We start from the raw sequence: 57,671 nt of genomic DNA on the forward strand, positions 1-57,671 counted from the left end.
AAGTTTCGGGTCGCTTTATTCTTTTTCGTCCTAATCACAATGATATAGATTCTACTCTCTTCACCATGATAAGGGATAAAGACGAACTGGACGGAATGCTTTCAGCCAGAAGACTCAAACTTCAGGATATCTCCAGTACTCTCGATATTAAATATAGAGGTAATGGGGACGTAGAAGCTCATATAGAAGCGATCGCTGCCTCTTTCCTTGAATGTACTTTAGAAGTCCGGCCACATAATCGTCTATTTGGAAAATTCGAATTACTGGAAGCACCAAGAATTGACGTTCAATTACCACCATTAGCGGATGCAACTACCCGTAGCCGTGACGATCTAAGAACCATCAACTACGGTGATATGAAAAGTATGCTCACAGGCAAGAATTCAGAAGAATCTTTTGAGTCATTTGTATCTTTTGGGGAATTGAAAGACCGGATCCCTGATCTCAAAATCCTGGAAAATGCCAAGCTTCGGCTTTATTATATCAACTTCCCAAGCAACGCTAACCTGGAACTCCATCAACCGAATACGTTATGGCGCGAATTAGGCGTAACTCATGCAAATAAACCCTATTCTATTGAACTCTTAAATAATCAATATATACATAATACTACCGAAAGATATATTGAATTTGATGTTCTGGATATTGCGAAACGCTGGGAATCGAATGCACTGTTGAATTATGGTTTTATTATTAAAACCACAAACAATGAACCGTTAAGCTTTTTCACGAAAGAATCCGGCATTCCTCCTCTACTCATCGTTAATTATATTACCTCACAAATCTATAGCCCAGGACGCACCGATCTAGAATCCACTGTATTTATTAACGGTAAGGGACATAAAGAAATAACAGGTTATTTAACGGTGCATAGTGACGTAGGCTTCTCAACATTGGAATGTACGCTATATGTTCATAGAAAAGAAGACCCTATGTTCACTGAGCTAGCTTCTTCCATTGCTGTATCACGTCCGGATGTTCAAGCTGACCTAACTATTGCCCGACGTGAATATGATCATATCGAAAGTACTTTAACAGTAGCTAACAAATTGTCAGAAGATATGGAGTTTAATATCCGTGCAAGTGTCCCAGACCTCTTTGGCGAAATGATTATAGATCCGAATGCATTCTTATCAAGTTTCATTACAATTGCCATAGTTGAGAATGAAGATGTTGAAAGTTCTATCATTGCTTCGCAACGAGATCTCTCAGGGGGCTTGACTGTAACATCAATCAAAAAGTCATTTGATGATTTGGCGTCTTCCTTAATCATTAAAAATACAATCGAAGAAGATCTTGTATCCTACATCTCTGCTTCCCAACCTGATATATCAGCAGGTATCACTGCCAGAGCGCTGGGTGAGAATGATCTCGATTCCAAAATCGAATTGCCTTATTACAACACGTATGAAGCACATATCCTTACTTCCGTTCCCGATTTAGCAGCGAGCATTATGTTAAAATACAAAAACGAAATTGATGCTGTGATATGGGTCAAAGATAAGGAATTGCTCGATGCTGCTATAGATGTCAGACAAATCAACGAACTTGAGGCTACGCTTCTTGTCAAGCAAATTCATGAAATCGAAACCAATATGGTGGTTAACGTTCCGGATTTAACGGGGCACCTTTTTCCAAGAGTCTCTGGGATCGATGAATTAGACAACACAATTAGTATTCGTAAAAGAGATGTCAGCGATATGGATAGTATTTTATTGATTAAAGGAAGCAGCAACGGTGCGTATTATTTTATTATGTAATAGTTCGGACTCCCATTTGGGAGTCCGAACTATTTATACAACAAAACTAAACGGAGGAAACTCAGTGTATGAATCAACATTGTTAAAATTATTCTATTATACCTTCGGAGGATCTATAATCACCTTTCTATTCGGCGGCTGGTCACAGCCTCTAAACGTCCTTGCTACCTTAGTGACGTTCGACTATGTAACGGGGCTGGCAGCTTCATACTATGAAGGAAGAAAGAATGTGGAAGACGCCTCTAAAGGCTGGAATTCCAACAAAGGCTACTGGGGGATATTAAAAAAAATCTTTATGTTCTCGGTCATCGCTCTCCTATATCAAATCGATAAACTGCTAGGTCTGAACGGTAATCTCAGTCTAATGACAGGAGCAATATTTTTCTATATAGGTAATGAGCTAATCAGCCTATTAGAGAACTATGGAAGGCTGGATTTACCGATGCCGCCTCAAATGAAAAATGCCATTACTGCATTAAAAAACCAAGATTCAGACGAAGGGAAAAGATGACTAACTATGAAGCAAACAGGTCAATTTATACTTCTGACTCGTCTTGAATTTTATGAATGGCTGAAGAAACAAACCTTTAAAAGAAAAATCTCAATCATCCAAAATCACCATACTTGGGCTCCCAATTACACCTCCTTTAACGGAAGCAACCACTTTGCCCGTCTAGAAGCAATGAAACAATTTCATGTACATACCAACGGTTGGGCGGATATCGGACAGAACATCACTACATTTCCGGACGGATTGATAGCCGTCTGCCGTCCTTTTGACACCACGCCTGCCGGCATTAAAGGAGCCAATAACGGCGCCTTGTGCCTAGAACATATAGGCAACTTCGATATGAACGGAGACGTAATGGTACCAGAACACCAACAGACAATTACCTTTGTTAATGCTGCTCTGTGCGAGACATTCAATCTTCCCGTCGATACGGAACATATCGTATACCATCATTGGTTCAGCCCGAACGGTACTAAAATATATAATTTCAAATCCGGTTCCAACCTACCTGGCTTGTCTGCAAAATCTTGTCCAGGGTCTAATTTCTTTAAAGGCAATACCGTTCTGCACGCTCAGAAACACTTTATTCCTCTTATTCAGGAGAACTTCAACAATTTTAAAGCAAAGGATGATGAACCAATGACGCCAAGCGAGAAACAACAATTTGAACAGTTAAAACAATCGGTTTCTATGCTAAAATCTGAAATCAAAGCTCTCACTAATAGTAAGAATGTTTTGAAAAAAGGTGTCCAAGAACAGGGATCTTCACTGAAGAAAGCTAGTGATCGCTTAAAAGCATTAGAACATCGCGATAAATTAAATCAAATTCCTTCTTATGCTCAAAAAGCAGTCAGCGCACTATTTCAGCTACGTGATCAGTACGGCAGTCCAGTCATCGATACTCCACATGGAAGAAGCGCAGATTTTTACTCTCTTATCACAGTCCTATACCGGGCCGGTTTACTCGATAAGAAATAAATGGGCGTAAGAATGAATACGAATTATCGTTGCAGAAAGCTTACACATATGAAGAAAAGAAGTATACATTGAAGACAACCCGAGCACCCTCGTTATCTGAACGTCCTGCAGCCGGCAGGCTTTCATGATGAGATGCGTGCCGCATTGGTAGCGGACGGTTTGTGTTGGGGATATCTGACGATATTCCGTCAGGACGGCCAGCCCTTTTTTAGCGAGGAGGAACGGCAGCTGCTCTCTTTCCTGGCACCATTCATGGCGGCCATGCTGCGTGATCGAAGTCTTCCGCGATCCCCTGTTGATGGAATGGATCACATGCCTGAGCCTGGTTTATTGGTGCTGTCCGAAACGCTCGATATTCTTTCATATAATGCTTCTGCACGGCAGTGGATGTCATGGCTCCAGGATGCAGAGGGTATGGATGCCGCTTCACTCCCCCGCCCGCTGCGGGCAGTCTGCTTCCGGGCTTTGTCCGAGAGTTCCCGAGGTACGGCCTATTCGACGGGCGCTCATACTCGCGTCCGGCTAAGTGATAGCTCCTTTGCCAGCATACGGGCATGCCTTCTGCATGGTCCGGATTCTCTTGCCAAGCTTGCAGTCACGCTTGAGCCACAACGGATATGCTGCCGCTTATCTCGGATGCGTTGGGATTAACGGAGCGCGAGAACGAAGTAATCAGCGGAATTCTGCGAGGATTATCCACCAAGGAGCTTGCCCAATCCCTGTTTATTTCCCCCTACACGATTCAGGATCATCTAAAGTCCATATTTGTTAAAACCGGCGTCAACAGCCGGAGGGAATTAATATGGCAGCTTCATTCAAAATATAGCTTGAGTCCTTGAGGGTCGGGCCCGTAATTTTCCCACTACTCCGTTCCCCTCAAATCCGGCCCACCTCCGATTATGCTGCACGGTGGCTATGAACCGCACTCCACACCCAACTTTGGTCGCTACCCCATACCAACTCTATCAATTTGCATATGATATCTAATGATAGATTCAAGGAGGTCTGGTAGCATGACAACCCCTGTGAAGTTTGATGCCATTTTCAGTCTGGGTCACAACTGTCAGGTTGCCGCCCAGTTAAGAAGAAACAAGCTGCGTCATGCAGCTGGCCCGTTAGACTGGTTTAACTTCGCTTCGACTCATGAATTTTGTAAAGTCATTAAAAGGCAATTCAGCGATTTCATGCTTCGGGATAACCTCGACATATACGGCAAATCCGTGAACTGTTACTATGTGCGCGATAAAAGATCTTCCTGTTTATCCTTCCATGATTTCAAGAACAATCCGGAGGAGCCTCCGTTATATGACTACCCCGCTTTTCGTAAGAGGCTGGATCGAAGAATCGAGCGCTTTAACCGCTGCTTGAATTCTGAACAGAAGACCCTGCTCGTGCGGATCATCGCGAATACAAAGGATGCCGAGACGATAGATCAAGTAATACGCGAAGCCTATCCCAACCCGGACGTAAACCTGTTATTTATTATGCTCAGCAGCAGTCCCCAAATTGTAAATCTCCCTTCGTTCTCGGATCGGGTTCTCATCAAGCAAATACCGAAAGGACCCACATGGGAAGGAGATTCGGAGGCTTGGAAGACCATTCTTAGAGAATTTTCGCTCAGTTCAGGGGAATAAGTGTTTGACAAAACCAAAATTTACCTGTATATTTACAAAAAGTGAATCGGAACTCTTACGAAGGAAGCACCCGTAAGTCTGGCGTTGAATGCGCCTTTCTAACGGGTGCTTTTTGTCGTGGGTCCGGCCATTCTGTCATGATGCGAATACCGCTAATGATGATTATTAGTTATTTAAGGAGCGATGTTTATGTTTAGAAGATTACTCACCTCATCCCTTGTTATGGCACTTTTACTCTCTTTAATCCCTATGCCTTTCGCGAATGCAGCTGCGATCGAGTTCACCGATACGGTTCAAGCCCAATTGAAAGCCACGGCGGACCGGGCTGCCGGAACCGTACGTACCAAACTCATCAAACAGTTCGATGATTTCAAATCCGAACGAAACCAGGTAATGGATTTGGACGATCGAATCTCTTCCCTTCGCTATGCCAATGAAGCCAAAGCTTCAGAAACCCGCAAAAAAATCAGCGAAATCGATAAGGATAAAATCCGCAAGCTGGAGGATCAGCTGCAAGCAGCCAAAACCAAGTACCAGCCGCTGTTTAATACCTATTCCGCGCTCAATAAACAAATCACCGCAGCCAAAAAACTCAAAGACAAATCGCTCTCCAAGATGCTGCAGTCACAAGCCAGTGGCATGAAGATCCTGGTGTCCTTGGGACGTGATGATATTCGGACTAAGCAGGCGGCGCTTACGGCGGCCAAGAAAGAGAAAGCTTCCAAAGCGGCTAAAGTCCGTTCCATCCTGTCCGAGATTGAATCCTACAAAAGCAAAATCAAAGGCGATAAAAGCGCAATCTCCACGCCGAATAAACTGATGGCAACCGAGTGGAAGAATTTCAAAACCGCCGTAAAAGCCAATGAATCGGCCCGAACTAGCGATGCTCTGTCCAGGCTGCTGACACTCTCCGGTCAGATCCTGACGAAAAAGAAAAGCATCTACAGTCACGAACAAAAAATCGAGTCCGTCATCGCACGCGCTAATGCACTATTAAAGTAACGTTTTACCGAGTCCATACATCCATAGTTTGCCTCCACCCTTCATGATGGACACCCGCCTTTTCTGATTACTGGAGTACATATGCCCTACAGCAGAATTTCATGAACCTTCATAGAATATCCAAGCGTGGAGAGGCTTTTGGAGGTGATTCTGGGTGAGAGGGTATAAGAGATCCGGTCGATATCCCGATACAAAAATGTATCCGACCGTACGTTTACATCCATCTTCGCAAAAATATATATCCAAAGTCATTAATAAGGCCGTTCAGAATATTAGCCCGGTGGATAAAACAGAAGCATCCAACATCCACCGTGTCATCAATTACAAAAATATGAATGCACTGATCGTTTCACCATACAATGAGGGCCTTCACTGGAGAACTCCTCAGATCATAACGGAGCAGCTCAAACAGCTGGTTCATGAAGCGTGTGTCATTAAAGCATATCCCGGTTTCTTGGCGGAGTTGTTCCAATACCATCCCGATCTGCTGATATTCATAGGGAATGAATATGAATTTAGTCCCGAAGACAAACAGATTCTGGGGCAACTTCCCATGAAGACGGCAATCTGGCTATCCGATCATGATGGCAGTTCGGAGGAAATCAAAGGCATTGCATCCTTATTCGATTATGTTTTTACGCAGACTTCGACACTGATTCCATTTTATCAGTTCGAATCCGACGTGCAGCATGTACATCATCTTCCTTTTGCAGCTGACATGACCATCTTCCATCCCAAGCCTGCTGACGAAGCCTGCCAATCAAGCCTTCTCATATTGGGAGATGCCGCTCCAAGGTTCGATGCCTTTATTTCCCAGCTGCCCTACCTCATGAAAGGGAAGAAGATCTTCGCTTCAGGCCGAGGGTGGGAGCCTTACGGACACATTCGCTGCCTTTCTGCTGACGCCAATCTGGCGAATTATTACAACGGCGCCGACATGGTGATCAACTGGAGCGGCCTCCACCATCACCTATTTGAGTGCGCATCTTGCGGAGCCTTTCAATTGATACGGGAACATCCGGGTATTTATGATTATTTTAAACCAGGCCATGATGTTGCCGTATTTCACAATCCGGATGATCTGCTTGACAACATCGTTTATTATTCCGCGCAAGTTGAACAGAAACGTTCCATTGCCACGAACGCCTTGCAAGGCAGCATGTATCGATATTCTTTTCTTCAAATGGTTTACCAGTTGCTGCATGTAATGCATACACACTAAGACCAGGTATTCGGGCGAAGCTAGAATGACCTAGGGAGGTATGCTCCTTGAAGCTTATAGCTTTTTTACTGCCACAATTTCATCGTATTCCCGAGAATGATGCGTGGTGGGGGGAAGGCTTCACAGAATGGACCAATACCCGGAAAGCAAGGGCACTATATCCCAAGCATCACCAGCCGAATGAACCTCTGAACGAATATTATTATGATTTAACCTCCTCCGCTGCCAGATTGCGGCAGGCGGAACTGGCCAAGACATACGGAATCTACGGTTTCTGCTACTATCATTATTGGTTTCGGGGCAAGCGACTGCTGGAAACACCAATCAAACAAGTAATGTCATCCAAGGAACCCGATCTTCCCTTCTGCTTATCGTGGGCCAATGAGTCGTGGACGAGAAGATGGGATGGCGGAGATCAGCAAATTCTGCTCAAGCAGGATTACGGGACGGAACAGGATTGGGAACAGCACTTCGATGAGCTGCTGCCTGCCTTTCAGGATGAGCGATACATTCGAATAGATAATAAACCGCTATTCATCCTTTATAGACCTGAACATATCCCATGCTGCGCTGAAATGGTCCGGTATTGGAGGAATCTGGCCATAAGCTGTGGATTGGATGGGCTCTATATCGTTCAGACTCTGGGCGGGTTTCCAACCTCTCCATTAGACATTTTCGATGCAAGCCTGGAATTTGAACCCCATTATACGTTTGCTCACGGCAGCATGGAACGGCTGTGGAGCCATACTCTCGTTGGCGACCAACAACATCTGATGTTCGATTACGACTATGTGTGGGATGGTATGATTAACCGTTCTCATCAACGAAACGGCCGCAAGGTATTTCCTGGAGCTTTTGTGAAGTGGGACAATACGCCTCGTTTAGGTGTCCGGGGGCTCAGTTGTCTCGGTGCGTCTCCCGAAAAGTTCGGTTGGTATCTGGCTAAACAAATCAAGCGGTCAATTCATCTATACCATAGCGAGTTTCTATTTATTAACGCTTGGAACGAATGGGCCGAGGGTGCCTACCTAGAACCTGATAAACGTTATGGTTATCAGTATCTCGAAGCGGTTAAGCAGGCTTTAAAGTCCAACGGGATTCCACTTGATGCCCCAAGTGAATAACAAAAAAAAGGGGATATCTCCCCGATTAGAGAATCCCGAATTAAGTTAATCGTTGTATGCCGATATTTGCATTCCCGCCGGTGTTATCGATAAAAATCACATAATCAAATCCGTCCGTGCCTTTTAGAACGAGACCGGGTTGATTAACAATGCCCGTGGCAAAATACCGTACGGATTGAACAGTCGGGGCCACGGGTGGGAGAGTCGCTTGATTCGTAGCTTTCAGCTGCTGGCCAGCGATGGCAACTCCGGTCACGTTCAGGTTCTCTCCGACGCTGGCACTTCCTGCCACTGCAAGATCGTTCAGCACGGTCTCGTTTGTATTGACTTGAAGACTTCCTTGTATCGTAGTATTCCCATTCACTTGCAAATGCTGGCCGACGGTTTGGTTTCCATTCACTTGCAGATCCTGTTGTATGGTTTGGTTGCCTGTAACCAGAACGTTATCGAAGGTTGGCATTTCCCTCACTCCTCTTTCTACCAAGTTTATCCATCCTATGCAATATCAATAGTAAAAGGAATAGGGAATTCATACATTTAGTATATTTCGAAAATGCATTGATATAAGAACCCCCTTCAACCATGGGTTGAAGGGGGCTGATGTTTTAAAGAAAGAATCGTATTAATAAGCTCATCGAGCAACTGTTTGTAACGGGTATTGGAACCCAGCCAACCTGGATTGATCAAGCAATGGATAGTCATATAACATGCCTTCGTATATAACCTCGAATGCCGGGTGCTGAAAGAAATCATTCGGGGTTACTGCGGAGGAAGGGCGATCCCATAGATGAATTCTGCTTTGCTTCATTGCCTCCGCTACGAATTGTGAGCAGAAGTACGATCTTTCCCTCGTAATATCAAGTCTCATCAGCACGCCAAACATGCCGATAAGATTGTAGCCGTAAGCATCCTCTTCATCCTTATAGCTTTGAATCACGCGTCTCGCTGCCTCAAGTTGCTCCCGCGTGACCTTTAGACGGAGCAGAGCGCAGCGCGTGCCGGGAAAGTGACGGAAGGTTCCTTCGTATACATCCTCTTCAACAAATCCCCCTATCCAGGGATTGTTGGCGCATTTCCGGCCGAAGCTGAACACTTCATTCAAGTTCTCATCCAGCGCCAGCGAAGCATGATTATAGGGCGCTGCCGTAATTCGTTTAATCAGTTTGGTAAACATCGTACCCGTATCAGTCAGTAGAACATATATATTTTGGTTATCGGACATTTGCTTTCCCCCACATACTTAATTACATATTTCATTGAAGCCGGATTTCGTCAAATCCTTCGTTAATTCCATTGTAGTAGAGGCAAGCCGTTTCCATAACCGACTATAGGTGTGAATAAGACCTAGACCTAAGTCGAGTTCTCAACTGACCTGGCGACGTGATACCCATAACTATACCCCATATAAGCGACGATAGGAAGATGGCGTCATGCCTTCATGCTCCATAAATCGCTTGTTAAAATAACTGACGCTCGGATAGCCCGCTTCCACTGCAATCTGTCCGATGGTTTTTTCTTTATGGTCGAGCAGCCACTGCTTTGCCATCTGAAGCCGGCAGCGCGTTACAAAATCCATCGGGGTCATCTCCATGACATTGCGGAATAATTTACAGAAATAGTAAGTGGTAACGCCGAGTCTGTCCGCCCACTCCTCCAAAATAAACGGTTGCGAAGCTTCCTGCTGCATAATCGGCAGCAGTTCAAGAATCCGGTTGGCCGAGTTGTTTGATTTATTGTCCGATAATGCCGATGCCTGCTCCACGAATACCGCTAACAAGGAATACGTTAGCGTGGACAGCTGCGCAGGCTTGAGCATCCGATAGGTCTCCGCCTCATATAACAGCGCTTCGTGCGCTTCCTCGAAGGCCGACGGCTGCCGAATGCTCCACAGCTGGCTTTTATGAAATCCGCGTTCGATGAAATAGTTCTGCAGACCGCTGCCATAAAAATGGAACCAACGCACATCCCACGGATCGTCCTCGCTGGTGTAATAACGCTGAGCCTGCATTGGAAAATACAGCACGGCTTCACCTGGGCCAAGCGTATGGACTACATTTTCGATTTCAACATACCCTTTACCGGAAGCCACATAATGAATATTGAAATTGTTCAGAGACCCGGCTGCCCGCGTGACGGTATGGTCCGGTTCATCCCGGTATATCCCTACCGACTCAGGCAGGCAGAAGAATGGCATTTGCGGTAGGGTCAGCAGATGACTTTGTCGTTTCATCATAATGCTCCTCGAATGACAATATTGTTGAATTGTACTACAAAATAATATTATATCAATTTTAATTCTTGTCTTTTATAATCGCAATATAATCTTAATAAGTTGTATAGGAGCTGATGAACATGACTCAAAAACTTCGTTGGGGAATCCTTGGCTGCGCCAGCATTGCCAAACGCGCGGTCATACCTGGTTTACAGCAATCGCGTCTCAATGAAGTCGTTGCCATTGCCAGCCGCGATCAGGCAAAAGCAGCGCAAACGGCAGAGGAACTGAATATCCCGACTGCATACGGCAGTTACGAGTCCTTGCTCGAGGATTCTTCCATAGATGCGATCTATATTCCGCTCCCCAACCATCTACATAAAGAATGGAGCATCCGTGCGGCGGAAGCCGGTAAACACATTCTATGCGAAAAACCGCTTGCGCTGACGGAAACAGAAGCAGCTGAAATGGCGGAAGCAGCAGCTAAAGCCGGGGTAGTACTGGCCGAAGCCTTTATGTATCGGTATCACCCTCGGTATGACTTGTTGAAGGAAATGATCAACGCTGGTGCCATCGGGGATATTCGGGGCATACGCAGCGCGTTTACCTTCAACAGCTCCGCCAATCACGGGAATGTCCGCTTTCGCAAGGATTGGGGCGGCGGCTCGATTTATGATATCGGCTGTTATCCGATCAACGCCGCGCGCATCCTGCTGGATAAAGAGCCGGAAGCTGTTACCGTTCAAGCTTTCTTCTCCCCTGAGCATGATCATGTCGACATGATGGCATCCGGATTAATCGAATTTGGAGGGAATGTAGCGCTGACATTTGATTGCGGAATGTGGGCGGCGTATCGCAACCCTCTTGAAATTGTGGGTACGGATGGCCTGATTGAAGTCCCTTACGCCTATAGCCTGCCTGAGGACGGAGCGAACTTCTTCTTAACGACCGGCGAAGGACGTAAAGAAATCGAGGTCCCTCGTGCAAACGCATACAGTGAACAAGGCGACCATATGGCCGAAGCTATTTTGAACAACAAGCCACTTCGCTACTCTGCAGAGGATGCCATTCACAACATGAAAGTCATCGACGCCTGTCTGCAATCTGCCCATGAACGGAAGCGAATTGTGTTGTAATTACACCCAAGGAGGATATGAATATGAAATATATATCAATCAAGGGATTAAACAAACCCGTCTCTGCGCTAATGAAAGGAACGGACTACTTTTATCATGATTCGTATGAGAAAGCAGCGGCGAATATGGATGCATACCTGGCTATCGGCGGCAATTCCGTTGATACCGCCCACATCTACTGTGGGGGTCAAAGCGAAGAAGTGATCGGAAGATACATGCAGGAAAGAGGTAACCGGGATCAGATCGTCATATTGACCAAGGGTGCCCATCATGACCAGAATGGCCCACGCGTAAATAAAAAAGACATCAAGAGCGACATCTCAACGAGTTTTGAACGACTGCAGACGAATTTCATCGATCTGTACGCTCTTCACCGTGACGACCCGGAGGTTCCGGCAGGAGAAGTTATTGAGGCTCTGAACGAATACATTGCCAATGGCAGCGTTGGCGCCATTGGGGTATCCAACTGGACATGGGAGCGCATCCGGGATGCCAATGCCTATGCCGAAGCGAATGGACTGGTCGGTTTCTCCTTCAGCAGCCCGAATCTCAGTCTGGCCAAGCCAAACGAGCCGTTCTGGAAAGGCTGCGTCTCAGCCGATGCAGAGACGATTGCGTGGCATGAAACTGAGCAGTTTCCGCTGCTCTCCTGGTCTTCCCAAGCGCGAGGATTCTTCACCGGCCGGTTCACACCGGAAATTCGGGACAATGCGGATCTTGTGAGGGTATTTTATAGCGATGCGAACTGGGAGCGGTTAGAGCGTGCCAAACAGCTGGCCGCTTCGAAGAATGCGACGGCTATACAGATTGCGCTCGCTTACGTGCTGAACCAGCCCTTCCCGACCTGTGCGTTGATCGGTGCGCAGTCTGCGGAAGAATTAAAATCCTGTGATGAGGGTTCAACCATCCAGCTGACAAAGGAAGAATTAGACTGGTTAGACCTAACGATCGATCAGCTGACTTCAATCTAAATGTTAAAAGCGCCTTGTGCCAGGATATTTACATCCTGCTCAAGGCGCTTTTTATAGGTTAATGACTCGTCTGATATTCTACGCAAGCGCGAATTTTCTCCCGGCGGGTAGAATAATCGCGCTGACAGAGCTGTCCTTCCTTACTCCTGTAAACCCCGAAGATATGCTTCATATTCAACCGTAAACTCGAGCGCTTCCCTAAAATCCGGTGATTTAAGCGAAAGGGCCGCGACGACCTCCTCTTTTCCTTTCTCATGCAAGGCTAAGATCCGAGGCTGCCTTGGGACGCGAAACTGTGTATGATCATGATATACAACGGTAACGATGGTGCCGAGCGGCTCCTTCACCGGCGAATAAACCGTGCTCCACATCCAGCGCTGCTGGTCTGTCCCTTCCTGACTTCCCCATTCTCTTGAGATGTCGAAGTTACCTGGAAAATTAGGTTCAGGACGTATTCCCAATTCCTTTAATTGTTTATGAATCGGCAAGAATAACAGGTTCAAAAAGGTCCCATACGCCGCATCTCCAGCCTCGTTGTATGCCCTCAGCAGTTTTTCCTGGTTTACGGTAAGTACTGTTTGCCAGTTCCCTTCAATGTGTTCGGAAATGTAGCTTCCGATGGCTTCGATCGGGTTATCCTGTTGTTCTTCCAAAAACTCCTGCAGTGGCTTCAATGATTTCATGTTTAACCCCTTCCATTTCGTGGATTTTGGATGTACCTCTCCAGCATACAACATTCATGCAAATTGTAAGGTTTGCTGAAAATCCGGTCCATATTGGGGGTAAACCTTCTCTAGAGCTTTAATCTCATACAGGTATGTAGGCCGCCGAAACATCCGGCCCGGATCGGGATCAAACCATGGTTTAGTTATCCAGGAATCAACTTACTCTAAACCCCTGTAACATGCCGATAATCACATCCATCGTTTCCTCGATGCCCTTATCCGTTTCCGGCATTTGAGCAACCCACAGCGAGCATTCGTTTAAGGCGCCGGACAAGGCATGCGTCATAGCATCAACCGGAACGGTCTTCATCATTCCCTGATTCTGCATGAAGGCTAGCTGCTCCCTTAGGTGACTCATCGAATTCTGCTCGTCCATCTCGCGCCAAGACTCCCACCCTACGACACTCGGACCGTCAATGAGCATAATGCGCTTATTTTGCGGTTCTACCACGGTCGCAATAAAAGCCCGACAGCCATACAGAAGCTGCTCCCAAGGATCCTCGGAGCTATCCGCTTCTGCCTCCACGCGCTGCCCAATTTCTGTCTGCACTAATTCAAGCACGGCAAGAAACAGTCCTTGTTTATTTTTAAAATGATGATACAGCGCACCGCGGGTAACTTTAGCTTCGTCGGCAATCTCCTCTAGTGCCGCATTGGCATAACCTTTTTCCGTGAAATGTGTTCTGGCTACCTTCAGCAGCAGCTGTATAGTTTCGTTAGCTTCGCTTTTGGTTCTTCTCATAATTCGCGTTTCTCTCTCCTATGCATCATTCGGATGCTATTCTCATGGACGTTAGAAGCTTCAGCACTTCCTGATCTCCGCTCTTGGCCATGGATCTTAGCGAATGCTGAAGTATCCAAGGACCGTACGCCCCACACGATTCCAGATGTTCAAGCAGCCAGGGAAGGACGGTATCCCGGTAATCTTTGCATAGATCATGAAGATGATTCGCAACCGATTTGCGGACATAGCCAGAGGAATCCTGCAGAAGGGGCTCTAGCAGCGCCAAATTGTGGGCGGGATCTCCCTTGATCACTGGAATTCGCTTTGCCCACGGCAGACGAGGCCGGGTACCTTCACTAACCAGGCGACGGACATGCGAATTATCATCCGAAAGCCAGTCCTTCAAAATTTCAAGACACAGATCTTCATAATGGAGCAGAAAGGGCCTAATCGCATACTCCGATGTGTGCCGTTTGGTAATTTCATATAACGCGTTCATCGATATCTCAAAGTGATCAAGCCCATATCGTTCCACAAAATATGCAATCGGCATGAGAAAATACCCTTCCGTGAACATTCCTTTCTCTGTTTCATTCTCTGGTCCTATGATGCCGAGTAAAATCTCCAAACTATCCGGATAACCAAAGGGCAGGGCATGCTGCAATTCTTCCGCAATAACGGCTACCCTTCCTTTCAATTCAAGCGTTGCTGTCTTGCGGCTTACGGCTTCAATGAAAACCTCCGAGTGAAACTCCGGAGCAAGCGGCTTAATTCGATCTGATAAAAGAATCGCCAGCTCTCTTCCAAAGTAGTCCTTTAATGCGGTGGATGTACTCATTTACCGGGTTGGTCATCTTCCGTGGACCACACATCTTCATTATACAGCTCCATAAATGCTTGTGAAGGCGGAATGACTTTAATCATATCAATCAGCACCCCATTCGGGTCACTGGTAATAAAATGCCTCTGCCCAAATTCCTCATCCCGTATATCCAGATGAAGCGGCAGCTTTTCGTGGATGATCAGCCTTTGATACTCGGCATCCACATCCTCCACCTCAAAATTAAGAATCAATCCCTGCACTGGTTTCTGAAAGGAAGACGGTACCGTGGGATGATTTTTGGACAAGAGGGCCATTTCATAAGAGCCTTGTCCCTGGTCTCCATTCTTCAGGCTTACATACCAATCCGCTTCAAAAACAATCTCAAAGCCAAACAACCGTGTGTAAAACTCTGTGCTCTCGGCAACCTTTTCTGTCATGATAACGGGATAAAATCCTTGCAGCTTCATCTGGAAAACATCTCCTTCTATAAATGGGATGAGTCCAATTTAACATACAGACAGAATGTATGTAAATGTATTTTTTAAAAATTTCCACAAAAAAAAGAACCCGCAGACCAGACTGCAGGTTCTTCGTTTGCTACCACAACAAGCTGACAGCCAAGAGATTAAACAATGCTAGCGGCAATATTACATTAGGATTAGGCCCGTATGGCGCAAAGGGCGGATATCCGGGAAAGAATCCTCTGTTGCCTTGTTCTACAAGAATGTACACATTTTTTGCGTCTACGTTTATGACGACGCCTTCGATAGCTTCATCATCCATCGTATGCACTCTTACCTTGCGATTCACCACATTTTTCATAGCAGCATGGGCGCTTTCTTTATGCTTCTTCATGGAATGTACCAGATGGTGATCGCATTGAAACAACATTTGCGGTTGCGTTGAATAATTGTTCATGATGCTCCTCCTTCGTTCTCTTCTATCCGCATTGTATGCAAATGTCCCGTCAAGGGTGTTCGCCTATGTGAAATCCGTTTAATGCATCGTAGATACGGGTATAGTACAACCAGATGAAGGAGGGTTAAACACCATGGACAAACAAAATATACAGTCAAAACCGGGCAGCTTTTTCATTAAAGATGACGGAAAAACGGTAGCCGAAATCACCTACTCGCCTCAGGGTAACGGAGTAATCAGTATCGATCACACCTATATCTCACCCAGCCTGCGAGGGCAAGGAATAGCCGACGAACTCGTGCGAAAAGTAATAGGATACGCTCGCGAAGAAGATTTGAAAATCATCCCCGCTTGCTCCTATGCCGGGCATTATTTTGACAAAAACGTCGATGACCGTGTCCTGCTGCACACATAAAAAACGAGGATAAAAACATCATTCGCAATCGGATGGACCGTAAGGTTAATCTCGCCAGCCATAAGGATGCTCCTCTTATCGGTTGGCTTTCACCCGCCTTGTTGTCCAAGTTCATATGCAGCACTGGTATTTACTATTGCGACAGAGTGATTCTATCCTCTATGATCAAAGGGTATAGCTTAAGTTAGGGAGGCATCTATAATCATGAGGCAAATAGCGGAACATTGGGTCTGGGAACAGATGTTTGATAAATTGCCTATGGGGGCGATCCTGATCTCTGCGGTTGACGAGCCTGTGGCTAAGGTTAATGATCGTTTCTGCGAACTTACCGAATCCAAACGTTCAGACCTGCTTCAGCTCAAACCTTCCGAAATCCAAGTTCTATCCAATCTATCGATACAACAAATATTGCAATCATTTACATATGAACAAACGTCCACGCTCAAGAAAGACTCATATTTTATCCGCCATAACGGAGATCAAGTCCATGTCTCTGTCTCGATTTCCCTGCTGAAACATCCCGCCCCTAAAGAGGCTCCATGGATATTATGCTGTATAGAGCCCGGGACCGTACAGGAGAAATCGCCTTTGCCGCCAACCATTAAGAATGATGAACTCCTTGCACTCATTTCCAAGAGCGGACAAGATCTTATATCCATCAGCAGCGCTGATGGCATCATCGAATACATCTCACCCTCTGTGACGGAAATACTCGGATACACCCAAGAAGAAATGACGGGCCAATGCCGGATCGATTACTATCACCAGGTGGATTCCGAGCAAATGAAAGAACCGGGGAAGCTATTTTCAGAGGAAGACAGTTTCGTTCGACGCATTCGCCATAAGGACGGGCATTATTTATGGTTTGAAACGTCTTTTCAGTTAATTCGGGGAGCTCACGGCGAGATTAATAAGGTTCTGGCCATTGGACGAAACATTACCAAGCGCAAAACGGATGAGGATACGCTTGCCCATGCGCAGCGGATTGCCAAGATCGGTTCCTGGCGTTGGGACTTGATCACGCATACGCTCACCTACAGCGATGAAATGAGGCGAATTTACGGATATCAGATCCGTGCCACTGAGCCAAACCATAACACGCTGCTGTCATTGGTCGTTCCGGAGGACCGTGAGCGGCTCGAGGCAGCCGTGAGCAGAGCCATTCTAGGAAAAGCGGATGATATCATCTATCGGATCCAGCTTCAGGACGGCCAAATCCGAACCATTCGAGCTCAATGGGAAGTCTCCGTTACGAAGGAAGGCAGACCGATGGAGATGGTCGGCATGGCGCAGGACATCACCGAGCAGATGCTGATTGAACAGCAGTCGCTGGAGAATGAAAACAAGTACAAACTCATAACCGAAAATTCTCTTGACTTCATATCGAGCAGCACCATAGATTGTTCAACGTTTCTTTATTGTTCACCTTCCTGTTATTCACTGCTTGGATATCGTCCGGATGAGATGGTTGGCACCAGTATATTCGATTATGTGTACGCCGAGGATATCATACCGCTACAGGACTATTTTAACAATTGCCTGGACGGCAAATTGCTCACACCGATCACCTTCCGTTATATACATAAGGATGGCAGGCACATCTGGTTTGAAGTCAATTGCAAGTACATCAGCACGCAGGATGGCCAAAAGAACGAGATCATCTCGATTGCCCGCGACATCTCCGAACGAAAACTGATGGAATTTAAGCTAAAGGAAAGCGAGCAGCGATACCGTTCTCTATTTGAATATAATCCGTCGGCCGTATACTCCATGAATTTGGATGGCGACTACTTAACGGCCAACCAGAATCTGCAGGAACTAACAGGATATACGCTGGACGAGCTGATCGGGATGTATTTCGGACCGATTGTAGCGGAAAAAGACATGGCTCGCACGTTGTTTCATTTTAACCAGGCAACAGAAGGCATACCTCAGAGCTATGATCTAACGATTATTCATAAGGATGGACATCCCATCGACATCAATACAATTAACATCCCGATTTTCGTGGATGACGAAGTCGTCGGCGTCTATGGCATTACCCGAGATATCACCGAGCGCATACGAACCATGGAAGAGATCAAGAAGCTGAGCCGGGAGCTCACCCTTTTGCTGAATACGGTGTCCGAAGGCATTATCGGGCTGGACATTCACGGACACGTCGCATTTATCAATCCGGCAGGCGCAGCGATGCTGGATTATGAACCGGCCACCACCATCGGAAGACCCTGCGACCAGATCATCAAAGAAATTCGCCATGACGGCACTTTTTATCGGGGGGATGATTCTCCGCTTGTTCGAGCCGTCCAACAAGGCGTACCGCTGTCAAGAGCCGAAATCGTGCTTTGGCGGGGCGACGGCACCAGCTTTCTGGCAGATTATCAGGTCAATCCCATCTGGGACCAAGGCGAGCGCAAAGGCGCCGTTATGGTATTCCGCGATATCACCGACGAGAAAGAAATCATCCGGGCGAAGGAGAATGCCGAGCGGGCAGATCAAGCAAAAACGGAGTTTCTGACCATGATGAGTCACGAACTCCGCACGCCGATGAACGGCATCATCGGCATGATTGAGCTATTACGAACGACCGAGCTTGACGAGGATCAGCTGAATTATACCGATATTTTGATGGAGAGCAGCAGCTCGCTGCTGCACATCCTGAACGAAATTCTCGATTTCAGCAAAATCGAGACCGGCAATATGACACTCATTCATGAACCGATCGATTTACGTTCCTTGCTTGAAGTCGTTATTGATTTATTCTCGGCCAAAGCTAAAGAAAAAGGATTATCATTATCCTGCAGCATCAACAGCTCCACTGTTCCCGATGTGATCATCGGCGACGCTCTGCGGCTGCGGCAAGTGCTTGTTAATCTCATCAGCAATGCCATCAAATTCACGCATGAGGGCAGCATCACGATGAGTGTCGAGGGACTGCGCAGGACCGGGACCCAGGAAATCACGCTTGCTTTCCAAGTAAAGGATACGGGAATTGGCATCCCTGCCGAACAGCAGCATCAGCTGTTTACCTCCTTCTCGCAGCTTCACCCATCCTTGAATCGCAAATATGGGGGTACGGGATTGGGGCTGGCGATCAGTAAAAAACTGGTCGAGCTGATGGGCGGGGTCATCGGCGTCGAGAGTCGCGAAAATGTCGGATCCTCCTTCTACTTTACGATCCCTACCCGTACGCTGCAGGATGATGTCACGGACAAACAAGCATAGGCGTCTCTCTCATGTTCTCTACAGCCAAAAGGGTGATCTACAGCGATGAGCTGTGGACCACCCTTTTCCCATGTATGCAAATGGTATTATTCCTCGTACAGGGACTCCAGTTCGTCGACAAGCGATCCAACATATGCAACCGCTTTGGAGATCGGCTCGGAAGTGGACATATCGACCCCTGCCATAGCCATTAATTCCAGCGGACTTTTGCTGCCTCCGGCCTTGAGGACTTGGAGCCAGCGGTCTACAGCCGGTTGTCCTTCCTCGCGAATCAATTGTGCTGCAGCAGTTGATGCGGTTAGTCCAGCGGCATACGTATATGGATAAAGACCCATATAATAATGCGGCTGTCGCATCCAGGTAAGCTTCGCTCCTTCATCGAGCTCAACCACGTCACCCCAGAAATCGGATAACACAGCGCCTTTTAGCTCAGATAGCTTATCTGCGGTAATCGGCTCATCGGCCATCGCATGGCGATATACCCGTCGCTGCATTTCCGCTTCCAGAAGGTGAGTCACATAGTTATGGTAATACGTGCTCAGAAGCTGAAGAATAACAGAGCGCCGCATCCGCTTATCCTCGGATTGACTGAGCAGGTGATCCGCCAACAGCAGCTCGTTCATCGTTGAAGGCGCCTCGATAAAATACAAAGAAGGACGGGCATTGGTGATACGCTGATGGTCCGCTGCCAGCATCAAATGACCAGCATGCCCGACTTCATGCGCTAAGGTGAAGGCATTTCGCATATTGTCCGCCCATGCCATCAGGATATAAGAATGCACTCCGTATACGGAGGAACAGAACGCTCCTGTAGACTTACCAATATTATCGGCATAATCCACCCAGCGCTTGGAGAACGTGGATTGAACGATCTCGCCATATTCAGGACCCAGTATCGACAAGGCACTGGAAATCGTGGAGCATGCTTCTTCATAAGTAACGCTTGGATTGAAATCCGTATCCATCGGCGCTTTTAAATCGCAGAACAGCATTTGATCCAGCCCAAGCACTCTCTTCTTCAGCTTCATCAGTCTTCGCATATGCGGAGCTAACTCCGCCAGAATGGTATCATGAATATTGTTGTACATCTCCATCGTCACTTGCTGCGGCTTCAGCAGCATGTCCGTTACGGAATCATACCCGCGAAGCCGGGACATCACCACTTGCTTCTTCACTTCGGTGGCGTAAGCCTCGGCAAATGTATGGCGCGATCCCTGCAGTGACTTCGTGAACGAGGCATAGGCCTCGCGCCGAAGCTGCGTATCCTCTGACATTTCGTAAGAATTCTCGTACAGGCGGAACGAGACCGGCTTGGTTCCGTCATTCACTTGAATATCGTCAAATGTCATATCCGACAGCTTGCTGCGCAAATAGATGCGGTAAGGGGAACCGAGCACCTCTCCCAGCGATGCTAACACGCTTTCCGTCTCAGGACTCAAGCGGTGAGGCTTCGATTCCAGCAGCAATGTCAAGCTTCGGGCATAAGGAACAAGCCCGTCTTCCTTCGTTATGTATTGTTCGATGATTCCATCCTCGAGATCCAGCAGCTCCGATTCAATAAACGTCAGGGAAGATTGGATGCGTGAGAGAACATCGCCCGTTTTGGCCGAATTTCCCAGGTTGGCCGGATTGGTTCCGTCTTCCGATTGTCGCAATCTGGCATACGCCCCGACTCTGCTAATGCTCTCCATCAGAGCTTCCTGTTCATTCAAGCACTCCAGAAGAACTGTTGCACCCTCTCCCAGCCTGCCCTTGAATCGAGTCAATTGAGCAGCTTGCGATTCAATCGCTTTTAATCCCGCTTCGAATGCTTCTTGCGAGACAAACAAATCATCCAGATTCCAAGTGGCCTCGATTGGAACCTCACTTCGTGTCAGCAATTTCCCCATGAATATAACTCCTCTCGTGTCTTGTCCTCTCGTGATTGACGACAGCAGTTACTATGGATTAGCAACTGTATAACAATTCCATCATATCACAGTTTTTTAATGGATCGTATCCGCTTTTCGACCTTGACTTCTGACCCTGTTTATGGATATAGTTATTTCATACTCTTATCTAAAGGAGAGATTTTGATGTCGGTGGTCGTTCTTAACTAACCAAATTTCATATGGATCGAAATGTAAAATTTTGGGCATTTCCTGTAAATGGATATGTTTATTTTTTGATGGAATTTTCATTTCGTCCGTTGAATTAGTTAAGAACTGCGGATATCAATGGAAGCCCTTTAGGGTTTATTCAGATATGATATGGTCATCCGTGCTGAGTTCAGCACGGATTTTTTGGGTCTCCCCCTCCTTTTATTCAAAAGGGTTATTTGGAGCTGTCCCATAACGCCATGCCATCAGAATAACGATCTATGGGCGGAAAGCGAACCTTAGTAGTTCGCTTTCCGCCCTTTTTGTGTTGTATACCATCCATTTTATAGTCAAAAGGAGAATGTAACCCATGAAACCCTTCGCATTAAACAAATTGGAGTACGAGAAAATACGCACCGAGCTTGAACGCTTTGCCGTATCGTATCTGGGCGTCGAGCATATCCGGAAGATGGCTCCCCTCACCCAGATGAAAGCCATCCGCAGCAAACTGAATGAAACGGAGGAAGCCAAAACCCTGCTCCAGACCGGAGCTAGCGTCCCTATTCCTTCACTGGAGGGCATTGAAATGATCCTGGATCTGCTCGGCACAGGTTATGTGCTGTCTGAGCGCGATTTCGGGAATATGGTCCAATATCTGAGAAGCTGCCGCCAGCTCATTCAATATATGAAAGCCAAAGACGGCATTGCTCCATTAATCAGTTCCTACGCCTCATCCATGCATGAACTGCGTCCACTTCTGTCCGAAATCGAACGCAGCATTCACGGGGGGCGTGTTGTGGATAGCGCGAGCAAAGATTTGGCCAAAATCCGCAAAAAAATCATCGTAGCCGAGGAACGGATCAAGCGTAAGCTCGACAGCCTGATGAGCCGTTACAAAGGGATCATGCAAGAGCATGTCATCAGCAAGCGCGGAGAACGTTACGTGCTGCCCATCAAGAAGGAGCACCGTAAATCCGTGAGCGGCTCGATTCTGGATGAATCGGCTAGCGGACAGACAGTATTCATCGAGCCCTCCGACTTGCAGGGACTTCAGATGGAATTGAATTTCCTGCACGCCGATGAAGTCCGCGAAGAAACGAAGGTGCTGAGTGATTTGACCGCACTAGCCGAGCAATATCAATTCGAACTGAGAACCAATGCCGACATTGTTGGAATCTACGACTACATCATAGCCAGAGGCAAGTACGCCGTTTCCATCGGCGGGCGCAATGTAAGCCTGAACCAGGAGGGGTTCATCCATCTAAAATCCGCGGTGCATCCTTTAATCGGCTCCACGATGGTACCGCTGGACTTCTCTATCGGGGAGCGGTATAAAACCTTGATCATTACAGGGCCTAATACCGGCGGCAAAACTTCTGCTCTGAAGACGGTTGGTCTCATCACCGTAATGGTGCAATCCGGTCTGCTGGTTCCTGTCGCGGAAGGCAGCCATTGCGCCATCTTTGACGAGGTTTCCGTCGATATCGGAGATGGGCAGAGTTTGGAGCATGCCCTCAGTACGTTCTCTGCGCATATTCGCAACATCCGCGACATTTTGCAGACAGCCGGCCGGTCCACGCTTGTACTGCTCGATGAAATGGCGTCGGGAACGGATCCCGGTGAAGGCGTAGGATTGTCGATCGCCATTCTGGAGGAGTTGAGTCAACGTCAAGCAACGGTTGTGGTAACCACCCATTTTACCGAAATCAAAAATTTTGCCGAGCGCACCTCCGGCTTTGAGAATGCCCGCATGGAATTTGATGCCGACACACTCGAGCCGCTCTATCGTCTGCGGATTGGTGAAGCCGGGCACAGTTATGCCTTTGTCATTGCAGCGAAGCTGGGCATACCGGAGTCGATCATTGCCAGATCGCGGGAAATCACAGAAGCGGGTATGGCAAGAGATAACACGGCCCTTATCCAAAAGGTAAGCTCAGAGTCCGATGATGAGGCTGAAGAAACACATCCGGAAGAATACGTTACGTTGTCGACAGACAAACAGGATAAGCTAATGAATGATGAAGATCATCAAGATGTAGATTCTCCCTCTTCCCTCTATCAATTAGGCGATCGTGTCTACGTGCCTTATTTGAAACGAAGCGGAACCGTGTATGAAACCATCGACGGTAGAGGTAATATCGGTGTAATGATTCAGAAGGATAGACTGAAAATTAACCATAAACGGCTGAAGCCTTATATTGCAGCCAAGGATCTTTATCCGGAGGATTATGATCTTGATATTGTTTTTGAGAGCAAAGAGAACCGGAAGAAGCGTAAACTGATGAACCGCAAGCACGTTGAAGGACTGCAGATCGAAACGAAACCGGAATAACGAAACTCTTGACGGTGGGTTGACCAGGACATCAATAAGAATGCTAAGGATTTTCGGAGGAGAGATTACGATGAACATACGTACAGAAACCAAGAACGATTACGAGAAGGTCCAGAACCTTCTCACTCAGGCTTTTCCCGGACAGGAAGAAGCGATTCTAGTACGGCGGCTGCGGGAGGATAAAGATTTTCAACGGGAATTGTCAATCGTAGCGGAAGAAGATGGGATCATTAAGGGACATATTATGTTCAGCCGGTCTAGCCTTTTTGACGGGGTTTATAACCATCACGTGGCTGCGCTAGGGCCCCTGGCCGTGCTTCCGGATTATCAACGACAAGGGATCGGCGGGAAATTGATTGAAGAAGGCAAACGGCGGTGTTTCTCGCATGGCTATCCACTTGTTTTTCTGTTCGGCCATCCGGCATATTACCCCCGTTACGGATTTGTGCAGGCCAGAGCCTATGGAATCGACATCACCCAATTTACGGTTTCCGATGAAGTGTTTATGGTTACCGAGCTTCAGCCGGGCGCGCTCGATCACCTGCATGGCGAATTCCGTTTCCACTCCGCTTTCGAAGATTTGGGGTAAGTCGAGCTTCAAAGTCCATATCATCCGAATAGGTTTGATCAAGCCGGGGAATCCTTGGTGGCATTCAGCTTCTGATATGTTGTACAATAAAATCTAAATGACTATTTGAAGGATGGTTTTCAACATGTATGTAGCTCAGGATTGGCAAGATTACGAGGTCATCGATACCGGAGGCGGAGAAAAGCTGGAACGCTGGGGCGACGTGATTCTCAGACGTCCGGATCCGCAGATCATATGGCCGATTGAACGTGAAGATGGACAGTGGCGCAGTGTGCACGGACACTATCATCGCAGCTCGTCGGGCGGCGGACAATGGGACATGAAAAAGCAGCTTCCGGACCGGTGGACCATCTCATACGACCAATTGAAATTTCATATTCGACCAACCAATTTTAAACATACCGGTTTGTTTCCGGAGCAGGCAGCCAACTGGCGCTGGATGATGGATAAGATCGCTTCTGCCGGACGTCCGGTCAGCGTGCTGAACCTGTTCGCCTATACCGGCGGAGCAACCGTGGCGGCCGCTTCGGCCGGAGCTCAGGTTGTTCATGTGGATGCTGCGAAGGGAATGGTTCAATGGGCCAAGGAAAACGCGGCATTGTCCGGACTTGCCGACCGTCCTATCCGTTATATCACGGATGATGTGTTTAAATTCGTACAACGGGAGCAGCGTCGGGGGAACAAATACGATGCGATCATTATGGACCCTCCATCTTATGGCCGCGGACCAAGTGGAGAAACGTGGAAGCTTGAGCAAAGCTTGTATCCCTTCCTCGAAAGCTGCATGAGCATCGTATCGGATAATCCGCTGTTCATGCTGATTAACTCCTATACAACCGGGATCTCCCCTACCGTTCTGAATAACATGCTGACCATGACCATGAAGCCGAAATACGGCGGTACCATCAGTGCGGGAGAGATCGGATTGCCGATTACCCGCTCCGGCATGAACCTGCCGTGCGGCATCCTAGGTCGATGGGAGTCCTGATTCGATGAACAAGCGGGAACCAGCAGCACATCCGGTTGTACCGATTCTGTTCGAGGATAATCATGTGTTAGGAGTAACCAAGCCGGTAAACATCCCCTCCCAAGAGGATGCTACCGGCGATCCCGACATGCTGACCATTCTGAAACAGGACATCAAGGAGCGCTACAATAAACCGGGCAATGTATTTTTGGGATTGGTGCACCGTCTGGACCGTCCGGTTGGCGGAGCGATGGTGTTTGCCAAGACTTCCAAAGCCGCATCCCGATTATCGGAAGCCGTCCGCAGTCGCAGCTTCCGCAAGCAATATGTGGCGGTCGTTCATGGGATTCCTTCGAAAACTTCAGATCGGCTCGTAAATATGCTGTATAAGGATGTAAAAACCAACACCGTTCATGTCACTTCTAAAGGTACGGACGGAGCCAAGGAGGCCATTCTGGATTACACCGTGCTCCAAACGTCCGAAGGCTTCAGCCTCGTCCTGATCGAGCTGCACACGGGCAGGCCCCACCAAATCCGTGTACAGCTGAGCCATGCGGGACATCCGCTGTTCGGAGATCAGAAGTATGGAAGCAAGGTGAACAAAGCCGGCCAGCAGATTGCCTTATGGTCCGTATTGGTCGGATTTCCTCATCCCGTTACCAAAGAGGAGATCTCCATTCGTTCCATGCCGCCCTCGGACTATCCCTGGAGTCTTTTCTCGATGGAGAAGCTGGCCTCCACATGACGGTCCTATCCATAGAATTCAAAAAAACCGAAATCCCGTCTTGGATTTCGGTTTTTTTATACCTCTGTTTCATAATGGCAAATACTGTAATATTTTATCCCTGTACGATAATATATTATCCCTTTACTTTTATCAAAGAATGCCGAAAAATAGTAACTAGATAGTTTAACATTTTTTAGATGATTTGTACAATCATGGTATAAACTCTGCTTTTGAGTTTATATAGATCAACGGCTGCCAAGGAGGAGGATGATCAAAACTGTTCATGAATGGTTACACGGGTCGGCTCGGTTGTTTATGATGTGTAACAGAGCAAGAAAACTCACAGCTCAGGGAGGTTTGATCAGCAACAAGTGTCCGCTGAATTTCAAATTAAATATTCAAGGAGGTATTTGTTATGGATCAGGTTCAATGTCAAACAAATCGCCGCTTGCATTTGAAACCGCTGTGGATTTTTTTAGGAAGCACACTGTTGTTCTTCACCATCATGGTCATCACGGCAAGCAGCGTCTCCGCTCATGGTTATGTTGAATCACCAGCCAGTCGTGGTTATAAGTGTAAGCTCGGAGAGAACACCAACTGCGGCAGAATCATATATGAACCGCATTCCCTGGAGGGAAAAGGAAACTTCCCTATCGGTGGACCGGCGGATGGTCAGATTGCTGGTGCCGGAATATTTCACGAGCTCAATGAACAATCACCTACCCGCTGGAGTAAAGTGAACATGAACGGCGGACCGAATACATTTAAATGGGTGCTGACCGCAGCTCACGCCACATCCGATTGGAAATATTATATTACGAAAAAAGGCTGGGATTCCAGTAAACCCCTCGCACGCGCTGATCTCGAATTGTTCTGCTCCTTCAATGACGGTGGTAAACAACCGCCGAACACCGTAACCCACACTTGTAACGTACCTACCGACCGCACCGGCTACTATCTGATCCTAGCCGTCTGGGAGATCGCCGATACAGGCAACGCCTTCTATAACGTAATCGATGTGAACTTGAATAACGGCAGCGGAAATCAGGACACGCAAGCTCCAACCGCACCGGGTAACTTAAGATCCACAGGCGTCACCAGCAGCAGCATTTCGCTCTCCTGGAACGCTGCCACGGATAATGTGGGGGTAACAGGCTATGAAATCTATCAAGGATCTAATCTAGTAACAACCGTATCAGGATCAACCTTAAGCCATACCGTCACCGGTCTGCAAGCGTCAACCTCCTATACCTTCACGGTAAAAGCACGCGATGGAGCAGGCAATGTCTCCACGGCGAGCAATCCGTTAACGATTGCCACATCCAATCCGGTACCGGACACTCAAGCTCCGACGGCTCCCGCCAATTTACGATCAGTCGGCTCTACCTCAACCAGCGTATCATTAGCCTGGAACCATTCTACGGATAATGTCGGCATTAGCGGCTATGAAGTTTATCGGGGCACAACGCTGGTGGCCACGGTATCCGGCAGCACGCTTTCCTATACGGTCGGCGGGTTAACACCCAACACAGCCTATAGCTTCACCGTTAAAGCTCGTGATGCGGCTGGCAACGTCTCCCCTGCAAGCAATGAACTGCAAGTTACCACGGCGGACGGTTCCACACCGGAAACTCCGGCCTGGGCACCAAACACTTCATATCAGCAAGGAGCTTTAGTCACATATGGTGGCAACACCTATGAGTGCCGTCAAGCCCACACGTCCCTGCCTGGTTGGGAACCCTCCAACGTGCCGGCTTTATGGTTGCTTAAGTCATAATCTCAATACGTCATGTAAGATTCGAAACGTGATATAAGATAATGCTCCAAAAGTATGAAAATATGTAACAGCCCCAAGGGTGAGCTGCCGTCTGCAGCCGCCCAGGGGGCTTCTCTACGTTTACGACGTTAGCTATAGCTTTAGAACTTATACCTCAACCAGAACTTCCTTTGGAGCTGTACTAATCTTTCCTAACAGATAAACAAGCAGCTGCTGATTATGCGAGGATATGCGGTTCAAAATTTGGGTAAGGTACTCATCCCTAACCTGTAACCCCCGTGTATATTCCTCACGCCCTTTATAGGAAATCGTCACCCAGACGATCCGTCTGTCATTCGCGTCCCGTTCCCGTTTGATCAATCCATTCTTCTCCATCCGGTCCAATAGCATGGTTACGGCTGCCGGACTTGTGGCCAGGTAAGGAATGAAATCGGAAGGTTTCATTCGCTTTAATTCAGCAAGCACCTCCAGCACCATCAGTTGCGATTCCGTCAATGTCGGTGCTAATCCGGCTTCCATATGGAGCTTATAATCCTTGGCCAGCTTGGACCACACCTTGGCGAATTCGGCAGTATGCATATTTATCCCGTCCCTTCAATTGTGCTGTCATGATCAAACACCGGATTCCATCCGTGGATGTTGCGCTGTACTTCGGTGAATGGATTTCGATTTCGTGTGAACCCTAGTCATGATTCCATAATAGTTTATAGGATTAACTTTTCGCGGGCGACCTCTCAATATCCTTCTTTTTTCGTTAAAAAATATAATTTCCAATCAAGCGACAAAACCTGCCAACCCTTATATGACGGCATTTTTCAAGGTTCACCCTGCTTCGACATAGTCGGGCATATGTCAAATAGTATAAATAACAGCTCTAATGTTGCGGGAAACGCAAAATATAGCAAAAGCACCTCGACAAATATCATCGAAGGTGCTTTTCGTCCGTCTATCTTATCTTCTCCAAACTTGGAAATCTCCTAAAAAAGGATGTTACGCAATCTTGTTTAACTTTCTTGACCTGACTCCGCATGCGGAAGAGTTACCAGATCGACAATCCGTCCTTGCTTGCCAACATCGGCAAGCAGTTTGCCTATCGATTTACGTTCCGCGATCGGAACTTTTTCGGTGTGAATCAGATGGGCTTGCCCATCTTCGCTGTACGCCATAATCTGCAGCGGTTCACGGCAATAGAAAGCACCGACAATGGCGCTGCCGTTAGGCTTCACCCGCTTGCCTTCCTTAAACTCAAACGTAGCCATGCCTTTTCCGCCGCGGCTTTGCGTCTGGTAATCCAGCAGCAAGCTGCGCTTGCCATAGCCAAGATCCGTGATAGTCAAAATCTCACCCTCATCGTTCTCCACCCATAATGCCGCAACGACTTCATCCCCGTCACGGAGCTGGATTCCTCGAACCCCGCCGGAAACGCGTCCCATGGCGTTGACTTCCTGCTCATTAAACCGGATGCTCATCCCTTCTTTCGAGATTAGCACAATATCTTTATTGTTATCACTCACGACGACCTGGATAATGCTGTCTTCCGCAGCGACCTTGGCTGCCGCAACGGCGCCAGCCCGCTTGGTGACATACTCCTTGAGCTCTGTGCGTTTCACTTGACCTTTGCGGCTGACAAACACAAGCGACTTGCCCTCTTCTTCAAAGTTCGAAACCGGAATGACCGATACGATGTGATCCTCTTTCGGTACCTGAATCACGTTAACGATGGCCGTACCGGCATCCTTCCATTTGTATTCCGGAATCTGGTGAACCGGCAATAAGAAATACTGTCCACGGCTCGTGAATATAAGCAGATTCTCCAGGGTATTAACTTCAAACAGACGTGTGATGTAATCCCCTTCCTTAACGCCTGAGCTTTCCAGCTCACCGCCGCTTCGGGTGAAGGATAACATGCTGGTACGCTTGATGTAGCCTTCATTAGACAGAGTTACGAGCACGTCCTCTGCGTTCACCAGCACTTCAAGATTAACCTTGATCTCTTCCACTTCTTCCTGAATGACAGAACGCCGGTCGATGCCGTATTTCTCGCGAATTTCAAGCAGCTCTTTGCGAATGACGGCAATCAGCTTCTTATCGCTGTCCAGTATCGCACGCAAGCCCTCGATTTTCTTCATTAACTCGTCCAGCTCTTTTTGCAGGGAATGAATTTCAAGGTTCGTAAGGCGGTATAATTGCAAGGTCAATATGGAATCGGCTTGTCTCTCCGTGAAACCGAACATCCATTGCAGATTGTTCTGGGCATCCTGGCGATTCTTGGACGCTTTGATCGCCGCAATGACCTCATCCAGGATATTTAAAGCCTTAACCAGGCCTTCCAATACATGCGCCCGATCCTCTGCTTTCTCCAGCTCATACTGGGTCCGGTGCGTGACGACTTCACGCTGATGCTGGATATAGGCGGATAACATGTCTTTAAGCCCCAGTTGTTGAGGGGTTTTATTCACGATCGCAACCATATTGAAATTATACGTAATTTGCAGATCGGTTTTCTTGAACAAATAAGCCAGAATCCCGTTTGCGTCGGCATCCTTCTTCAGCTCAACGACGATGCGAAGTCCTTCTCGTCCGCTCTCATCGCGAACCTCGGCGATACCCTCGACTTTTTTCTCCAGACGTATGTTCTCCATCGTGGTAACAAGCCGTGACTTAACGACCTGATAAGGAATTTCCGTGATGACAATCTGCTGCTTGCCGCCGCGAAGCGATTCAATGTCCGTCTTCGACCGCAGATAAACGCGGCCTTTGCCTGTCCGATAGGCATCCAAAATGCCTTCGCCGCCCATGATGATTCCGCTGGTTGGGAAGTCCGGACCTTTGATAAAGGTCATAATCTCCGCCAGCTCAATCTCCGGCTTCTGCATAACGGCAATACAAGCATCGATCACTTCCCGCAGATTGTGAGGCGGGATTTCAGTGGCAAAGCCCGCGGAAATCCCGCTAGCTCCGTTCACAAGCAGGTTTGGGTACCGTGAAGGCAGCACAACTGGTTCCTTGGCCGTGTTATCAAAATTATCCTTAAACAGTACGGTCCGCTTCTCGATATCCCGAAGCAGCTCCATGGCAATCGGCGATAACCTTGCCTCGGTATAACGCATCGCTGCGGCGGGATCATCATCCTGGGAACCCCAGTTTCCGTGGCCGTCCACGAGCACATGTCCCATCTTCCATGGCTGAGCCATCCGAACCATACCTTCATAAATCGATGAGTCCCCGTGCGGATGGTAATTACCCATGACATCCCCGACGGTTTTCGCCGATTTACGGTATGGTTTATCCGGTGTGTTACCCGAATCGTACATGGCATACAGGATCCGGCGCTGAACGGGCTTCAGCCCGTCACGAACGTCCGGGATCGCCCGGTCCTGAATAATATACTTGGAATACCGGCCAAATCGATCACCTACGACCTCTTCCAGAAAAGCCGGCAAAAATTGCTCAGATAAACTCATTCCTTCACCTTCTATTCCTCAAACTCTGCGAAGTTTACATTTTCTACGATCCACCGTTTGCGGGGATCTACTTTATCTCCCATCAGCGTAGACACGCGACGCTCCGCTTTGGCAGCATCATCGATTTGTACCTGCAGCAATGTCCGTGTTTCTGGGTTCATCGTGGTTTCCCATAATTGCTCCGGGTTCATCTCGCCCAGACCTTTGTAACGCTGCAGCTCGAAGTTTTTGAATTCCTTCAAATAGTTAGCCAGCTGCTCATCCGTCCAGGCATACCGAACGGTTTCCAGCTTCCCGGATTTGCTGGCGATTTTATACAGTGGAGGCTGCGCAAGGTAGACGCGGCCTTCATCAATTAACGGTTTCATGTATCTGTAGAAGAACGTAAGCAGCAGCACCTGAATATGAGCGCCATCCGTATCCGCATCCGTCATGATGATGATTTTCGAATAATTGCTGTCCCCGGCGGTAAACTCCGTACCGATCCCTGCACCAATGGCAGATACAATCGCTCGGTATTCATCATTCTTCAGGATGTCGGCCAGCTTCGATTTCTCCGGATTCATCGGTTTCCCTTTAAGAGGCAGTATAGCCTGGATTTTCGAATCCCGTCCCTGCTTTGCAGAACCGCCAGCGGAGTCCCCTTCGACTATAAACAATTCGGTTCGCGTAAAGTCTTTGGACTGCGCAGGCGTCAGCTTGCCGCCCAGATTGGAGCTTTCGCTGCGCTTCTTGCCGGTGCGCATCTCATCCCTTGCTTTACGGGCCGCTTCACGCGCTTTGGAAGCCTGGATGGCCTTCTTCAGCAGCGTTTGTGCGATCTGCGGATTCTCCTCGAGGAAGATTTGCATCTTCTCGGTGACAATGCTGTCAACCGCACTGCGCGCAGAAGCGCTTCCCAGCTGGTCCTTGGTCTGTCCGACAAATTCGACCTCAGCCATCTTGACGCTGATCACGGTCATCATGCCTTCCCGAAGATCATTGCCTTCCAGGTTCTTGTCCTTTTCCTTCAAAAGATTGTTCTTGCGGGCATAATCATTCATGACACGGGTGTAAGCTGTCTTAAAACCCGTCTCATGCGTACCACCCCCGCGCGTCGGGATGGAGTTAACGAAAGAAGCCAACGTTTCGGTATATCCCGCATTATATTGAAGGGCGATTTCAACTTCGATATCATCCTTCTCCGCATAAAAATGGATCACATCATGGAGCACGTCCTTGCCTTCATTCAGGAACTGAACGAACTGGCTTGCGCCGCCTTCATAGAAAAACTCTTCCCCGTTGCCGCTGCGCTCGTCTTTCAATACAATCCGGAGTCCGGAGTTCAAGAAGGCAATTTCCTGTAAGCGCTCTGCTAGTGTGTCGTAATTCAGATGTGTTCCCGCGGTAAACACGCGCGCATCCGGTTTAAACGTAATCTTCGTCCCTGTTTTGTTCGTATTGCCAAGCACCTCAAGACCCGTTACAGGTTCCCCGACATGCTCTTTTCCTTTTTTGTCCTGCCAGTATTCAAATCGTTGGCGATGAATTTTACCGTCACGGTAAATTTCAACCTCCAGCCACTCGGACAGCGCATTGGTTACGGATGCGCCAACACCATGAAGACCGCCGGACTTCTTATATCCGGAACCACCGAATTTACCGCCGGCATGCAAAATCGTAAATACAACCTGCGGGGTGGGGATGCCTGTCTTGTGCATTCCGGTTGGAATACCGCGTCCGTTGTCGTATACCGTCGCGGATCCGTCTTTATGCAATGTAATTTCAATTCTCGAGCAGTACTTGGCCAAATGCTCGTCTACGGCGTTGTCCACAATTTCCCATACCAGATGATGCAAGCCTGACGAGCTTGTGCTCCCTATGTACATGCCTGGCCGTTTGCGCACCGCAACGAGGCCTTCGAGCACTTGAATGTCGTCAGCATCGTATCCTGAACGGTTGTTACCGCCGTTCTTCGATGACTCTGCAAACATATCGATCTGTTCGACCATTCATGCTCCTCCTTCAATTTCACGTATCTCGTGTATTTCTATTTCTACATTTCAATATTTTAGAAGAACGCTGTTCCCTAAAAAATGCAAACAAATGTTTCATGCTTTGTCCATTTTAATTCAAGATATCCCTTCTCGTAAAGACACTGAATGAAACAATAACCGCACAAATGGCCCAGACGGCCAATACGGCAAGGGAAAAATTCAAAGTCATCCCCTCAATTGGCGGCAAATTGCCTGCTAAATAATTCGTTAAATTGAGGTTTACCATGAACAAATATTTCGCGCTGCTCCAGGCCGATGCCATATTCGTCAGAATATTTCCGGCAATCAATGCGGCCATCATAATCACAATGCTCGCCGCCGTGCTTCGAACCAGCACGGACACCATAAAGGCCAGCATACCGACGCATACGCCGACAAACCATACCAATCCACCCTGCATCAGCAAATACTTCCACTGTGGGACAGCATGAACGCCGGACATATCCACATCAGACCCAACAATTTGGAATCCCGTGAATACCGGTATGTCAAATCCCTTGTATCCGAAGGCTAGACCGGAAATCAGATAGGCTATGACAAAGGTGGAAACGACAATAAGAGACGTAAACATGATCAAGGCGATCAGTTTGCTGAGCAGCACCTTCCATCGCTTCACAGGCCTTGTCAGCAGCATTTTAATGGTGCCGGTCGTCCGTTCACCGGAGACGATATCCGAGGCGATCGCCATAATGAGCAGCGGAATAAACAGGGATATCGCATTATTCAAAAATTCCCGTGTAAACGTAACCCCGTTTGGTTGATTAGGATTCACATCATGCTGCAAATAATACTGCATTTGCTGAATAAAGATTTGCCTGTATCGTTTCCATTCATCCGGCACCCTGTCACTGCTTAGCGAATTCTCATTATCCGTGATTCGCTGCTGAAGTTCAAGCCGCCAATCACTGTTGAACTTCTCCCGGCTCCGTTCAGCTGACTTCATCTGGGCATAAGTAAACATGGGAACCAGAACAAGAAGAACGAGAAGGACAACATAAAACCGCTTTCGTTTGATAATTTTGATGCACTCGTTTTTGATCAGGGGCAACAGGTTACTCAATACTCTCACCCTCCGTCATCTGCAGGAACAGCTGCTCCAGCGTAGGATTGATCCGATGAACCTCCCGGACCTGTACTCCCGCGGCCACCAGCCGTTCCACAGCTCTTGACGTGTATGTAGTGCTCATACGGGTCACAACAGCATCCGGAGACATGCCTGCCAGCAAATTATCGTCAAGCACGTCCTCGGGGCGCTCGACAATGTGGCAATAATCCAGCTTTTGCAATATTCGTTTTCCTTGCACGGCGGGATTCAGATCCCAGATCACATGATCGCTGTTGCCGGCAATCAATTCTTCGACCTCGCCAACCGCAAGCACTCTTCCGCTGCTGATGATCGCCACGCGATCGCATAACAGCTGGATTTCGCTCAGCAGATGACTCGAGACAAAAACAGCCAATCCTTCCTCGGCTAATCGATGGATGAACTGCCGCATCTCTTTGATCCCTTTCGGATCAAGACCGTTTGTCGGCTCGTCAAGAATGAGCAGCCTCGGTCTGCCGAGCAGGGCTTGGGCTATCCCAAGCCGCTGCCGCATTCCCAGAGAATACGTGCTCACCTTGTCGTGAATTCTTCGATCCAATCTCACCGTATCCACAACTTCCTGTATTCGCTGCTGGTCAATGCCGGGCTGCATTCGCGCAAAATGCTCAAGATTTTCCCACCCCGTCATATATGAATACATTTCAGGATTCTCCACGATGGAACCGATATAACGCAGCGCCTGCTCCTGCTGGCGGTTCACATCATAACCGCAAACCTCGATCCTGCCGGAGGTCGGTTTGATCAGATCCACCAGCATCCGGATCGTGGTCGTCTTTCCTGCCCCGTTCGGCCCCAAGAACCCGAAAATTTCGCCTGCGCGCACGTCGAACGACACATCATGTATAATCCATTTTCGACCGATTTTCTTTTTTACATGCTGGACAGATAGCACGATTTCTTGAGCTTGTTCATTCATCGTTTTCCAACTCCCCATATGACATCCTCATCATGCCTAGAGCATACCCTCTACAATTCGATCCGCTATAGCCTGATATCCTGCCCCGTTCGGATGAAAATGGTCCGAGGACAGATACTCGCCCAGCTTGTGCTGAAACAGATCGAACGTAGGGACCAATGTCATATTGGGATCCCGGTTCACAATCTCCATGACCGAATGATTCCAGGCAGAGACCACAATATTCCCGGGTATGAGCAAATCCTCCAAATCGGAAAAAGGATGATAGAGACCGATATAAACGATTCGGGCATCCGGATTAATGGCGCGAATCTTCTCCAGAATCGCCTGCAGTCGTTCAGAGGCCTGCGGCAATGCGGCCATCAGTTTGGCAGGTTCGAGCTCCAACTCATCGGAATCCGCCGCCCCGTCCATCAGCCCGCTGCCTTGAAATATATCATTGCCTCCGATCGAAAGCATAATCACATTGGCTTGCTTCAAGGCATACTGTATTCCCTTGTCGTCCAGCTTGGGAAGCAGTGCTTCGGTAGTCATTCCGTTTATGGCCAGATTTGCCAGCAGGCTCGCTGTTCGTCCATCGCCGTTTAATTGATCCACGCTCCTGCGGACAAAACCACTCCCGGTATTGTCCCCTGTTCCCTTGGCCAGTGAATCTCCAATCGCAGTTACCTTTAAATCATGGGGCAAAACCGGTTGTGACGGATCGCTCCCCGGCTGCTCCGGCGCTGTCTCTTCTTCGGACGCCTCGGATCCGCCACCGGTCAGCAAGGGCTGTCCTTGCGGATCATTAATATCTTTGAACGCATACATAAAACCGATAATGAGCACAATCGTTACAATAACCGACACGGAGGCAGTGATTCGCCATATCCATGCAGATGATTTCATGACATTCCCCCTACAAAATTCCTCATTACATTACCTTAAGACTTCTATATAAAATTTGCAAATCAAAACACGCAAAGAAGACTGCCCCGGACGCAATCTTTGGATGCGTGACCGGGGCAGCCTTTTCATATGAAACAAGATAAGTGCTTATTGACTAATGAACTCTTGAACCCAATATCCGTTATAGTATCCAACACCGATCATGGTGAAATTCGGAGACAGGATGTTTTCACGATGACCTTGGCTGTTCATCCAGGAGTTCATTACTTCTTGAGGCGTACGTTGCCCTTTAGCGATATTCTCGCCGGCATAGCCGTAAGAAATACCGTAAGCTTTCATCATATCAAATGGCGAACCATGTGTCGGTGAAGTGTGGCTGAAGTAATTGTTATTACTCATATCCTTCGCTTTATCCAGCGCTACGGTTGTTAGCTTAGCATGGACCGTGAGCGGCTTCAGACCTGCATTCGCACGTTCTTTGTTCACCAATGTGACAACCTCGGAAGCAAAATTCGATTGTTCCGTTGTACCCGCTGACTCGGAAGGCTGGGACGGTTTTGTAGATGGAGTGCTAGTCTCAGGCTTGCTTGTTTCCGGTTTGCTGGTTTCAGGTTGCGTCACTTCTGGTTTAGTGGTTTCTGGCTTGCTGGTTTGCGGAGTCTCAACAGGTTTATCTGCCTGAGGTTTTTCCGTTTGCGGCTTCTGAACCACCCATTTAAACTGTGATTCAAAACCTTGGCTCTCCAGGAATTTCTGGATCTTTTGCTGCCAGTTCACATAATTATTACTCTCAGCAGGTGCTGCGGATGCCGTAGTAGGCAGCATGATACCGACAGCCAGTACAGCAGCAATGCTGCCGCCTGCGATTTTCTTTATCCAATGGTTGTTCATAAATGCTCATCTCCTATGCTCATAGTTGTGAGTTTGCTTGACCGCCCGTTCTAAGATGACTTTCATGGGTGCTGGACGATCAAACAATAGTTACATTTTTGTAATCTCGTACGAACACATTGTAACACATTTGATACCTTGGGCAATCCTACAATTGTTGGAAAAGCGACCTTGAATTCCTACCTTTACATAAGTGATCAAGTCGGCACTAGTCCCAGATCATATGTAGTGATCGCTGCCTGATTCAAGCGATAGATCTCCTTTTAAATCGGTGTCTTTCAATCGAGTTTTAGGCCATAACAAGAAAAAACCCATCCCAAAAATGGGATGGGTTCATGAAAAGACCCAGGACTACAGCTTTTTACTAAACTGATATCCAGCCTTTTCAAATCCAATATGCTCATAAAATGCATGTGCGGGAGCAAGTTCTTCCCGGTTGCCGCTTGTGAGAAACAAGAGGTGGCTACCATGCTGTCTTCCCCATGTCTCTGCACCGCGAATCAATCTTTTGCCAATTCCTTGGCCGCGGTAGCTTGAGGTTACAATAACCGAAGTAATTTGAGTGACCGGTTCGGTCATAGTGAAGGATTTGACTTGACGAAGCATGATCATACCAACAACAACACCATCAACTTCAGCAATCAGATTGCCGTATAAAGGATTGTCGTTCATCGCTTCCATCCGTTCACGCATGACATTCAGCGTGGTCGGATAATTCAGTTCGCGCATCAAGGATGTGACAGCTTCCAAATCATTCTTCTCAAAGTTTCGAATCAGCAGTGCAGGCGCAGATAATACGCTTTCGATGCTCATTATACCCTCATGCTTCCCTTCTTCTATGAATTCTGAGTAAACTCTACTTCTATTTTGTAAGTTTATGAAGAAGATTGCAAGTATCAAGCGACATTTTTTTTACATTTGTGTCGGTTTTGTTAAACCTTTGTTAAGCCGTTTTTACAAAAATCGGTATTGCGCTTCAATCAACCCATGGTACGTACCCTGCTTCTGCATAAGCTGGCTGTGATTTCCTTCTTCAATAATCTTGCCGTGATCCAGCACAACGATATGATCGGCATGACGGATCGTTGACAAACGGTGCGCCACGATGAAGGAGGTTCGGCCCTGAAGCAGCACTTTAAGAGCTTCCTGAATTTTCAACTCCGTCTCGGTATCGATACTCGCCGTTGCTTCATCCAGAATCAGAATCCGCGGATCGGCAAGGAGCGCCCTGGCAAAGGACAGCAGCTGCCTCTGACCCATAGACAGCATATTCCCGCGTTCTTCTACCTCGGTATCGTAACCGCCCGGCATCTGAACGATGAATTCATGGGCGCCGACCGCCTTGGCTACATCCTCAATCTCCTCATTGGTCGCATCCAGACGGCCAAACCGGATATTATCGCGAATCGTGCCGGAGAATATAAAGGTATCCTGCAGCACGATGCCAATCTGATTGCGGAGGCTTTCCACCGTCACCGATTGGATATCGTATCCGTCAATCGTTAGCTTACCTTCGGTAATATCATAGAATCGGCTGAGCAGATTAATGATGGTACTCTTGCCTGATCCGGTATGACCGACAAGCGCAATCGACTGGCCTGCCTTTACATTCAGATTGATCCCTTTGAGAGCCTGACGTCCTTTTTCGTATTCGAACACCACATTCTCCAGCTTGATGTCCCCTTTAATCGTTGGCAATTTCTTCGCCCCGGGCTGATCATCAATGCTCGGCTTCTCGTCAATGAACTCAAATATGCGTTCAGAGGAAGCCATGGCGACAAGCAATTGATTATACATTTGGCCAAGCCGGTTGATCGGCTCCCAGAAGTTTCCGACATATTGGGTGAAGGCAATTAACAGACCGATGGTGAGCTCGCCTTGCTGGATCAACACGGCACCGAGCCAGAACAAGATCAATGAACCGAAACCACCGGTAATTTCGATAAGAGGCCCAAACCCTTGGTTCATGGCAGACGCTTTATCCCAGGACTTTTTGCTGTCCATGTTCATGTTATCAAAGAACTTCATATTCTCTTCTTCTTGCGTGTAAGCTTGGGTTACGCGGATCCCCTGAATCGATTCATTCAAGTGAGAGTTTATCCGCGAGTTCCGAATCCGTACATCCTGCCATGCACGCCGGATGCGTACACGGAGTTTCGTCGAGATGAAGAACATGATCGGTACCGTGACAATAACAGCAAGACCGAGCTTCCAGTTTATTAACAAAAGAATAACGACAATACCTACTAACTGCACGCAGTCGATGATCAGGTTGACAACCCCGTTGGTAAACAAATCCTGCAGGGAGTTAACATCATTCGTAACCCGGACCAGCACAGATCCAGCCGGACGCTTGTCGAAGAAATTGAAGGACAAGCGCTGAATGTGCTGGAACAGATCTGCTCGCAGGTCATAAATGACCCGCTGACCGATGATATTCGTAAATCTGATACGAAATATTCCTGCAACCCATTGAATGATATACATCGCAAGAACCGCGATTGTAATCTGATACAATAGGGTTAAGCTCGGGTTGCCATCCCTCGGGTCAATGGCCTGGTCGATTGCCAAACTGGTCAAGAACGGAATGGCCAGCTTCGTTATGGTACCGATGACCATCATAAGGCCGATCAACGGGAGAATCTGTTTGGCGTAAGGTTTCATATACGAGATCAGACGCGTCAGCTGCGCCCAGTTAAACGGCTTTTCAATCGCATCGTCGTCCTTGTAGACAAAACGTTCATTCGTTTCTTCCGAAGGCTTCCGCTGCCTCGGAATCTTTTGCTTTTGATGCGGTTCTGTATTTACATTGGCGTTCATGCTTGCACCTGCCCTTGCGTGCCTCCTGCTTGAGCTTGCTTCGCAATAAGGTCCGCATATTGTATTTTGTATACATCCTGATAAGGCCCCGGCACTGCAATCAAATCGTTATGCTTGCCGCGCTGCACAACTCTTCCCTCATCCAGAACGAGAATTTCATCCGCATGACGCAAGGAAGAAATCCGGTGAGCGATAATAAAGGTCGTTCTGCCGTTCATGACTTCCTGGAAACCGGACTGAATTTCATGCTCGGTTTCCATATCTACAGCACTGGTGGCATCATCCAGGATCAGGATTTTCGGATCTTTCAGAAGGGCTCGTGCAATCGCAATCCGCTGCTTCTGTCCGCCGGAGAGTCCCATCCCCCGTTCGCCGACAATGGTATCGTAACCATCCTTCATTTCCATAATAAAGTCATGGGCTTTGGCCAGCTTGGCAACACGGATGATTTCTTCCATGCTAACGTCCTTCATGCCGTAAGAAATATTGTTGCGGATGCTGGACGAGAACAAGAAGGTCTCCTGAAAGACCGTGGCAATCTGGCTGCGCAGACTCCGGATCTTTATATCATTAATGTTCATGCCGTCTAGTTTGATGCTGCCCTGATTCACATTGTAGGCATGCATCAAGAGCTGGATAATGGTCGATTTACCAGACCCCGTTCCGCCAAGCAGGCCGATCACGGAGCCGGGACGAGCATCCAAATTAATATCTTTGACGGCAGCCATCTTGTTACCGTAAGCAAAGGTGACATTATCAAATACGACATGACCCTTCACCTCGCTTGGCACCAAATCTACCGCACGTTCACGGTCTTCGACATCAATCGGCTGATTCAGCAGCTCCAGCACCCGTTCACCCGATGCCTTGGACTGCGTGTAGTTATTAATGTGAAACCCGATTCCCCAAAGCGGGCCGATTATGTACCAGATCAAAGTAAAGAAAGCTGCCAGTTCCCCTACCGTCATGGAACCTTGGATGACCATCGCTCCGCCGACGGCTAGCAAAATGACGACACTGATATTCGCAAAGAGCTCCATCATCGGGAAATAACGGGCCCATAGTGAAGAGGCAAATATCTGGTTGGTTTTGTAACGCTCATTCCGTTCGGAGAATTTCACCACTTCGTGAGGCTCGCGAGCAAAAGACTTTACGGTACGAACACCCGTGATATTCTCCTGAACCGCGGTCGTCAGCGAGCTTAGTGCCAGACGCATCTCCTGGAACGCCGGATGGATCTTGGATTCGAACTTTAGAGCCGCCACAACCAAAAATGGCATCGCTACCAAAGTTACGAGCGTCAATTTCCAGCTAATGGTAAACATCATAATGGAACCGAAAGTCACCATCAATACCAGATTGAGCAGCTGCGCAAAACCGAAGCCGATAAACATTCGGATCGCTTCCAAATCGCCCGTCAGCCGTGACATCAAATCCCCGGTCCGAGCCGTATCATAGTAACGGAACGATAGAAATTGCAATTTTTCATAGCAGGCGTTTCGTAGCGCATAAGCCAGGTAGTTCCCCAGCCTCCCCCCAAAAAATCCGTGCAAAAACTGCATGAAAGCTTTAAGGATGACCACACCCAGCACAGTGAGTGCCAGCTGCGGTACGATACCGTAATTCTCCAGCTTGATTGCATCGTCAATCAGCACTTTTAACAGATGCGGATAGACAAGTCCTAAAGCGGTTGCAATCGCCAGACACAGCATGGAAAGAAAAAGATAACTTCGTTTCTCCCAAAAGAAGCCCTGCAGTTGCCTGAGAACATTCATGTTTATCCTCCTTTGGATTATTTTCGTTCAGGTTATGTAGCATTTATGAAGTTTATCATCGACCTGAACCCGCGGCAAAGAGGGAAAACCGCCATAAATGAGCCAAAAGGACCTAAAGGGGGCAAATAGTATAACTTATCTTTGTTTCATAATGAAATCATCGGAAATTCTCATTAATACTAGGGGATATAATCACATTGTCAGTCCCTTCAACCATCAGGCTTCATCCATGATTTCCGACTTTTTTGAACATGCTTGAAAAAGGGTAAAATCCTAAGCCGTTTTCGCCCCAGTGGCGAACGTTGTAGCAGATTAAAATACGTCATACCATCCTCTTGACCTTTATCCACCCGAACGAGCATAGGAAAAAAGACGCCCCGCCAGGATGGCATATGGGACGCCCTTGGATGGAAAAGTATGCGATTGGAGTTTAGACCTGCATAACATCGTTATTCGTATGGAAGCTTCAGACTCCAACATCTATACCTTTCGTTGTGTGTGCACATGTTATGGCATAAGATCCGCTATTACCGAGCCGCCTGAATCATAGCTTCCAGCTCATCCGCCAGCTTACTCCACATCAACGGAGATTGACCGTCCTGCAGCGAACCGAGGATGGCAGCCATGGATTCCTTCAGCTGTTCCTCCAACACCGATACATGATGCTGCAATGAACGTACACTCATTCGAACATAGTGGTCCGTCAGCTGCTCTTCCCGAATGCTCACCACACTCGCCACGGCTTCCTTCACCTTCGGCTCTGCCGCTTCTCGAAGCTTGGAGCTTCCGCTGCCCTCAAAGAAATGCTTCGGGTTCTTAAAGGTCGACCAGAAGGACAACCAATCCCCCTGTATTTGCAATTCCGTTTCTTCCAGCTCCGGCGGTGACCAGTCTTTATCCCGCCGGATGGCGAGGGATAAGCCCTCGGCCATATCGTTGATATCCGCTGCCGCTTTAAGCGCTGCGTCTTCGGTTAATTTGCGACCGGCCATCTCTAATCGAAGCGTTGTTGCCCATAGCTCCTGATCCAGCTCCATGGACATCGTCCGCATCAAATCACGCCCGCAAGCCGCAAAGGCCGATTTCAGGTGACCTGCGTCCTCCCGAAGCACGGAAGGATTAAACGACTCCTGAAAGAAACGGTTCATGGCATAATCCAGCCGCTGCCGTACATGAAACAGCAGCTCGCTGCTTTCCTGCGCGATATCACGGGACATGTTAAACTCCGATAAAGCCGCAAGACGGGATAAGGCTCGTGTGTGAACCTCTTCCAGCTCCACGATTTTACGCTCGCGCGTGGTCTCATCCTGGGCTGCCATATCGGCCCAAGCTCTGATTCGATCCCTCACCGAAGCCAGTTCATCATAACCGGCGCGCTCTGAAAGCCTTGGCAGCTCTTCAACCGCAAATCGGCTAAGCGCATCTTCGAATACAGGGAACCCCGATTCCTGCAATTTCGCTTCATCCCCATACAGCTTACCATCCAGCGCTGCCAAACTGGAAACAGGGAAGATATGCGGGCTGCCTACCCCGCTGGACGTCAGGTTGGTACGAACATGCTTCACCACCTCATCCAGTTCCTCTTCGGATTGTGCAAGATCTGCGGCATTGACGATAAAAAACATTTTATCCAGCGCAAAGCTGTCTTTAACCCTGCCCAGCTGGGACAGGAATTGCCGATCCGCTTTGGAGAAGGCATGGTTGTAATACGTTACGTATACGATAGCGTCCGCATTTTTAATATAATTGAACGTTACGCCGGTGTGCCGGGCATGAAGGGAATCGGCTCCAGGCGTATCCACCAGCACGATCCCCTGCTCTGTCATCGGACAGTTGTAATACAGATCGATCCCGTCGACAAAACAGGATTTGGTTTCGTCGGCCACATAGCCCCGATATTCCGCCAGCTCTACGGTTTCTGTTATACCCAGTTTGGTCTCCATCATATCAAAGCCGGCAGCCGCGGCCTTCAGAAACCCATAATGCGGCAAGCCTGCCGGATGAATACCGGCCGGATTCAATGCTTCTGCGACGCTTCGCCAATTGCTCGGAGTTGGTTCTTGGAGACCCAGCACGCTGAAGGAGTACTTCAAATCGTCCCACCACATCTCGCGGCTCTTCATGCGCACGTCTGCGGTACCATGGGTTTTCCCTTCTGCCGGTGCCAGAATCCGGTTCACCGCCGCCGTTGTCGGGTGCGGTGATACCGGCAATACCGACTCGCCAAGCAGAGCATTGGCGAAGGAGGACTTCCCGGCGCTGAACGCACCGAACAGCGCCAAAGTGAACGAGCCGCCTGCAAGCGCATCCGCGCGGGCGGTTATATCCCGCGCGGCTGAGACAAGCGCGGGATGCGGCGCCAGCAGCGCAGCCGCCGCGCGCAGCTCGGCTGCCGCGGCATTCAGCCGCTGGCGCCGCTGCGGTGCCGCCGCCTGCGCCCCGGCGGCGCGGGGCGCCGTGCGCCCGTGCCCCGGCCGCGCCGCCGGGGCACCGCCCTGGGCAGCCGCTGGCGCGAGCTGCCCTTCCGGCTCCCTCACCTCCGGCAGGAGGCCGGGGGTGAGGGAGGTGCGCGGCGGGAGCAGCTGCGCCAGCTCGGCCGCACGGGCGGCTTCCGCCTGCTGCAAGGCTGCATAGCTGGCGGAAGCCGCAGATTGCGCCAGGAGCTCGGCACCCTGGCGCTCCAGGTCCTGCAGACGGACGGCCGCAGCGTCCGTCAATACCGCCTTCAGCCGGTCGGCAAGCACCAACACGGCCCTGCGGTAGCTGCCCTTGATTTCCTCGGCCAGCTCCCGGTTATAGTTCAGTACGTATTCACCGGACACCGTCGCTTCCGGATTCACGATCCGCGTAATCATATCCTCCCGCACACCGGGAAGCTCAGCGTCCATCAGGCTCTCCCATTCGGTATTCCACTCCGTATGCTGTTCCACGCTTTTACGGAACAGCGAACGCAGATGCCAATCGATCTGCGATGCGGTCTGTTCCTCCAATCGATGATAGAAAGCCTCGAGACGGCGCCGACGCTCCTCCTCCGTTTTGCCGCCTGTGAACAGAAACCCGACTTTAAACCCGCTTTTGCGGCTTTCCAGAAAAGCCAGACTTAAATCCCGAACATCCGCCGGCGTCAGATTGGCGTTTACCAGAAGGGCATCCGCTTCTTTGCGCAGCTCCGAGCGAACGGTCTCTGGCAGCAGCTGGACGGTTCTTTTTAGATCCTCCAGCTCCTGCAGCCGCGCTTTCATCGCCGCTGCGGCCTCCTCGCCGCCCATTTCCTCCAGCAGCCGCTCCTTCTCTTCCTGATGGCTTCTGGTATAGGCCTCTACATGTTGATCGGCAGCATGACGAATGGAGCAGGATACGCTGTAGCGCAGCAACGGCTCCTTATGAGATATCAATTCACCGATCAAGGACTTTAGTAGCCCCCATTGATTATAGGGATGATCCTGAGCTTTAAGCGAAGTGCATAGCAGCCCCTTATACGTGATCTTCCACTGGGCGAACGCCTTCTTCACGTCATTCAGATAAGCAGAAAGCGTCAACTCTTCATCACGATGCTTGTCGATCTGATTTACGATCAGGTACAGCGGTTTGCCCCAATCGGACAAACTCTTGGCAAACATCAGATTACTCTCGGACTGCACATGATTATAATCCATGACGTAAAAAACGATGTCAGCCATATGGAGGGCAGAATGCGTGGCAAGCCGGTGCCCGTCATCCGTTGAGTCAACCCCGGGGGTATCCATCAAGACACCATCTTCGCCAAGCAGCGGCACATCATCCCACACTTCAATTGCGGAATACTCCCGGCCCTCCTTGCAGTATTCGGCAAGTTCGTCAATGGTTACCGTTAAAGGCTCTCCAGGCTCCGCAGCAGATCGGTGAATCAACGCCCGCGGCTCACCGCTTCGGATTGTAACCACATTCGCACTCGTAGGTACCGGACCCGAGGGCAGCACCTTTTTGCCGCAAAGCGCATTAATCATGCTCGACTTCCCTGCGGAAAAATGTCCACAGAAGGCCAGCGTCAATTCACCACCTGTACCCTTGCGTATTAAATCCTCCGTCAATGCGGAGGAAGATTCGTCATTCCACTCCAAAAAACGGTCGCGAACTCTGGTTAGTTCCGTAACACTGTATCCGATTTCATGCTCAGCCATCAACTTCAATGTCATTTCTCGCTCCTGTCCATTGATCTCTCAATTTCTGACACATTCTATTCACATCATTTTATTTTATCACCGCTTGCACTGTAAAGGAATCATTGCATTTCATTTTCAGCCGTTGTCTTGATATAACAGTCCTTTATCTATGCAAAATGGCAGGTCAAGGAAGTGATCTTCCTTGCCTGCCATGGGTCCAAACCGTCTTAATGCCGGCAAATACAGGAGGAATGAGGTAAAAGTACACACTCGATCACCCTGTAAGAACCAGGTTTATCTCATTTTTTAAAACATCAAATTTGAAGAACTTAAGATACAACGGTGTTTTCTTCTGCCGGAATTAAAATTTCGAATACATTTCCGTGCTGCAGAATGGTTAACCCGCGTGATTTATCGCGCATGACCACCACTTCAGGCTTCTGCGACATACGCTCCAGATAATGCTCGGGAGCATCCCCGGAATGACTGAATGTCACGCCTTCGACTTCTTGCTCTTCATTCTCACTCAGCTGGCTTTGGCTCTCCACCACATGTTCAAAAATATCTGAGAACAATTCAAAATTGTCGGTGTAAACAGAGATGCATTTCATGTGTAATCCCATCCTCTTTTAAATTTAGCTCATGCCGATCCAGGATACCGTCCTCTTTCACCTCGCGAAAAACCGACTTTTGATCACTGTTGTTTCCAGATTTCCATTCACCCATGCGGCTAAAGATAGAAATCCGGAGACAAAGGCAAGCATTGCGCTTGCTTGCAATTATGTCCATTTCGCTAGCTATTCATTAAAGTACCGTGTTCCCAACGAATCAGATGAATCTTTTTTTGTCTATTTCTTGCTGTTTTACAGTTGTTCCTTATTCTTCCTGACTGCTAAGGTTTTCATACGTTTCTTTCCTTCACGGCAAACATCCAGCAATGGGCATACCGGGCATTGCGGATTTTGTGCCTTGCAGTGATACCGTCCGAAAAAAATGATCCGATGATGGGTCAGCGTCCATTCTTCACGCGGTACCCGCTTCATCAGCTTTTTCTCCACTTCCAGCACGGAATCTTTCCAGGCTGCCAGTCCAAGTCGCTTGGAAACCCGCTCCACATGCGTGTCTACCGCGATGGCAGGCACACCAAAGGCATTGGAAACGACGACATTGGCTGTCTTGCGTCCAACCCCAGGTAATTTGACCAGTTCATCATGAGCTTCCGGCACCTCACCGCCATACTGTTCGATCAGAATCCTGCACAAATTCTGAATATGTTTGGCTTTATTCCGGTATAAACCGATCCGCCTAATATCCTGCTCAAGTTCCTCAATCGGTACCGATACATAATCCAGAGGCGTTTTGTATTTCTGAAACAGATCCTTTGTCACTTTATTAACCGTTTCATCCGTGCACTGGGCGGACAGCAGCACGGCGATGGTCAGCTCAAACGCATTGCTGTGATGCAGTTCGCAATGTGCATCCGGAAACATGCTCTCCATCGTGTCCAAAATATGCCGTACCGTTGCCGCATTCATATGATTTCCCTCCCGCAAAAAAAAATCTTGATGCGGAAATCCCCGCATCAAGACGGTGTTTCTCGAGCAATCCCAGGTCAATAACTTACTGTTTTACGATCTCAACAACGACACCGTTGTTTAAGTACAGTACAATATTATCATTTTCCTTAAGGGATTGCACGGACAAAGTAGTGTCACCTTGATGAACAAATACTTTGTCGGATAATACATACCGGAAATTATCGTTAATCGATTTGCGTTTTACTTGAATTTCCGTACTGCTTGCCTGCCAGAATGCACGTTCAACCTTCTCCAGAACCTGGATCATGGTTACGCCCTGAATGTCCTTTCGAATCTCTACGCGATCTCCTGAGGTCAATGCGCTTAAATTCGAAGCCGTTGAACCATTCTTAACGACTTTAACTCCGCCGCTTACACCTAACGTCTGGCTATTGCCTGAATAATCCTTCATGGTCAATGCATTTGCGGAAGCATCAACGCTTGTCACTTCGCCAAGCGTCAATTTAACTTCAGCTACCGCTACAGGCGTTAAGCCTTGGAACGTTATATTAACGAGTGCTCCCGGACGCAAATCAGCGAGCAGAATTGCTTGTCCGGTTTCGCCGGTCAATATGGATTTATCGGTATAAATATCGCTTGTGGAGCCGTTAGCTTTCACTCGAATACGGTTCCTTGTGGGTTCCGTTGAAACAACCTCAAATTGTGCGGAAGTTTTGAGTTTTAAGCTCTGTAAGTAATCCTGATTGTTCGACAGTTGGGCTAACACTTCGTCACCAATCCGTAAATCTGCCAGTGATGCGCCTGATCTGCCGAAGATTTCTACAATCGGACTATTGTAGTAAGAGATTTCTTCCACTTTACCGTTAGCGGTCATAATCGAAATCACTTGCTTGGATGTGTTAATGCTGTTAATTTTACCTTCAACTTTGTATACCACTTCTAATGAGAGTACGCGGGTACCAATCAGGGAGACACTTACCTTGCGTCCCGAGACAAGCAGTGGTCCAACTTTATCCAGCGTGGTTCCGTAGCTCGAGTCCAGCTTCGTCTTGTCATCCAAGACGATTACACGAGGCTGGTTGTTCGCATCCTTAACAGTCAGCCAATGTGTCTTCCCGTCGTAATTTACGACAGTAACGGCATCCAACTGCTCAATTTGACGACCCGTTACTTCGATTTTCGAAATTTTTTCCTCACCGTTAATGGTCAGTGTTACCTGGTCACCGGATACGGCATCAGCGAGTAAATCGGACAGAACAGGTTTAGCCACGCCGTTTATCATAATTTCCGGCTTCTCTGCCAGATACTTCGTTTCGAGCTGCGTGCTTCCACTTCGCTTGTAAGTGATGGTCTTCCCGTTCTCTTCAATGGAATAAAGCATTGCCTGCACGCTACGATCGACGCTTTGCGTAACTTCCAGCGTCTGCAGAACGCTGTTTTCTACCGTAAAGTTCACGGTGTAGCCGTTCTTCAATTCAGCCGGAGCCAAAATTTGATTCTGATATCGAATGACGGTTGCATCATCCCACGTGTACGTGTCCTCATAACCGGTACTATCCTTAAGGGTTACTCTTTTGTTTACCGTATCCACGTTCTGAACAACGCCTGCTCCCGTCTTGTTAACCAAGCCGCTCTTTACGCGGATTGAAACGATTTTCTTCTGCGGGCTGTACGTTTCGCGTTCAATCGTAAGCAAACTGCCGGCAGCAAGCGTCTTCGGATCGATCTTGGTTCCGTTCTGATCCAGGAACACCGTGCTTGGCTCGTAACTCAGCTCTTCAAAGGTGCTGCCAGTATCCAGCCAAATGACGTTGTTCGGCGACAAACGTGCATATGTGCGGTCAAACCGCTCCACTTGCTGGGTCGAATCCGTAATTTCCACGTAAGCAGCGGTTCCGTTATTCACGATGACCACCGCTTGTGTGTAAGGATTGATCTCCGAGAATTGCAATCTCTTCTCCGAATCCGAGGTGAAATACGCTGTGGAATTATCCAGCTTGAATGAATTCAGCTTGCCATCGGCATAAAGCTCCAGCTTGCCGTTCTCGATCGAAGCGATAGAACCTTTGTATTGGTTCTCGTAATTTGTGGTAATGTAGGCTTGGGCCCGGCTGAGGAACGTTGCAAGCTGGGCACGGGTAACGGCCCCTTGCGGATCGAACTTGTTGCCGTTCAAGCCTTTTGCAAGACCTAACTCAACCGCTACATTAACATAACCCAGACGATCCGGGGATATCTTGGCGTTATCCGCAAAGCCTGTCGCTTTATTTTTGGCTGCATCAGCCTCCGCCGTACGTCCAATGGAACGGACAAGGACTTCGGTTATCCATTCCCGGGATGCTTTCTGCGCGCCCCAAATGACTTTCTCGTCCGTATATCCGGATTCTTTTTGCTTGTCGAGCAGGTTTTGCTGAAAAGCCAGTTCAACATACTTCGTAAAATAGTCATTCACTTTAATATTTGTCGGTAATGTCGCAGCGCCGCTGCTTAATTGATCCTGCATGCTTAAGAACCGGATCGCCATCGTTACGGCTTCCTGCTGCGTTACGGGATCGTTCGGACGAAACTTTCCGTTATTCCCGGTCACGATCCCCTGTGCTGCTAACTGATAAATATACTTTTCTCCCCAATATCCGGCATTCACGTCACTGAATGCGTTTATGGCCGTTTGGGATGCATTTGCCGTTGTCGCATTTGCTGCTTCTTCATCTGCCGAGACGATCGAAGCCCCGCCTCCGAATGCTATAAGTCCGGCCATGACGGCGGAGACCACTTTTTTGGAATGAACATGTTTGCTGTGTCTAAGTACCATTTTCTTTCCCCTCTCAATAACTACTGCTTCATCATATACTAATATTCGACAGCAGATCGTGATCTCCTTCAACCATCATTACCGAGTCATCGGATTTTCCAAATCGACATGACCCATTAACGATTCGGTCTGCTGACCATCCACCAGAATTTGAAGTGATTTCACTTCGTCAAACTGGAAAAAGGTTTTTTTGATCGCATCGATGGCAAACGACTCGCCGCCTGCACCCAGGTTAGCTTCGTCCGGGACCGTCACATCGAGCGTCAGAGCTCCGTTTTCAAATTTCAACGAATTCAGTCCAATTTTCTCCCACAGGGGAACCATATCACCCTTATCGCTCTTTTGTAATGCTTGATAGGCCGCTTTGTATTTTTCTTGATCTTCCTTATACGTAATTTCGGCCGTCCCTTCTACCAGCTCCATCAAATCAGGATCCGTGTAATAGGCTTTGATACTCTCTGTTTTTGCTTCCGGCGTTGTCACTTCGCTGCCGCTGCCCGTAGACGATCCACCTGATCCGTTCGACGTTCCACTATGATCCTGTCCTGTCTGATTATCAGGTGCAGGCGTTATTTGCTCCGGTGTATCGTTTGGAGCTGCTCCGGGTTTCTGTCCGCAACCGGCACCAATCAGCATTACGGCTGCCAATAGGCCAGCCGACCATATTTTTTTATTCAAAAGTAGCCACCTCCTGCAATCACGTTCACTGTCGTATCGTTAATCAACCTTTAAATAACCTTTGATGCCTCTGACAATAGCCTCGGCTACTCGATCCTGCGTTGCCGGATCAAATAGCTTGCTCTCATCGGTCTTGTTGCTCAGGAATCCGACTTCCAGCAGAGCACCAGGCATTTTGGTCTCGCGAATGACATGGAAATTGCCGTATCTCACTCCGCGATCCTTTAAGCCCATAGCCTTTACGATCTCTTTATGGAGTGCATTCGCCAGCGCTTTGTCAGATTCATTGTAGTAATACGTTTCGGTTCCGCTTGCAGTGGAAGGGCCGCTATTAGCATGTATCGATATGAAAACATCAGCCTTCAGATCATTCGCAATTTTTGCGCGATCCTTCAGCTCGAGGAAAGTATCGTTACTGCGAGTCAAAACGACTTCGATATTTTGTTCTTTGGCCAACAGTTTCTCAACTTTCAGCGCCATCGCGAGGTTGAAATCCTTCTCCCTCTTCTTGGTTACCCCGATAGCTCCCGGATCGTGGTCTCCATGACCCGCATCTATGACCACAAGCTTCTTCCCGCCTGCACCAGGTGCAGGGTTAGAGCCCGTATTCAAATCCACAATGAATAGGCCCGATCCGTTCTCAAGGCCTGAAATGGTGTAATTTTTGGCATAGTTGAGATCAATGACAATGCGCACGGTCATCGGATTGCTGTTGTACAAGGAATAACGTACAGATTTGACATCCGGATATCCCGTTACGTCCATCTGACCGGTCTTCATCACGTCATCAAAGCTGGCGTTGCTGCTGAACGTATCCGAGAAATTCGTGTTCACCATATCAATGACGATACGGTCCGGATTGCTAAGCTTTGATACATTCGGCTTGGCATTGCCCGTAACGGCGACCATCAGCCTGTTTTCACTGAAACTGATACCGTCTACAGTCGACGTAGTTACGCCGGGTTCTTCACCAGGGTTACTCCCGTCGTAGGACGAGGTCAGATAGACTGACTTCTGCGCATTATCCCATCTTACTTGAAGGCCCATCTGCTCACTTACAAACCGGATCGGAACCAGTGTTGTTCCGCCACGAAGAACAGGTGCCTTGGTCATTTGTACGCGCTGACCGTTGATATCAGCTTGCTGACTCCCAATCACCATCGTTACTGTCTGCGAGCCGTCTTGGACAGTTACCGTCTTGGTCGCCTTGTTCCAGTACACGTCAAATCCCAGATTCTCGGAAATGACTCGGATTGGAACCATGACGGTGCCATTATTGTTCTCGACCTTCACGCCAGATGACAGATTGATTTGTTGGCCATCCAGGTAAATCTTTGCGCTGTACGAACTCGCATCCGCCATTTTAGGAAACGCAATCATGATGACAACCAGAAACATTAAAAAACCGAACTTCTTCATCCTTCACCCCTACCATCCTATTATTTTGCCACAGATTGGCGTTTCTGCACTCGGCCTGTCCGACATTACCTGACAACCTATAGACGCAAAGTCACGATGAAAGTTGCGAAATTGTTCCCTTTTTACCAAAAAAACACCTATTTCAAAAACCGAAATAGGTGTTTGGTCCTGCATTTGAATTTCGTTAATAGTTCCTTATAACTACTTCCGAGTCATTGGATGCTCGAGCTCAACATGTCCCATTAAACTTTCGATCTGATTACCGTCTACCAGCAATTCCAGGGACTGCACCTCATCGAACTGGAAGAAGGTTTTCTGTAAGGCATCAATCGCAAACATTTCCCCTCCAGCTCCGAGATTGGCTTCCGCTGGTTTGGTGATATCCAGTGTCAAAGCGCCATTTTCAAACTTGAGAGAATTCAACGTGATTTTATCAGACCATAGTGGACTTAGTTCAGCATCACTGCTCGTTTGAAGTCCTTCAAAGGCTTTCTTATATTTATCCTCTTCACCCGTATACGTGATCTCTTTGCTTGCCTCTTTCAAGTCCATGATTTCGGGATCCGTATAATAGACTTTAATATTGACCTTCTTCGCTTGATCCTCGGTAGCTTTCACATCCTTTGTATCCTCAGGGGTTCCAGTACTTTCACCGGTTGTACCCTGCGGTGGTGTGCTTGCTCCCTCGCCTGCGTTTACAGGTATTGCTTCATCTTCCTTATGATCATCAGCCGCCGTTTCTTCCGGATTATCCTGCGGCGTTTGTACTTCTTCTGTTGCGGTCTCCGGATTTGTCTCGGCAGGGGCTGCAGTCGGCTTCTGTCCACAGCCGGCACTAAATGCAAGCAGCAGCGCCAGCAATCCTGTCATCCAATATTTTTTGTTCATGACTTTCGTCCCCCTCTAAGTTCTTCAAATCTTGTACACATTATTGTACTTTAAGATATTCTTTAATACCCGCTACAATACCTTGTGCAACACGATTTTGGAAATCGTCTTCAAACAACTGGGCTTCGTCACCCTTGTTGCTTAAAAAGCCAATCTCGAGCAGGACAGCCGGCATCGTCGTTTCTCTCGTCACATGAAGACTGCTATATTTGACTCCCCGATCCATGAGTTCAGTCGCCTTGACAAGATGTTTATGCATCACGTTTGCCAAAGGTTTGCTGGCATCTCTCGTGAAGTAAGTCTCAGTGCCGTGCGGACTGCTGGAATTGTTGCTGTTTCCGTGAATCGATACAAATATATCGGCCTTTATGGAATTCGCCACTTTCACGCGATCGCTAAGACCCAGCGTTGAATCGTCGCTCCGCGTCATCACCACATTAATGTTCTTTTCGTTTCTCAGCAAGGCTTCCACTTTCAAAGCAATGTTAAGATTAAGAACCTTCTCCTGATTGCCGTTCGCGCTGATGGCGCCCGGCTGACTGCCGCCGTGACCGGCATCAATAACAACCGTCTTCTTGCCGTTGCCAGTCACCGGAGGAACGGGCGGTACGAGGATTTCTCCCTCTGCGTTCAGATCAACGATGATGATGCCTGATTCCTGTGTCACCGCATAATTCTTAGGTCCGGTCAAATCCAATACGATACGCACCGTTGGCGGGTTATCGCTGAACACGGCATATCTAATATTCGTAACGTCAGAGTAATCCGTAACTTCCATAATGCCGCCGCTTTGCTCGTTCACGGAATGTCCGCTCAGGAAGGAAGCAGAGTACACGGTGTTCGGAAGATCGATAACGATCCGATCATGCCCCGTCATGCTGAACACTTTCGGCGTAACCGAACCTTCTGTAGCAATCATCAACCGGTTGTCGCTAAAGCTGAGCCCCGTCATGGCTGCCTGATTCCCTGTTTCGACAGGCGGAGGTGTTTGACTGCCCGGATTGTTTCCGTCACCTGGATCAACCTCTCCTTCGGAGACCGGTGGAACGGAGCTGGAGAGGAACACTGCCTTCGCCTGGTTGTCCCATTTCACATCAAGCCCCATCTGTTCACTAACAAACCGAAGCGGCACAAGCGTGCTCTTCCCATTCAAGACAGGTGGCAAATTCAGATCAACCTGGGCACCGTTCAATTCTGCCTGCTGGCTGCCGACCACCATGCGGACCGTCTTCTCGCTGTTCTCCACGGTAACGGTTTGGCTGGCCTTCTCCCAGCCTACCTTGAAGCCGAGATTCTCGGAAACCACGCGGATTGGAATCATCACGTTACCTTTCATGTTGGCTACCTGGACGCCCGAAGACAAATTCAATGGTTCCCCGTCAAGAAAAATGGTCGCATTTGAAGAACTGGCTTCACCACTTTTCGGAAACGCCAGCAAGAAGACTATCAACATCATTACAAAACCTAACTTCTTCATGAATCCACCTCGATCATCCCATGATTAAATTTGAAAAGCAAATCTAGCAATAAAACTAAAAATATGTAAATCAGCACATTCCCGGCCAGACGCTGCCGGACAATTACTGACATAAAACAATGGTTCCTCTTATCTTCCGCTGCATATTAATTCCATAATACCAAAAAAAACTTCCATTTCCTACACAGGAAATGGAAGTTTAATAATCTTGTAACCTTTTGCAGTGGAATTGCGAGATTAAGCGAACAGACGCTCCCCATGCTTCTTCTCGTATGCATCGATTGCACTTTCATGCTGCAGCGTCAAACCGATGTCATCCAGTCCTTGAAGCAGGAATTGACGGCGGTGCTCATCAAGATCAAAGTCAATATGGAGTCCTTGATCATCCGTTATCGTTTTGCTCTCCAGATCGACGTTCAGCTTATATCCTTCATTACCTTCTGTGCGCTGGAACAATTCTTCCACCTGCTCCTCCGACAATTTGATCGGAAGAATCCCGTTCTTAAAGCAGTTATTGTAGAAAATGTCAGCAAACGATGGAGCGATGACCACGCGGAATCCGTAATCGAGAATCGCCCAAGGGGCATGTTCACGGGAAGAACCACAGCCAAAGTTGGCACGGGAAATCAGAATGGTCGAGCCTTGGTAACGAGGCTGGTTCAGCGAGAAGCTGTCGATATTGCCTCCCTCTTCATCAAACCGCCACTCGTAAAACAGAAACTGTCCAAATCCTGTACGTTCAATCCGTTTCAAAAACTGTTTCGGAATAATGGCGTCCGTATCTACATTCACCCGGTCTACAGGTGCGACAATACCGTGTAATTTCGTAAATGCTTGCATAAACTTCTCCTCCGTCCTTCTTAGCTCACAACTTCTTCGGCTGCAAAGTTCCAGTCACGTACATCCACAAAGCGTCCTTTAACCGCAGCTGCCGCTGCCATTGCTGGCGATACGAGATGCGTTCTGCCGCCGCGGCCTTGGCGTCCTTCGAAGTTACGATTGGACGTGGATGCGCAGCGTTGTCCCGGCTTCAGTACATCCGGATTCATCGCGAGACACATACTGCAGCCTGCTTCACGCCATTCGAAACCCGCTTCAACAAAAATTTTGTCGAGCCCTTCTTGTTCAGCCTGGATCTTCACTCGGCCTGATCCGGGAACAACGATGGCTGTCACATTGCTGGACACTTTATGGCCCTTCGCTACGGCTGCTGCCGCACGCAAATCTTCAATGCGTCCATTCGTGCAAGAACCGATAAAGACATAATCGATCGGAATTTCGGACATTGGCGTCCCTGGTACAAGCGCCATATACTCCAGCGCTTTCTCCGCTGCCTTGCGCTCATTCTCGGTCTTGAAATCCGCAGGGTTAGGAACCGTCGAGGAAATGTCAGTCCCCATACCCGGGCTCGTTCCCCAGGTTACTTGCGGGATCAGAGATTCTACATCGAACTCAACCACCACGTCGAACTCGGCGCCTTCGTCTGTCACAAGCTCTTTCCAAGCTGCCACTGCAGCATCAAAAGCTTCGCCTTGCGGAACATATTGACGTCCGCGCAAGTATTCAAACGTCGTTTCATCCGGAGCGATCATGCCCGCTCTGGCTCCGCCTTCGATGGACATGTTGCACACGGTCATGCGCTCTTCCATCGACAATTCGCGGATCGCTTCACCCGTATACTCAATAACATAGCCTGTTGCAAAATCCGTTCCGTATTTCGCGATGACGCCAAGGATCATATCCTTAGCCGTTACACCCGGATTGCGGCGACCGACAAAGCGCACTTCCATGGTCTTTGCTTTGGCCTGCTGCAAACATTGGGTTGCCAGAACATGCTCAACCTCGCTTGTTCCGATACCGAACGCAAGGGCGCCGAATGCACCGTGTGTAGATGTATGGCTGTCGCCGCATACAATCGTTTTGCCCGGATGCGTTAAGCCAAGTTCCGGCCCCATGACGTGCACAACGCCTTGATCAATCGTATCAAGATCATACAGAGTAACGCCAAAATCCTGACAGTTCTTGGTCAGTGTATCGATTTGCTGCTTCGAAATCGGATCCGTAATGTTAAAACGGTCTTTCGTTGGAACGTTGTGATCCATCGTTGCGAAGGTCAGTTCAGGACGGCGTACTTTACGGCCGCTAAGACGCAAACCCTCAAATGCTTGCGGTGAAGTTACCTCGTGAACCAAATGCAGGTCAATGTACAAAATACCCGGTTTGCCTTCTTCTTGATGAATAACGTGGTTATCCCAAATTTTTTCGAACATTGTCTTCTTACTCATCATCATCACCCCATTGTTCTTTACGTCCATGAGAAGATAATTGCTTGTTATCTTCTTTAAATATAAGGAAGATCTACAACGCATCATCTTTACGTTGATAGTAATATATCATTTCCTTCTTCATTGTTCCAAGATATAATATCTATAAAAGTAATAGGATTCAGCTATAACGGAGTGATGCTTAAATGGAACTGAGACAACTGCAATATACGCTGCAAATCGCGGCGGATAAAAATTTTTCCCGAGCCGCGGAGAAGCTTCATATCGCCCAGCCTTCCTTGAGCCAGCAGCTCTCCAAGCTGGAGAAAGAGCTCGGCGTGCTGCTGTTCCAGCGCAATACGAGCAACGTTGAGCTTACCCATGCCGGAGCCAGCTTCGTCGAGCATGCCCAGAAGATCATGGACGCCGTCGAGCAGCTGAAGCAGGAGATGTCGGACATCTCCCAGCTTCGAAAGGGTAAGGTCGTAGTCGGCAGCATGCCGATTACAGGTTCTCACCTGCTGCCACGGGTTTTGCCCGCCTTTAAAAAGGGATATCCGGATATTGAGATCACCCTGTTGGAAGATTCCTCCATGAACCTGGAGAAGCTGACGGCCAGCGGCAAGGCCGATCTTAGCCTCCTGGCGCTTCCGCTGTCCGAGCCGTCGCTGTCCTGGATTCCGATCGGTGAGGAAATGATCGACTTGG

The 57,671-nt window shown here is 48.4% G+C and carries 47 protein-coding genes and 1 pseudogene (2 of these 48 only partly in view); 19 read left to right on the forward strand and 29 right to left on the reverse strand.

Going from position 1 to position 57,671, the window contains the following annotated elements; all coding sequences use genetic code 11:
* From AK95_RS02375 to AK95_RS02415, 9 genes and pseudogenes are all read left to right on the forward strand, one after another.
* On the forward strand, positions 1-1,760 hold the 3' portion of the coding sequence (locus AK95_RS02375) for a DNRLRE domain-containing protein (protein ID WP_071218305.1). The gene continues 61 nt to the left of window position 1, outside the view; 1,760 of the gene's 1,821 nt are visible here — the last part of the coding sequence; its start codon lies off the left edge, out of view; it ends in the stop codon at positions 1,758-1,760.
* 64 nt (positions 1,761-1,824) lie between these two features.
* The gene (locus AK95_RS02380) at positions 1,825-2,271 is read left to right on the forward strand and encodes a phage holin family protein (protein WP_235612967.1); all 447 of its coding nucleotides are present in this window, start codon (positions 1,825-1,827) and stop codon (positions 2,269-2,271) included.
* A gap of 6 nt (positions 2,272-2,277) precedes the next feature.
* Positions 2,278-3,249: a peptidoglycan recognition protein family protein gene (locus AK95_RS02385; protein WP_071218306.1), complete on the forward strand. Its 972-nt coding sequence runs from the start codon at positions 2,278-2,280 to the stop codon at positions 3,247-3,249.
* Between the two features lie 93 nt (positions 3,250-3,342).
* A pseudogene (locus tag AK95_RS02390) lies at positions 3,343-3,900 on the forward strand (LuxR family transcriptional regulator); the annotation flags it as partial.
* A complete protein-coding gene (locus AK95_RS02395; RefSeq protein ID WP_071218308.1) occupies positions 3,867-4,088 on the forward strand; it encodes a helix-turn-helix transcriptional regulator in 222 nt (73 codons plus the stop codon). The pseudogene AK95_RS02390 and the gene AK95_RS02395, both read left to right, overlap by 34 nt.
* Positions 4,089-4,262: 174 nt before the next feature.
* Complete coding sequence (locus AK95_RS02400; RefSeq protein WP_071218309.1) at positions 4,263-4,883, forward strand: DUF1796 family putative cysteine peptidase; 621 nt, start codon at positions 4,263-4,265, stop codon at positions 4,881-4,883.
* Positions 4,884-5,072: 189 nt separating this feature from the next.
* The gene (locus AK95_RS02405) at positions 5,073-5,885 is read left to right on the forward strand and encodes a hypothetical protein (RefSeq protein ID WP_071218310.1); all 813 of its coding nucleotides are present in this window, start codon (positions 5,073-5,075) and stop codon (positions 5,883-5,885) included.
* A 154-nt stretch (positions 5,886-6,039) separates the two neighbouring features.
* Positions 6,040-7,107 (forward strand): glycosyltransferase family protein, encoded by a 1,068-nt coding sequence (locus AK95_RS02410; RefSeq protein WP_071218311.1) that lies wholly within the window; start codon positions 6,040-6,042, stop codon positions 7,105-7,107.
* Between the two features lie 47 nt (positions 7,108-7,154).
* Positions 7,155-8,231 carry a glycosyltransferase WbsX family protein gene (locus AK95_RS02415; RefSeq protein ID WP_071218312.1) on the forward strand — a complete coding sequence of 359 codons (1,077 nt, stop codon included), beginning with the start codon at positions 7,155-7,157 and terminating at the stop codon, positions 8,229-8,231.
* Between the two features lie 40 nt (positions 8,232-8,271).
* Here the strand turns inward: AK95_RS02415 and AK95_RS02420 are convergent, their stop codons facing one another.
* From AK95_RS02420 to AK95_RS02430, 3 genes are all read right to left on the reverse strand, one after another.
* The gene (locus AK95_RS02420) at positions 8,272-8,691 is read right to left on the reverse strand and encodes a hypothetical protein (RefSeq protein WP_071218313.1); all 420 of its coding nucleotides are present in this window, start codon (positions 8,689-8,691) and stop codon (positions 8,272-8,274) included.
* Between the two features lie 171 nt (positions 8,692-8,862).
* On the reverse strand, positions 8,863-9,453 hold the full coding sequence (locus tag AK95_RS02425; protein WP_071218314.1) for a hypothetical protein: 591 nt from the start codon (positions 9,451-9,453) through the stop codon (positions 8,863-8,865).
* A 171-nt stretch (positions 9,454-9,624) separates the two neighbouring features.
* Positions 9,625-10,461, reverse strand: a complete 837-nt coding sequence (locus AK95_RS02430) for a helix-turn-helix transcriptional regulator (RefSeq protein WP_071218315.1) — start codon at positions 10,459-10,461, stop codon at positions 9,625-9,627.
* 122 nt (positions 10,462-10,583) lie between these two features.
* Between AK95_RS02430 and AK95_RS02435 the strand changes: the two genes are divergently transcribed.
* Together AK95_RS02435 and AK95_RS02440 are read left to right on the forward strand one after the other, a co-directional pair.
* Positions 10,584-11,579, forward strand: coding sequence for a Gfo/Idh/MocA family protein (locus tag AK95_RS02435; RefSeq protein WP_071218316.1), 996 nt, complete (start codon positions 10,584-10,586; stop codon positions 11,577-11,579).
* A gap of 23 nt (positions 11,580-11,602) precedes the next feature.
* Positions 11,603-12,550 carry an aldo/keto reductase gene (locus tag AK95_RS02440; protein WP_071218317.1) on the forward strand — a complete coding sequence of 316 codons (948 nt, stop codon included), beginning with the start codon at positions 11,603-11,605 and terminating at the stop codon, positions 12,548-12,550.
* A gap of 140 nt (positions 12,551-12,690) precedes the next feature.
* Here AK95_RS02440 and AK95_RS02445 read toward each other — a convergent pair whose 3' ends face one another.
* From AK95_RS02445 to AK95_RS02465, 5 genes are all read right to left on the reverse strand, one after another.
* On the reverse strand, positions 12,691-13,233 hold the full coding sequence (locus AK95_RS02445) for a DUF6022 family protein (RefSeq protein WP_071218318.1): 543 nt from the start codon (positions 13,231-13,233) through the stop codon (positions 12,691-12,693).
* A 196-nt stretch (positions 13,234-13,429) separates the two neighbouring features.
* A complete protein-coding gene (locus AK95_RS02450) occupies positions 13,430-14,017 on the reverse strand; it encodes a TetR/AcrR family transcriptional regulator (RefSeq protein ID WP_071218319.1) in 588 nt (195 codons plus the stop codon).
* A 25-nt stretch (positions 14,018-14,042) separates the two neighbouring features.
* Positions 14,043-14,837: a DNA alkylation repair protein gene (locus tag AK95_RS02455; protein WP_071218320.1), complete on the reverse strand. Its 795-nt coding sequence runs from the start codon at positions 14,835-14,837 to the stop codon at positions 14,043-14,045.
* Positions 14,834-15,289: a VOC family protein gene (locus AK95_RS02460; RefSeq protein ID WP_071218321.1), complete on the reverse strand. Its 456-nt coding sequence runs from the start codon at positions 15,287-15,289 to the stop codon at positions 14,834-14,836. The genes AK95_RS02455 and AK95_RS02460 overlap by 4 nt, the downstream gene beginning before the upstream one ends.
* A gap of 130 nt (positions 15,290-15,419) precedes the next feature.
* The gene (locus tag AK95_RS02465) at positions 15,420-15,740 is read right to left on the reverse strand and encodes a hypothetical protein (RefSeq protein WP_071218322.1); all 321 of its coding nucleotides are present in this window, start codon (positions 15,738-15,740) and stop codon (positions 15,420-15,422) included.
* A 133-nt stretch (positions 15,741-15,873) separates the two neighbouring features.
* Here AK95_RS02465 and AK95_RS02470 point away from each other — a divergent pair, with 133 nt between their 5' ends.
* On the forward strand, positions 15,874-16,155 hold the full coding sequence (locus AK95_RS02470) for a GNAT family N-acetyltransferase (protein WP_071218323.1): 282 nt from the start codon (positions 15,874-15,876) through the stop codon (positions 16,153-16,155).
* Between the two features lie 204 nt (positions 16,156-16,359).
* A complete protein-coding gene (locus AK95_RS02475) occupies positions 16,360-19,380 on the forward strand; it encodes a PAS domain S-box protein (protein ID WP_071218324.1) in 3,021 nt (1,006 codons plus the stop codon).
* Between the two features lie 86 nt (positions 19,381-19,466).
* On the opposite strand, the gene pepF is transcribed toward AK95_RS02475, so the two are convergent.
* Positions 19,467-21,269, reverse strand: a complete 1,803-nt coding sequence (gene pepF, locus AK95_RS02480; protein ID WP_071218325.1) for an oligoendopeptidase F — start codon at positions 21,267-21,269, stop codon at positions 19,467-19,469.
* A gap of 559 nt (positions 21,270-21,828) precedes the next feature.
* On the opposite strand from pepF, the gene AK95_RS02485 reads away from it, so the two are divergent.
* The 5 genes from AK95_RS02485 to AK95_RS02505 all read left to right on the forward strand — a co-directional run bounded on the left by AK95_RS02485 (position 21,829) and on the right by AK95_RS02505 (position 27,850).
* Entirely contained in the window at positions 21,829-23,790 is a 1,962-nt protein-coding gene (locus AK95_RS02485; RefSeq protein ID WP_071218326.1) for an endonuclease MutS2, read from the forward strand.
* Between the two features lie 70 nt (positions 23,791-23,860).
* The gene (locus AK95_RS02490) at positions 23,861-24,379 is read left to right on the forward strand and encodes a GNAT family N-acetyltransferase (RefSeq protein ID WP_071218327.1); all 519 of its coding nucleotides are present in this window, start codon (positions 23,861-23,863) and stop codon (positions 24,377-24,379) included.
* Positions 24,380-24,503: 124 nt separating this feature from the next.
* Positions 24,504-25,367, forward strand: a complete 864-nt coding sequence (locus AK95_RS02495) for a class I SAM-dependent methyltransferase (RefSeq protein ID WP_071218328.1) — start codon at positions 24,504-24,506, stop codon at positions 25,365-25,367.
* Between the two features lie 4 nt (positions 25,368-25,371).
* Positions 25,372-26,091, forward strand: coding sequence for an RluA family pseudouridine synthase (locus AK95_RS02500; RefSeq protein ID WP_071218329.1), 720 nt, complete (start codon positions 25,372-25,374; stop codon positions 26,089-26,091).
* A 397-nt stretch (positions 26,092-26,488) separates the two neighbouring features.
* A complete protein-coding gene (locus tag AK95_RS02505) occupies positions 26,489-27,850 on the forward strand; it encodes a lytic polysaccharide monooxygenase (RefSeq protein WP_071218330.1) in 1,362 nt (453 codons plus the stop codon).
* A gap of 147 nt (positions 27,851-27,997) precedes the next feature.
* On the opposite strand, the gene AK95_RS02510 is transcribed toward AK95_RS02505, so the two are convergent.
* The 20 genes from AK95_RS02510 to leuC form a co-directional block, all read right to left on the reverse strand.
* On the reverse strand, positions 27,998-28,429 hold the full coding sequence (locus AK95_RS02510) for a MarR family transcriptional regulator (protein ID WP_071218331.1): 432 nt from the start codon (positions 28,427-28,429) through the stop codon (positions 27,998-28,000).
* A 425-nt stretch (positions 28,430-28,854) separates the two neighbouring features.
* Entirely contained in the window at positions 28,855-31,314 is a 2,460-nt protein-coding gene (gene gyrA, locus AK95_RS02515) for a DNA gyrase subunit A (RefSeq protein ID WP_071218332.1), read from the reverse strand.
* A gap of 11 nt (positions 31,315-31,325) precedes the next feature.
* Positions 31,326-33,305 (reverse strand): DNA topoisomerase IV subunit B, encoded by a 1,980-nt coding sequence (parE, locus tag AK95_RS02520; RefSeq protein ID WP_071218333.1) that lies wholly within the window; start codon positions 33,303-33,305, stop codon positions 31,326-31,328.
* 115 nt (positions 33,306-33,420) lie between these two features.
* Positions 33,421-34,410 carry an ABC transporter permease gene (locus AK95_RS02525; protein ID WP_071218334.1) on the reverse strand — a complete coding sequence of 330 codons (990 nt, stop codon included), beginning with the start codon at positions 34,408-34,410 and terminating at the stop codon, positions 33,421-33,423.
* Entirely contained in the window at positions 34,403-35,371 is a 969-nt protein-coding gene (locus AK95_RS02530) for an ABC transporter ATP-binding protein (RefSeq protein WP_071218424.1), read from the reverse strand. The genes AK95_RS02525 and AK95_RS02530 overlap by 8 nt, the downstream gene beginning before the upstream one ends.
* Before the next feature lie 36 nt (positions 35,372-35,407).
* Complete coding sequence (locus tag AK95_RS02535; RefSeq protein WP_071218335.1) at positions 35,408-36,259, reverse strand: GDSL-type esterase/lipase family protein; 852 nt, start codon at positions 36,257-36,259, stop codon at positions 35,408-35,410.
* Between the two features lie 147 nt (positions 36,260-36,406).
* The gene (locus AK95_RS02540; protein ID WP_071218336.1) at positions 36,407-37,150 is read right to left on the reverse strand and encodes a CAP domain-containing protein; all 744 of its coding nucleotides are present in this window, start codon (positions 37,148-37,150) and stop codon (positions 36,407-36,409) included.
* A 351-nt stretch (positions 37,151-37,501) separates the two neighbouring features.
* Positions 37,502-37,963, reverse strand: coding sequence for a GNAT family N-acetyltransferase (locus AK95_RS02545; protein ID WP_071218337.1), 462 nt, complete (start codon positions 37,961-37,963; stop codon positions 37,502-37,504).
* Positions 37,964-38,104: 141 nt separating this feature from the next.
* Entirely contained in the window at positions 38,105-39,970 is a 1,866-nt protein-coding gene (locus tag AK95_RS02550; RefSeq protein ID WP_071218338.1) for an ABC transporter ATP-binding protein, read from the reverse strand.
* Positions 39,967-41,745 carry an ABC transporter ATP-binding protein gene (locus tag AK95_RS02555; RefSeq protein WP_071218339.1) on the reverse strand — a complete coding sequence of 593 codons (1,779 nt, stop codon included), beginning with the start codon at positions 41,743-41,745 and terminating at the stop codon, positions 39,967-39,969. Before AK95_RS02555 ends, AK95_RS02550 begins: the two co-directional genes overlap by 4 nt.
* Before the next feature lie 527 nt (positions 41,746-42,272).
* Positions 42,273-45,920 (reverse strand): dynamin family protein, encoded by a 3,648-nt coding sequence (locus AK95_RS02560; protein WP_071218340.1) that lies wholly within the window; start codon positions 45,918-45,920, stop codon positions 42,273-42,275.
* 296 nt (positions 45,921-46,216) lie between these two features.
* Positions 46,217-46,498, reverse strand: a complete 282-nt coding sequence (locus AK95_RS02565) for a hypothetical protein (protein WP_006209564.1) — start codon at positions 46,496-46,498, stop codon at positions 46,217-46,219.
* A gap of 252 nt (positions 46,499-46,750) precedes the next feature.
* A complete protein-coding gene (gene nth, locus AK95_RS02570; RefSeq protein WP_071218341.1) occupies positions 46,751-47,422 on the reverse strand; it encodes an endonuclease III in 672 nt (223 codons plus the stop codon).
* A gap of 85 nt (positions 47,423-47,507) precedes the next feature.
* Complete coding sequence (locus tag AK95_RS02575; protein ID WP_071218342.1) at positions 47,508-50,237, reverse strand: S-layer homology domain-containing protein; 2,730 nt, start codon at positions 50,235-50,237, stop codon at positions 47,508-47,510.
* 78 nt (positions 50,238-50,315) lie between these two features.
* Entirely contained in the window at positions 50,316-50,915 is a 600-nt protein-coding gene (locus AK95_RS02580) for a GerMN domain-containing protein (RefSeq protein ID WP_071218343.1), read from the reverse strand.
* Positions 50,916-50,954: 39 nt separating this feature from the next.
* Positions 50,955-52,334, reverse strand: coding sequence for an N-acetylmuramoyl-L-alanine amidase family protein (locus AK95_RS02585; RefSeq protein ID WP_071218344.1), 1,380 nt, complete (start codon positions 52,332-52,334; stop codon positions 50,955-50,957).
* Between the two features lie 201 nt (positions 52,335-52,535).
* Positions 52,536-53,222, reverse strand: a complete 687-nt coding sequence (locus AK95_RS02590; RefSeq protein ID WP_071218345.1) for a GerMN domain-containing protein — start codon at positions 53,220-53,222, stop codon at positions 52,536-52,538.
* Positions 53,223-53,262: 40 nt separating this feature from the next.
* Positions 53,263-54,699, reverse strand: coding sequence for an N-acetylmuramoyl-L-alanine amidase family protein (locus AK95_RS02595; RefSeq protein WP_071218346.1), 1,437 nt, complete (start codon positions 54,697-54,699; stop codon positions 53,263-53,265).
* Between the two features lie 237 nt (positions 54,700-54,936).
* Positions 54,937-55,539: a 3-isopropylmalate dehydratase small subunit gene (leuD, locus tag AK95_RS02600; protein ID WP_071218347.1), complete on the reverse strand. Its 603-nt coding sequence runs from the start codon at positions 55,537-55,539 to the stop codon at positions 54,937-54,939.
* 20 nt (positions 55,540-55,559) lie between these two features.
* Positions 55,560-56,984 (reverse strand): 3-isopropylmalate dehydratase large subunit, encoded by a 1,425-nt coding sequence (gene leuC / locus AK95_RS02605; RefSeq protein WP_071218348.1) that lies wholly within the window; start codon positions 56,982-56,984, stop codon positions 55,560-55,562.
* 185 nt (positions 56,985-57,169) lie between these two features.
* On the opposite strand from leuC, the gene AK95_RS02610 reads away from it, so the two are divergent.
* Positions 57,170-57,671 carry the 5' portion of a LysR family transcriptional regulator gene (locus AK95_RS02610; protein ID WP_071218349.1) on the forward strand. It continues 428 nt past the right edge of the window, so 502 of the gene's 930 nt are visible here — the first part of the coding sequence; its start codon is at positions 57,170-57,172; the stop codon falls past the right edge of the window.

It is taken from the genome of Paenibacillus sp. LC231 (assembly GCF_001860525.1).
Lineage (GTDB): Bacteria > Bacillota > Bacilli > Paenibacillales > Paenibacillaceae > Paenibacillus_AQ.

Bases quoted from the DNA above. Each gene is read 5' to 3' on its own strand.
- AK95_RS02385 (WP_071218306.1), top strand. From the start codon at position 2,278: ATGAAGCAAACAGGTCAATTTATACTTCTGACTCGTCTTGAATTTTAT.
- AK95_RS02395 (WP_071218308.1), top strand. From the start codon at position 3,867: ATGCTGCCGCTTATCTCGGATGCGTTGGGATTAACGGAGCGCGAGAAC.
- AK95_RS02400 (WP_071218309.1), top strand. From the start codon at position 4,263: ATGACAACCCCTGTGAAGTTTGATGCCATTTTCAGTCTGGGTCACAAC.
- AK95_RS02405 (WP_071218310.1), top strand. From the start codon at position 5,073: ATGTTTAGAAGATTACTCACCTCATCCCTTGTTATGGCACTTTTACTC.
- AK95_RS02420 (WP_071218313.1), bottom strand. From the start codon at position 8,691: ATGCCAACCTTCGATAACGTTCTGGTTACAGGCAACCAAACCATACAA.
- AK95_RS02425 (WP_071218314.1), bottom strand. From the start codon at position 9,453: ATGTCCGATAACCAAAATATATATGTTCTACTGACTGATACGGGTACG.
- AK95_RS02430 (WP_071218315.1), bottom strand. From the start codon at position 10,461: ATGAAACGACAAAGTCATCTGCTGACCCTACCGCAAATGCCATTCTTC.
- AK95_RS02435 (WP_071218316.1), top strand. From the start codon at position 10,584: ATGACTCAAAAACTTCGTTGGGGAATCCTTGGCTGCGCCAGCATTGCC.
- AK95_RS02440 (WP_071218317.1), top strand. From the start codon at position 11,603: ATGAAATATATATCAATCAAGGGATTAAACAAACCCGTCTCTGCGCTA.
- AK95_RS02445 (WP_071218318.1), bottom strand. From the start codon at position 13,233: ATGAAATCATTGAAGCCACTGCAGGAGTTTTTGGAAGAACAACAGGAT.
- AK95_RS02450 (WP_071218319.1), bottom strand. From the start codon at position 14,017: ATGAGAAGAACCAAAAGCGAAGCTAACGAAACTATACAGCTGCTGCTG.
- AK95_RS02455 (WP_071218320.1), bottom strand. From the start codon at position 14,837: ATGAGTACATCCACCGCATTAAAGGACTACTTTGGAAGAGAGCTGGCG.
- AK95_RS02460 (WP_071218321.1), bottom strand. From the start codon at position 15,289: ATGAAGCTGCAAGGATTTTATCCCGTTATCATGACAGAAAAGGTTGCC.
- AK95_RS02465 (WP_071218322.1), bottom strand. From the start codon at position 15,740: ATGAACAATTATTCAACGCAACCGCAAATGTTGTTTCAATGCGATCAC.
- AK95_RS02470 (WP_071218323.1), top strand. From the start codon at position 15,874: ATGGACAAACAAAATATACAGTCAAAACCGGGCAGCTTTTTCATTAAA.
- AK95_RS02475 (WP_071218324.1), top strand. From the start codon at position 16,360: ATGAGGCAAATAGCGGAACATTGGGTCTGGGAACAGATGTTTGATAAA.
- pepF (WP_071218325.1), bottom strand. From the start codon at position 21,269: ATGGGGAAATTGCTGACACGAAGTGAGGTTCCAATCGAGGCCACTTGG.
- AK95_RS02485 (WP_071218326.1), top strand. From the start codon at position 21,829: ATGAAACCCTTCGCATTAAACAAATTGGAGTACGAGAAAATACGCACC.
- AK95_RS02490 (WP_071218327.1), top strand. From the start codon at position 23,861: ATGAACATACGTACAGAAACCAAGAACGATTACGAGAAGGTCCAGAAC.
- AK95_RS02495 (WP_071218328.1), top strand. From the start codon at position 24,504: ATGTATGTAGCTCAGGATTGGCAAGATTACGAGGTCATCGATACCGGA.
- AK95_RS02500 (WP_071218329.1), top strand. From the start codon at position 25,372: ATGAACAAGCGGGAACCAGCAGCACATCCGGTTGTACCGATTCTGTTC.
- AK95_RS02505 (WP_071218330.1), top strand. From the start codon at position 26,489: ATGGATCAGGTTCAATGTCAAACAAATCGCCGCTTGCATTTGAAACCG.
- AK95_RS02510 (WP_071218331.1), bottom strand. From the start codon at position 28,429: ATGCATACTGCCGAATTCGCCAAGGTGTGGTCCAAGCTGGCCAAGGAT.
- gyrA (WP_071218332.1), bottom strand. From the start codon at position 31,314: ATGAGTTTATCTGAGCAATTTTTGCCGGCTTTTCTGGAAGAGGTCGTA.
- parE (WP_071218333.1), bottom strand. From the start codon at position 33,305: ATGGTCGAACAGATCGATATGTTTGCAGAGTCATCGAAGAACGGCGGT.
- AK95_RS02530 (WP_071218424.1), bottom strand. From the start codon at position 35,371: ATGAATGAACAAGCTCAAGAAATCGTGCTATCTGTCCAGCATGTAAAA.
- AK95_RS02535 (WP_071218335.1), bottom strand. From the start codon at position 36,259: ATGAAATCATCTGCATGGATATGGCGAATCACTGCCTCCGTGTCGGTT.
- AK95_RS02540 (WP_071218336.1), bottom strand. From the start codon at position 37,150: ATGAACAACCATTGGATAAAGAAAATCGCAGGCGGCAGCATTGCTGCT.
- AK95_RS02545 (WP_071218337.1), bottom strand. From the start codon at position 37,963: ATGAGCATCGAAAGCGTATTATCTGCGCCTGCACTGCTGATTCGAAAC.
- AK95_RS02550 (WP_071218338.1), bottom strand. From the start codon at position 39,970: ATGAACGCCAATGTAAATACAGAACCGCATCAAAAGCAAAAGATTCCG.
- AK95_RS02555 (WP_071218339.1), bottom strand. From the start codon at position 41,745: ATGAATGTTCTCAGGCAACTGCAGGGCTTCTTTTGGGAGAAACGAAGT.
- AK95_RS02560 (WP_071218340.1), bottom strand. From the start codon at position 45,920: ATGACATTGAAGTTGATGGCTGAGCATGAAATCGGATACAGTGTTACG.
- AK95_RS02565 (WP_006209564.1), bottom strand. From the start codon at position 46,498: ATGAAATGCATCTCTGTTTACACCGACAATTTTGAATTGTTCTCAGAT.
- nth (WP_071218341.1), bottom strand. From the start codon at position 47,422: ATGAATGCGGCAACGGTACGGCATATTTTGGACACGATGGAGAGCATG.
- AK95_RS02575 (WP_071218342.1), bottom strand. From the start codon at position 50,237: ATGGTACTTAGACACAGCAAACATGTTCATTCCAAAAAAGTGGTCTCC.
- AK95_RS02585 (WP_071218344.1), bottom strand. From the start codon at position 52,334: ATGAAGAAGTTCGGTTTTTTAATGTTTCTGGTTGTCATCATGATTGCG.
- AK95_RS02590 (WP_071218345.1), bottom strand. From the start codon at position 53,222: ATGAACAAAAAATATTGGATGACAGGATTGCTGGCGCTGCTGCTTGCA.
- AK95_RS02595 (WP_071218346.1), bottom strand. From the start codon at position 54,699: ATGAAGAAGTTAGGTTTTGTAATGATGTTGATAGTCTTCTTGCTGGCG.
- leuD (WP_071218347.1), bottom strand. From the start codon at position 55,539: ATGCAAGCATTTACGAAATTACACGGTATTGTCGCACCTGTAGACCGG.
- leuC (WP_071218348.1), bottom strand. From the start codon at position 56,984: ATGAGTAAGAAGACAATGTTCGAAAAAATTTGGGATAACCACGTTATT.